Source organism: Microseira wollei NIES-4236 (assembly GCF_020521235.1).
Taxonomy (GTDB): Bacteria; Cyanobacteriota; Cyanobacteriia; order Cyanobacteriales; family Aerosakkonemataceae; genus Microseira; species Microseira wollei.
Map to the genome: position 1 here is coordinate 1 of NZ_BLAY01000071.1, position 47,454 is coordinate 47,454.

At 44.6% G+C, this 47,454-nt stretch carries 43 protein-coding genes, 1 tRNA gene and 5 pseudogenes; 18 read left to right on the plus strand and 31 right to left on the minus strand.

Annotated features, from left to right (window positions below; all coding sequences use genetic code 11):
* Positions 1–29 precede the first annotated feature (29 nt).
* Positions 30–446, plus strand: coding sequence for an RNA-guided endonuclease InsQ/TnpB family protein (locus MiSe_RS22595; RefSeq protein WP_307731507.1), 417 nt, complete (start codon positions 30–32; stop codon positions 444–446).
* A gap of 85 nt (positions 447–531) precedes the next feature.
* Here MiSe_RS22595 and iscB read toward each other — a convergent pair.
* The 3 genes and pseudogenes from iscB to MiSe_RS22610 form a co-directional block, all read right to left on the minus strand.
* Positions 532–985: pseudogene (gene iscB / locus MiSe_RS22600) on the minus strand (RNA-guided endonuclease IscB); the annotation flags it as partial.
* Positions 986–1,067: 82 nt separating this feature from the next.
* Positions 1,068–1,580, minus strand: coding sequence for an LAGLIDADG family homing endonuclease (locus MiSe_RS22605; protein WP_226585130.1), 513 nt, complete (start codon positions 1,578–1,580; stop codon positions 1,068–1,070).
* Complete coding sequence (locus MiSe_RS22610; RefSeq protein ID WP_226585132.1) at positions 1,531–1,815, minus strand: hypothetical protein; 285 nt, start codon at positions 1,813–1,815, stop codon at positions 1,531–1,533. The genes MiSe_RS22605 and MiSe_RS22610 overlap by 50 nt, the downstream gene beginning before the upstream one ends.
* 811 nt (positions 1,816–2,626) lie before the next feature.
* Between MiSe_RS22610 and MiSe_RS22615 the strand changes: the two genes are divergently transcribed.
* The 5 genes from MiSe_RS22615 (at position 2,627) to MiSe_RS22630 (ending at position 6,336) form a co-directional block, all read left to right on the plus strand.
* Entirely contained in the window at positions 2,627–2,884 is a 258-nt protein-coding gene (locus MiSe_RS22615; RefSeq protein WP_226585133.1) for a helix-turn-helix domain-containing protein, read from the plus strand.
* A 48-nt stretch (positions 2,885–2,932) separates the two neighbouring features.
* Positions 2,933–3,253: a hypothetical protein gene (locus tag MiSe_RS22620; RefSeq protein ID WP_226585134.1), complete on the plus strand. Its 321-nt coding sequence runs from the start codon at positions 2,933–2,935 to the stop codon at positions 3,251–3,253.
* Between the two features lie 661 nt (positions 3,254–3,914).
* The gene (locus MiSe_RS52860; RefSeq protein ID WP_373872844.1) at positions 3,915–4,328 is read left to right on the plus strand and encodes a reverse transcriptase N-terminal domain-containing protein; all 414 of its coding nucleotides are present in this window, start codon (positions 3,915–3,917) and stop codon (positions 4,326–4,328) included.
* A 3-nt stretch (positions 4,329–4,331) separates the two neighbouring features.
* Positions 4,332–5,633: a group II intron reverse transcriptase gene (locus MiSe_RS22625; RefSeq protein WP_373872845.1), complete on the plus strand. Its 1,302-nt coding sequence runs from the start codon at positions 4,332–4,334 to the stop codon at positions 5,631–5,633.
* 28 nt (positions 5,634–5,661) lie between these two features.
* Positions 5,662–6,336: an RNA-guided endonuclease InsQ/TnpB family protein gene (locus MiSe_RS22630; RefSeq protein ID WP_226585135.1), complete on the plus strand. Its 675-nt coding sequence runs from the start codon at positions 5,662–5,664 to the stop codon at positions 6,334–6,336.
* A 345-nt stretch (positions 6,337–6,681) separates the two neighbouring features.
* Here the strand turns inward: MiSe_RS22630 and MiSe_RS22635 are convergent, their stop codons facing one another.
* The 3 genes and pseudogenes from MiSe_RS22635 to MiSe_RS22640 form a co-directional block, all read right to left on the minus strand.
* The gene (locus tag MiSe_RS22635) at positions 6,682–7,413 is read right to left on the minus strand and encodes a DUF7694 domain-containing protein (RefSeq protein ID WP_226585136.1); all 732 of its coding nucleotides are present in this window, start codon (positions 7,411–7,413) and stop codon (positions 6,682–6,684) included.
* A gap of 387 nt (positions 7,414–7,800) precedes the next feature.
* A complete protein-coding gene (locus tag MiSe_RS51120; protein WP_264196655.1) occupies positions 7,801–7,926 on the minus strand; it encodes a hypothetical protein in 126 nt (41 codons plus the stop codon).
* A 563-nt stretch (positions 7,927–8,489) separates the two neighbouring features.
* A pseudogene (locus MiSe_RS22640) lies at positions 8,490–9,720 on the minus strand (AAA family ATPase); the annotation flags it as partial.
* Between the two features lie 134 nt (positions 9,721–9,854).
* On the opposite strand from MiSe_RS22640, the pseudogene MiSe_RS22650 reads away from it, so the two are divergent.
* Positions 9,855–11,033, plus strand: a pseudogene (locus tag MiSe_RS22650) (RNA-guided endonuclease InsQ/TnpB family protein).
* Here the strand turns inward: MiSe_RS22650 and MiSe_RS22660 are convergent.
* The 4 genes from MiSe_RS22660 to MiSe_RS22675 all read right to left on the minus strand — a co-directional run bounded on the left by MiSe_RS22660 (position 10,996) and on the right by MiSe_RS22675 (position 13,410).
* On the minus strand, positions 10,996–11,760 hold the full coding sequence (locus MiSe_RS22660; RefSeq protein ID WP_226585144.1) for a Ycf46 family AAA ATPase: 765 nt from the start codon (positions 11,758–11,760) through the stop codon (positions 10,996–10,998). The pseudogene MiSe_RS22650 and the gene MiSe_RS22660 overlap by 38 nt on opposite strands.
* 33 nt (positions 11,761–11,793) lie before the next feature.
* Positions 11,794–12,312, minus strand: a complete 519-nt coding sequence (locus MiSe_RS22665) for a hypothetical protein (protein ID WP_226585146.1) — start codon at positions 12,310–12,312, stop codon at positions 11,794–11,796.
* A 130-nt stretch (positions 12,313–12,442) separates the two neighbouring features.
* Complete coding sequence (locus tag MiSe_RS22670) at positions 12,443–13,066, minus strand: GIY-YIG nuclease family protein (protein WP_226585147.1); 624 nt, start codon at positions 13,064–13,066, stop codon at positions 12,443–12,445.
* A gap of 83 nt (positions 13,067–13,149) precedes the next feature.
* Positions 13,150–13,410 (minus strand): helix-turn-helix transcriptional regulator, encoded by a 261-nt coding sequence (locus MiSe_RS22675; RefSeq protein WP_226585148.1) that lies wholly within the window; start codon positions 13,408–13,410, stop codon positions 13,150–13,152.
* A gap of 551 nt (positions 13,411–13,961) precedes the next feature.
* On the opposite strand from MiSe_RS22675, the gene MiSe_RS22680 reads away from it, so the two are divergent.
* Together MiSe_RS22680 and MiSe_RS54460 are read left to right on the plus strand one after the other, a co-directional pair.
* The gene (locus MiSe_RS22680; RefSeq protein ID WP_226585149.1) at positions 13,962–14,114 is read left to right on the plus strand and encodes a hypothetical protein; all 153 of its coding nucleotides are present in this window, start codon (positions 13,962–13,964) and stop codon (positions 14,112–14,114) included.
* Positions 14,115–14,242: 128 nt separating this feature from the next.
* Positions 14,243–14,350, plus strand: coding sequence for a DUF8626 domain-containing protein (locus MiSe_RS54460; protein ID WP_507770159.1), 108 nt, complete (start codon positions 14,243–14,245; stop codon positions 14,348–14,350).
* Between the two features lie 206 nt (positions 14,351–14,556).
* Here the strand turns inward: MiSe_RS54460 and MiSe_RS22685 are convergent, their stop codons facing one another.
* Positions 14,557–15,783, minus strand: coding sequence for an RNA-guided endonuclease InsQ/TnpB family protein (locus MiSe_RS22685; RefSeq protein ID WP_226585150.1), 1,227 nt, complete (start codon positions 15,781–15,783; stop codon positions 14,557–14,559).
* Between the two features lie 422 nt (positions 15,784–16,205).
* Between MiSe_RS22685 and MiSe_RS22690 the strand changes: the two genes are divergently transcribed.
* Both MiSe_RS22690 and MiSe_RS22695 read left to right on the plus strand, forming a co-directional pair.
* Positions 16,206–16,385: a hypothetical protein gene (locus MiSe_RS22690; RefSeq protein WP_226585151.1), complete on the plus strand. Its 180-nt coding sequence runs from the start codon at positions 16,206–16,208 to the stop codon at positions 16,383–16,385.
* A gap of 782 nt (positions 16,386–17,167) precedes the next feature.
* Positions 17,168–17,485 (plus strand): hypothetical protein, encoded by a 318-nt coding sequence (locus MiSe_RS22695; protein WP_226585152.1) that lies wholly within the window; start codon positions 17,168–17,170, stop codon positions 17,483–17,485.
* A 45-nt stretch (positions 17,486–17,530) separates the two neighbouring features.
* Here the strand turns inward: MiSe_RS22695 and MiSe_RS52865 are convergent, their stop codons facing one another.
* From MiSe_RS52865 to MiSe_RS22725, 6 genes and pseudogenes are all read right to left on the minus strand, one after another.
* Positions 17,531–17,923, minus strand: coding sequence for a tyrosine-type recombinase/integrase (locus MiSe_RS52865; protein ID WP_373872847.1), 393 nt, complete (start codon positions 17,921–17,923; stop codon positions 17,531–17,533).
* Between the two features lie 221 nt (positions 17,924–18,144).
* Positions 18,145–18,399: pseudogene (locus MiSe_RS52870) on the minus strand (hypothetical protein); the annotation flags it as partial.
* 277 nt (positions 18,400–18,676) lie between these two features.
* Positions 18,677–18,750 (minus strand) — tRNA-Pro (locus MiSe_RS22710).
* A gap of 56 nt (positions 18,751–18,806) precedes the next feature.
* Positions 18,807–19,172 (minus strand): DUF1818 family protein, encoded by a 366-nt coding sequence (locus MiSe_RS22715; protein ID WP_226585157.1) that lies wholly within the window; start codon positions 19,170–19,172, stop codon positions 18,807–18,809.
* A gap of 71 nt (positions 19,173–19,243) precedes the next feature.
* A complete protein-coding gene (locus MiSe_RS22720) occupies positions 19,244–19,843 on the minus strand; it encodes a hypothetical protein (protein WP_226585159.1) in 600 nt (199 codons plus the stop codon).
* Between the two features lie 57 nt (positions 19,844–19,900).
* Entirely contained in the window at positions 19,901–20,134 is a 234-nt protein-coding gene (locus tag MiSe_RS22725; protein ID WP_226585161.1) for a DNA-directed RNA polymerase subunit omega, read from the minus strand.
* Between the two features lie 161 nt (positions 20,135–20,295).
* Between MiSe_RS22725 and MiSe_RS22730 the strand changes: the two genes are divergently transcribed.
* A complete protein-coding gene (locus MiSe_RS22730) occupies positions 20,296–21,006 on the plus strand; it encodes a GDSL-type esterase/lipase family protein (RefSeq protein ID WP_226585163.1) in 711 nt (236 codons plus the stop codon).
* On the opposite strand, the gene MiSe_RS22735 is transcribed toward MiSe_RS22730, so the two are convergent.
* The gene (locus MiSe_RS22735; RefSeq protein ID WP_226585165.1) at positions 20,992–21,537 is read right to left on the minus strand and encodes a pentapeptide repeat-containing protein; all 546 of its coding nucleotides are present in this window, start codon (positions 21,535–21,537) and stop codon (positions 20,992–20,994) included. The two genes, MiSe_RS22730 and MiSe_RS22735, sit on opposite strands and share 15 nt — an antisense overlap.
* 78 nt (positions 21,538–21,615) lie before the next feature.
* Between MiSe_RS22735 and MiSe_RS22740 the strand changes: the two genes are divergently transcribed.
* A complete protein-coding gene (locus MiSe_RS22740; RefSeq protein ID WP_226585167.1) occupies positions 21,616–22,353 on the plus strand; it encodes a Uma2 family endonuclease in 738 nt (245 codons plus the stop codon).
* A 40-nt stretch (positions 22,354–22,393) separates the two neighbouring features.
* On the opposite strand, the gene MiSe_RS22745 is transcribed toward MiSe_RS22740, so the two are convergent.
* The 3 genes from MiSe_RS22745 to MiSe_RS22755 form a co-directional block, all read right to left on the minus strand.
* Entirely contained in the window at positions 22,394–24,277 is a 1,884-nt protein-coding gene (locus tag MiSe_RS22745; RefSeq protein ID WP_226585169.1) for a hypothetical protein, read from the minus strand.
* A gap of 155 nt (positions 24,278–24,432) precedes the next feature.
* Complete coding sequence (locus MiSe_RS22750; protein WP_226585170.1) at positions 24,433–25,923, minus strand: LCP family protein; 1,491 nt, start codon at positions 25,921–25,923, stop codon at positions 24,433–24,435.
* A gap of 204 nt (positions 25,924–26,127) precedes the next feature.
* Positions 26,128–26,274, minus strand: a complete 147-nt coding sequence (locus tag MiSe_RS22755) for a hypothetical protein (RefSeq protein WP_226585171.1) — start codon at positions 26,272–26,274, stop codon at positions 26,128–26,130.
* 232 nt (positions 26,275–26,506) lie between these two features.
* Here MiSe_RS22755 and MiSe_RS22760 point away from each other — a divergent pair, with 232 nt between their 5' ends.
* Complete coding sequence (locus MiSe_RS22760; RefSeq protein ID WP_226585172.1) at positions 26,507–27,697, plus strand: anion transporter; 1,191 nt, start codon at positions 26,507–26,509, stop codon at positions 27,695–27,697.
* 92 nt (positions 27,698–27,789) lie between these two features.
* Here the strand turns inward: MiSe_RS22760 and hetL are convergent, their stop codons facing one another.
* The 5 genes from hetL to MiSe_RS22785 form a co-directional block, all read right to left on the minus strand.
* Positions 27,790–28,515: a heterocyst differentiation pentapeptide repeat protein HetL gene (gene hetL, locus MiSe_RS22765; protein WP_226585183.1), complete on the minus strand. Its 726-nt coding sequence runs from the start codon at positions 28,513–28,515 to the stop codon at positions 27,790–27,792.
* A 633-nt stretch (positions 28,516–29,148) separates the two neighbouring features.
* Positions 29,149–30,195 carry an RNA ligase family protein gene (locus MiSe_RS22770; protein ID WP_226585173.1) on the minus strand — a complete coding sequence of 349 codons (1,047 nt, stop codon included), beginning with the start codon at positions 30,193–30,195 and terminating at the stop codon, positions 29,149–29,151.
* On the minus strand, positions 30,149–30,544 hold the full coding sequence (locus tag MiSe_RS22775; protein ID WP_226585174.1) for a hypothetical protein: 396 nt from the start codon (positions 30,542–30,544) through the stop codon (positions 30,149–30,151). Before MiSe_RS22775 ends, MiSe_RS22770 begins: the two co-directional genes overlap by 47 nt.
* Before the next feature lie 54 nt (positions 30,545–30,598).
* Positions 30,599–30,931, minus strand: coding sequence for a hypothetical protein (locus MiSe_RS22780; RefSeq protein ID WP_226585175.1), 333 nt, complete (start codon positions 30,929–30,931; stop codon positions 30,599–30,601).
* A gap of 203 nt (positions 30,932–31,134) precedes the next feature.
* Complete coding sequence (locus tag MiSe_RS22785; protein ID WP_226585184.1) at positions 31,135–32,160, minus strand: ABC transporter permease; 1,026 nt, start codon at positions 32,158–32,160, stop codon at positions 31,135–31,137.
* A 248-nt stretch (positions 32,161–32,408) separates the two neighbouring features.
* On the opposite strand from MiSe_RS22785, the gene MiSe_RS22790 reads away from it, so the two are divergent.
* Positions 32,409–37,880 carry a trifunctional serine/threonine-protein kinase/ATP-binding protein/sensor histidine kinase gene (locus MiSe_RS22790; protein ID WP_226585176.1) on the plus strand — a complete coding sequence of 1,824 codons (5,472 nt, stop codon included), beginning with the start codon at positions 32,409–32,411 and terminating at the stop codon, positions 37,878–37,880.
* A gap of 154 nt (positions 37,881–38,034) precedes the next feature.
* Here MiSe_RS22790 and MiSe_RS22795 read toward each other — a convergent pair whose 3' ends face one another.
* The gene (locus MiSe_RS22795; protein WP_226585177.1) at positions 38,035–39,684 is read right to left on the minus strand and encodes an ABC transporter substrate-binding protein; all 1,650 of its coding nucleotides are present in this window, start codon (positions 39,682–39,684) and stop codon (positions 38,035–38,037) included.
* Positions 39,685–39,780: 96 nt separating this feature from the next.
* Here MiSe_RS22795 and MiSe_RS22800 point away from each other — a divergent pair, with 96 nt between their 5' ends.
* Together MiSe_RS22800 and MiSe_RS22805 are read left to right on the plus strand one after the other, a co-directional pair.
* The gene (locus tag MiSe_RS22800) at positions 39,781–40,569 is read left to right on the plus strand and encodes a DUF4058 family protein (protein WP_226585178.1); all 789 of its coding nucleotides are present in this window, start codon (positions 39,781–39,783) and stop codon (positions 40,567–40,569) included.
* A 24-nt stretch (positions 40,570–40,593) separates the two neighbouring features.
* Positions 40,594–40,782, plus strand: a complete 189-nt coding sequence (locus MiSe_RS22805) for a hypothetical protein (RefSeq protein ID WP_226585179.1) — start codon at positions 40,594–40,596, stop codon at positions 40,780–40,782.
* A gap of 423 nt (positions 40,783–41,205) precedes the next feature.
* On the opposite strand, the gene MiSe_RS22810 is transcribed toward MiSe_RS22805, so the two are convergent.
* On the minus strand, positions 41,206–42,222 hold the full coding sequence (locus MiSe_RS22810; RefSeq protein ID WP_226585180.1) for a sulfate/molybdate ABC transporter ATP-binding protein: 1,017 nt from the start codon (positions 42,220–42,222) through the stop codon (positions 41,206–41,208).
* A gap of 493 nt (positions 42,223–42,715) precedes the next feature.
* Between MiSe_RS22810 and MiSe_RS22815 the strand changes: the two genes are divergently transcribed.
* Positions 42,716–43,162 (plus strand): DUF29 domain-containing protein, encoded by a 447-nt coding sequence (locus MiSe_RS22815; protein ID WP_226585181.1) that lies wholly within the window; start codon positions 42,716–42,718, stop codon positions 43,160–43,162.
* A 744-nt stretch (positions 43,163–43,906) separates the two neighbouring features.
* On the opposite strand, the pseudogene MiSe_RS22820 reads toward MiSe_RS22815, so the two are convergent.
* From MiSe_RS22820 to MiSe_RS22830, 3 genes and pseudogenes are all read right to left on the minus strand, one after another.
* Positions 43,907–45,161: pseudogene (locus MiSe_RS22820) on the minus strand (RNA-guided endonuclease InsQ/TnpB family protein).
* Between the two features lie 379 nt (positions 45,162–45,540).
* The gene (gene yidD / locus MiSe_RS22825; protein ID WP_226585185.1) at positions 45,541–45,780 is read right to left on the minus strand and encodes a membrane protein insertion efficiency factor YidD; all 240 of its coding nucleotides are present in this window, start codon (positions 45,778–45,780) and stop codon (positions 45,541–45,543) included.
* A 411-nt stretch (positions 45,781–46,191) separates the two neighbouring features.
* On the minus strand, positions 46,192–46,905 hold the full coding sequence (locus MiSe_RS22830) for a PEP-CTERM sorting domain-containing protein (protein ID WP_226585182.1): 714 nt from the start codon (positions 46,903–46,905) through the stop codon (positions 46,192–46,194).
* Between the last annotated feature and the right edge of the window lie 549 nt (positions 46,906–47,454).

The following is a 47,454-nucleotide window of genomic DNA, read 5'->3' on the forward strand; positions in this document are numbered from 1 at the left end:
AGTGACAAGGGAAAACACATTGAGTAGCCGTGTGCGGGGAAACTCGCAAGCACGGTTTCGGAGGGGAGGGAGAGGTTAGTAATAACCTCCCTCGACCCTACCCGATGCAAGTGGCGTTTGAGAAACTGCAAGTGAAGAATATGGTGAAGAATCACCATTTAGCTAAGTCTATCAGCGATGCTGCAAGGTCGCAATTTACCGAGTGGTTGGAATATTTGGGCAGGGTTTATGGTCGAGTGGTGGTGGGAGTGCCGCCGCAATATACCAGCCAGAATTGCTCTAGTTGCGGTCAAATGGTGAAGAAGTCGCTGTCTGTTCGTACCCATGTCTGTCAATGTGGCTGCGTACTGGACCGCGACCATAATGCCGCAATCATTATTTTGGATAGGGCGCACCAAACAGACTGGCTATCAATTAACCAGTACCGTGGGACACACGGGAATTAACGCTTCCGGAGAGAAGATCCTCTACCCAAATTTGGCAACAAGTTTGGGCAAGGTCCCTCGGTGAACGAAGAATCCGCCGTCTTTTAAGCGGCGGAGTGTCAAACAAACGATTTACCCATGTCTGAATGTTTAGAACACGAGACATGAGACTAGGTGGCAACCAATCATCCTGACGACGACGATTGAGAAATCTTGGCTTACGGTATCTAGTTTTACGTTGGCGGCGACTTCTGCGTTGTTGTCTTCTGCTGGTCAAGGAATCTCTGATTGCAAAACCACGATGTTCTAGTTCAGCCGCCCAGACAATGTTTTTATCTGATACCAAAGCCAAACCAGTGAACCTCGCACCAGGGTCAATCTTAATCCTTAATGGCTTTGTCCGATCGCATCTAACCTCCTTTAAGTCAGATAACTGTGAATGGGTATTGGCGGAATACTGCTGCGTGTTCAGAAAGTAATTTTCTAGCAACAGCCGGGTGAATTGGATTGCATGGATTGCGAGCGCTATCCAATACAAAAACTGCATTTTTCTTTGACATTCAAAACTCCTATTTCTCGGGTAAATTTCACCGAATAAACCGAAAAATATCTAGCTTTTAAAGAGAATATCTTTACTTGAGGTTATGCTTTTCTACTGTCTAAACTAAAAAGTCCTTCTTTATTTAGACAATCAATGTACCTTTGATATTTTCTGTCCAACCTTAAACCATTTGAGTCTTGGTAAATCCATTCGAGAAAGTTTTTTGCCTTTTGGCTAGATAAAATTAGTCTGTGCGAGCTTTTTTTCCCTTTATCTTTGGGAAGGCTAGGAACTGGTTCTGGTATTCGTTGGTTAACCTCAGTTAATAAAGAATAGGTTCCAGCTATGTAAACGCTAACTACTGGAACGCCATCTTTTTTGCGAAAATACCTGGTTATGCAACCATCGCCATCAAATAAACCTCGAATAAAATGACTATTTAGATGAGATGGAATATTTTGGGGATAAAAGGCTGAATTACTTTTTTCAACGTCAAATCCCTTTTCTGTTAAGCTTTTGTGAAGTCTTTTGCTCGCTGCAATAGTGTACACATCGTTTGGCTTTTTATAAATTTTGTGTTCTGAACCCAATAAATCTCTCCATAGTTCTACCAAGGCTAGTTCTTTGTTGGTAAACCCTACCTGATAATCTCGTGAAGTTAAATGTCCATCTGTTCCCTAAAGCATAAGCTTTTTCCGTGTCAATAACATTGAAAAAATCAAAATTATGCGTTTGGTTGCGACCAATTACTTCCTTTCTTTTTACTTCTCCCTTGCCAAGCTTTTTCTTTGGCAATTTGAGATACTCAATTTGATTTTTAATCGGCTGGCAGGTAAATTTACCTGCCAATAGATCTTCTCATTCATAAATATTTAATGAACTAGAATTTGCTGGGAGCAAAGCAATATCTTTTTCTGACCAAACTTTTGGCATATTCTTAAAATTGAAACGTCATTGTTGTTGTAAGCTATACTAGCTTTCTTCTGCTGATTAGCCGTACTATGAGCCAAAGTTATCTAAGCTTGTTATGTCAGCCACACTGCCTAAACCCAACTCGGACGTTTAATGACTGGCAGCAGAGCAAAGAACTGTTGAAGCATTCTTTGGTGCTATGACCTAGATAACGTAGTCAATTAAGACTTAGACGGGTCAACTATGGACTTGTTTTCAAGCCCCCACTAGAATCTTTGATTTAGTGATGGGTCGTTGACCAGGCTTGTACATTATTCAAAAGTATCCTCAAAACTTTCTTTTTGTGGTCCATCGAGTTTAATTTCAGAAACGTTTTCGCAACGCAGCATTCTCAGTCTTAGGGGGATATTATTGCCTGCCCCTAACTGGTTATTTAACTTTCGAGGGGGTTTGGGGGAGCTATAATTCCCACGTCCTACCCGATAGGGAGGCGTGGGAATTATAGCTCCCCCAAGCTGATTTTATAAAGGTCTTTCCCGGTAAAATCAGCAGCAAATATAGGGTTATAGTCGAGTATTTTTATGTTATAATTAACTCAAGTTGCTAGTTATCTCTCTCACAGCGGCTCATGGCTAATGGCTAATGGCGAGATTGGTAAAAATCCAAGATTAGCAATTAGCAATTAGCACTTAGCAACGCCAAAGTTTATAACTAGCAACTTGCGTTAATTAGTAGTATGACTCTCATCATGAACTACTGCTACCGAATTTATCCCGACGCCATCCAAGAGCAGACAATGCTTCATTGGTTGGAAATATCGCGCAAGGTATATAACTACGCTTGGCGGGAAATCAAGGATTGGGTCAATTCGCGTAAGTGTAGTTTGGACTATTGTTCGCTGGAGCGAGAATATATCGTTCCTGCTGATAAACCGTTCCCCACTTACTACATCCAGCAGAATGCACTTCCCAAAGCGAAGGAAGAAAGAATTCCCCCAATTGGGTGAAGCACCTTCTCAGGTTCTGCAGACCACGATTCGTCGGTTGCATGATGCTTGGAACTACTTCCAAGAGAGAGGATTTGGCTTTCCACGCTTCTTGAAGTTTGGACAAATGAAGTCCATGTTCCTCAATTCAAGACTAATCCGATTACAGGGTGGCAAATTAGTCTGCCCAAAGTCGGGAAAATACCCATCAATTTGCATCGACCTATCCCAGAAGGGTTTGCGATCAAACAGGCACGGGTATTGAGGAAAGCGGATAGATGGGAAGTGGTTATCACCATAGAGTCTGACGTATCGATACCAGATGCCCAACCTCATCGAGATGCACGCTCGTATCGATATGGGATGGGAAAAGTTTTTGACAACCTCTGATAGAGAGTTGATTGCTAGACCTCGATTCCTGACCGAGTTGTACCGCCAGCTGAAATTGCTGGTGTGACTCGTTTCCTCAAAAACGGAGGCAATTGTGCCAACAAAGTGTGGAGGAATCAAGGAACTAGCCTCTCGTATCGGCTAGAACGAACCTGGAAAACTTGATAACCATGAGGGTGTAAATCCCTCCCCATAGGTGCAGTGGTGACAGCATCACCCCCATAAATGAGAGTAGCGACCTCAATTGTGAAACAAAGTGAAAAGGAGGTAACTGGTAGCCTAAACCGGAATCCCTTCTAGCAAAGAGCCTATGAGTAACGAAAGTGAAGATGTGACTGAACTACCGTTATCAGCAACCAGTGTAAAGGCTGACACACTGGAGCCAAAAGGCAAAGGATAGGGAGTTGGCGTTTCAGCAAGCGACTAATAAGCACTTGCCAAAAACCCGGTAGAGAGCATCACTCTAAAGGTTCAAACAATGGTTATCACGAACGAAGTAACCTCTATGTTTCTCTCAGGAAAGGTCGATACCTGAGTAGGTGCTAACCAGATGAAATACAGAGAAAGGATTGAATCAGAAGCCAACGCCCTCTTGTAATGAGGGGGATACGCTAACAGATTCACGCAGATTTGGAAGATATAGGCACAAATAGCAATTGATATGTCTAATACAGAGTCAAATAAGACGACTGTGGAATGGAAAGACATCCCTTGGCGAAAAATTGAAAGGGTGGTCTTCAAGTTGCAAAAGCGCATAGATCAAGCATCTCAACGTGGAGACGTTCGAGCAGTCCGCAGGCTGCAAAAAACCTTGATCAAGTCTTGGTCAGCTAAGGTCTTAGCCGTGGAACGGGTAACTCAGGATAATCAGGGCAAGAAAACTGCCGGAGTTGACGGGATGAAAAGTCTTACCCCAAAACAAAGGATAGAACTTGTAAACCAACTGAGGTTAAACCGAAAGGCTAAACCAACGAGAAGGGTATGGATACCCAAACCTGGAACAGAGGAAAAGCGCCCATTAGGGATACCTACAATGTACGACAGGGCAACCCAAGCCCTGGCAAAAGCTGCCTGAGAGTTGGAATGGGAAGCTAAATTCGAGCCAAATTCCTTCGGATTTCGACCAGGACGCTCATGCCATGACGCGGTTGAGCAGATATTCCAAACAATTAAGCAGAAAGCCAAATATGTGCTGGACGCTGATATTGCCAAATGCTTTGACCAAATTGACCATGAGGCACTACTAAGAAAACTAAATACATTTCCCACCCTACGCCGACAAATCAAGGCATGGTTAAAAGCGGGAGTGATTGACTCGAGCGAATACACCAATCGCCACAAAAGCCGAACAGTTGACCCAACACTTAAAGCGACACCGCAAGGTGGGGTGATTTCCCCCCTTCTTGCTAATATCGCCCTTCACGGTATGGAAACAGCGCTATTAGGAGCATTCCCCAAAAGAAACGCACCTAATATTATCAGATACCCAGAGGATTTCGTTGTCCTGCATGAAAACCTTACCGTCGTTCAAGAATGTCAACAAATAGTAGCCGAATCGTTGAAATGCATGGGTCTGGAATTGCAGCCCAGTCAAACACGAATCTCACATACCAAGTATGAAGGAAACGTGGGTTTTGATTTCCTCGGATTCAATATCCGACAACATCCAGTCGGTAAATATCAGACTGGGAAAGTAACAGGAAAACCACTAGGGTTCAAAACCATCATCACCCCAAGTAAAGAGAAGCTAAAAGCTCACACCGATGACATAGGAACCATCATTAGGCCAAATAAATCAGCCTCACAAGCTGAACTAATTGCAAAAATCAACCCAATAATCAGGGGATGGTCAAATTACTATTCCTCAGTTGTGAGTCAGGCATCCTACTCAAAAGCGGATCCCATAACTTATGATCAACTCAGAACTTGGGCAGACCACCGTCATCCCGATAAATCAAAAACATGGGTATCTAAAAGATACTGGCACAAAATAGGGACGAAAAGTTGGGGATTTGCAACAAGAAATGAAGCAGGGATGCAACTCCTTCGCCATGCAGATCCCCCCATAAAGAGGCAGGTTCAAATACGGGAACGCAGCCCATACGACGGGGACTGGGTTTACTGGAGCAATAGACGAGGAAATTATCCCGGTACTCCAAAAGCAGTAGCCGCCCTGATAAAATCTCAAAATGGCAAATGCTCTCACTGCGGACAGTACTTTGCATCAGATTCTCTCATTGAAGTACATCATAAGGATAAGAATCGAGCTTTCAATAAGAAAGAGAATCTGACATTAGTACATAGACACTGCCACGATATCATCCACGGTGCAGCGAATGAAGTGTTAGAAGAAAGATGGCTTGATGAACACCCTTTCTAACCCCCTGGGCCCAACAAGGGTAAGATGTATGTGTGACAAACACCAAGTCTTTGAGGAGCCGTGTGATTCGAAAGATTCACGCACGGTTTTGAAGACCAGTGCAGATGGTGACACCTGTACTGAGTTCAACCAACGCAACTATGCCAGAACGAAAAGGGGTTCTAAGAATCGCGAGAAGGCTCTCTTCAAGGTTGCCAGATTCCACAATCACATCGCTAGTGTTCGGAAAGATTGGCAGTTCAAACTGGCTAACCATCTGTGTACCAAAGAAGGCATAGGGATGGTTTTTGTTGAGGATTTGAATCTTCAGGCCATGTCTGGAGGAATGTTGAGAAAACATACTCTGGATGCTGCTTTCGGTCAGTTCCTCAACAAGCTTGCATGGGTGGCAAAGAAACATCAATTCTACTTTGCCCGTGTCAACCCGGATGGAACGTCTCAAACCTGCCCTAAATGTGGAACACATACGGGTAAAAAAGACCTTTCTGAACGAATCCATAAGTGCGATGTTTGTGGGTATGAAACAGATAGAGATCGTGCAGCATCAGAAGTAATCAGATTGCGTGGTCTGGATAACTTGAGTACCCAGGGACTCTGCGGAATAGAAAACGCCTATGCAGTCGGTCTGCCGGGGGTGGAGGAAACTCCATCTAGGTCAGAGGCGCCACCTCGTAAGAGAAAAACTAGGAATGCCAAATCGTGAGGTTTGGAAGCCTACACTTACCCGTCAGGGAAGTGTAGGAGGATGTCACCCAACCAATACACTCCCGCTCTGCGCCATCTTTTGAATAATGGCAAGCCATAATTTTGATTGGTTGCCCAATTTTTGATAAATTGCCTTCTGAGTCAGCAATTGTATCAATCAAATTCTCGTGAAATGAGCGATCATAATTTGGAATGTCAGCAACCTTCGATGACTTTTTCCTGCGACAGGTTTTGCACTGTTGTACGTGTATTATTTCCAGATTTTATTGTTCAGGTTAATCAAAATTTCAGTCACATAACATTAATTTTTGCTATGGCGGTAGCGAACCGCCGATTACGCTATTTAGTCCAAGGATTCAATTCCATTTGGCAGTTTAAAACCAGGCGGCATAACCCACAAATGATAAGCATTCATATCATTTACAAGCTCTGACATTGGTGGATAAACTTCAACTGATCCCTCGCTTCCCACTAACTCATTTTTAATCTGCTGCCAAGTTGCCCATTGGTCATTAATTCGCTTCCCATTGTGTTGTGTACCCATTAAATGGTTAACAATTACCCACTCGGTTTGGCGAGCAAAAAACATTACACGAAATTGGTTGTTATAGCAGAAACTCTGGCAATTTGGTACTGTTCCCTGAGCGCTAACCAGTTTCTTTTTAGCTTCGATTTCTGATGGCGGAACCCAAATCCATTCATTGGTTTTGGAAAATCCTTTGTTAAATGCTTTCATTGCTAACCTCAAACAAGCTTGTCCAGCACTCAAACCAGATTCCCAGTCAAGTTCGGATTGAATAATCAGGTTTTTAATGCGATTTATTTCGCTTTCAAATTGTGACTGTTCTTCAAAATGGTCTAGGTCTTTAAAGAAAAGCGCTCCATCGCATATCGCATCTAGACCTAGCTCCTGATACCCAAATCCAAGTAGCCAATCACCCACTTGTTCTGTGAGGTCTTCAATAACGACAAAATTATCGCTATTACCGCAGTACCAGAATCCGTCAGCCAACAATTTTTCAGCAACAAATTTTGCTTTCCCGAAGAGCCAGCACGGAAAGTCAATATTGCCCATAAACCAACCTCATCAGAAATAAATGTTCTTGACTCCCACCAGAAAGTCAAATTCAAAAAGCGTTAGCATTAGTTATTTTTGTGAAATGCCTCATTTAATTTTTGTTCAAGAGCAGTAACAGGTATAGCGATTTGCTGTGAGGGTAACTGAGCTTCACGCGCAGCGGAAGGAAGGCATATCCCTGTAACTCATTGGGATTCATGAATATTTGGTGGGAGCGACCCACCATAGACGCTAGTAACCTTTTGTAATTAACCTTCATCAGCAAATAGTTCTGGACTACGCCTGTAGTCCTCATGGGTATAGTCTTCTAAGCGCCTTAACCCGTTAAAAGAGGAGTAATACCCTTTGTATTGTTGCCTTTCGTTGTATTGATCTTCACGGCATTTAGCTAGCACATAGAAGTTCTTTACTGCCTTCTACCACATACATCCATCGCAATTGGGCTTTCTTGCCAGATGTTTCTTTTCCTTTTTGCCAGCAATGCCAGCAAACATTTCGATCGCTTGGCATAGGATCTCTGTTAAAACTCACTTTGTATCTCCATAGATGAATGTTCTTGACTCCCACGAGGAAGTCAAAGCCAAAAAGCTAAGCCATGTTTTTCAAGAATCGCCTGAAAATGCAGAGTTAATTTTTTCTTCAAGAGCAGTAGCAATTATAGCGTTCGCGCAGCGTCAGGGAGGCGCATCGCCTGTAAAGTTACTGCTTCATCGGTTCTTTCTACCAGTGAACATAACTGATTGTTGTTAGAAACATCAAACAGTTCTTCAGCTATTATTCTAGCTTGAGGATTGTTTTGTTTAACAGCAGACCAAATAATTGACGCGAAGCCCCAACTATTGATGACTGCCCGGTCGTCTGACGAAGTTTTAACGAGAGCAACTTCAGTTAAATGATGAAATTATTCAAAGTTCATCAAGGTAATTTGCCTCGTAGATAATTTAGCTGTTATAAGTTGAGTTTTAGTTGATAGTTTTGGTTAGTATTTTACCTGGGTTACTCCAAGTAAAACCGTGGGCAGGAAAGGTTTTATTTCCGTTGCAATCGCCTGAAATGTTCGTTAAATCAAAGCTTCAATCAACCTCTAAAAACTTAGTCATTGGTTGGGATTTACTGGTTTCAAGATAGCTAGCAGATTTAGCGCCGCTGGTAACTGCCCAGGATTTCAGTTTTTCGATTTGATGAGTAGCCAAACGAGCCAACGGAACACAGTCAGCGATCGCATCCAACAAATCCCCATTTGTAAATTCCTCATTCCGACTAAATGCTTGTTGCATAGCCTCATAAATGACTTGCTCAATCTCAGCACCAGAGAAATCTTTGGAGTGGCTGGCTAATAGTTCAAAATAAAACTCGTTATTTTTGACTCGCTCAGGGCGAAGGCGGCTCTTGTGAACTTGAAAGATTTGCTCGCGCTCTAGCTGGTTGGGCAGGTCGCAGAAAAATAATTCATCCAGTCTGCCTTTCCGAATTAGTTCAGCGGGCAAAATTTCAGTGTTGTTAGCAGTAGCAATAACAAAGACGGGGGCGGTTTTCTCTTGCATCCAAGTTAGCAGCGTACCGAACACGCGCCTGGATGTGCCGGAGTCACCGTCAGCGCCGCTGGTGATATTGCCAAACGCTTTGTCAATTTCATCTAGCATCAAACAGCACGGAGAAACAGCTTCAGCCAACTTAATGACGAGCCTTACTCGACTCTCACTTTCCCCGACAATACCGCCGAACAACCGACCGACATCCAACCACAGTAACGGTAACTTCCTCTCATGCTGCAATAGTACGGGCTGATAGTGATTTACCCGTGCCTTGAATCCCCGCCAGCAGCACGCCTTTGGGTGCTGGTAAGCCATAGGCGCGGGCTGCGTCGGTGAAACTGTGCTGACGAACTCTAACCCATTGCTTGAGATTTTCCAGTCCACCCACAGAATCTCAGCCGGATTGAACTGGGATAAATTCGAGAATGCCAGTTTCGCGGATGGTTTGACGCTTTTCATCGATGAGTTCTGCGATCGCGGTTTCATCCACTTTCCCCGCCTTGGCTAAAGACTTTGCCAGCACCAGGCTAATCCGGCAGCGAGTCAATCCCTGGCAAGCTTTGAGTAGTTGTTCGCGATTTAAGGGCGATACCTTTAATTTTTTGCCAACCAAGCGATCGACCAGTTCTGATATCTCATCGATGGTTGGCAGCGACAAATCTACAACCGTCGTTTCTTCCTTGAGTTCAGTAGGGTTACGCAATTGGTCTGACAGGATGACTAATGTGCGGCGATCGCGTGCCATCTCCCTTGCCACATTCTTAATCTCACCTAAAAAATGTCGCCAGGATGCCCACACCTGACCGAGGTAGGAGTGGGTCCCAATTGCGACTAACTAATAAACTGAGCAATAGGGAATACTTGGTTTTTGATCTATAATCATGATAGGAGTTTTTTGAGGTTATGGAACAAGTATTGACGCTAGTTGTAAGACTTGATGTATCCCAAAAACAGCAAGAGTTGTTGGCGGATACAGCTAAGAATTTTGCGTCAGCTTGTACTTGGAGCAATGAAACAGTTAATCCAAACCTAACTAACAGAAACTCAATTCAGGCGGTTTGTTATCACGAGGTTAAAGAAAAGTTCAGACTGACTGCTAACCACGTTGTCAGAGCTGGCGCTAGGGTAGCTGCCAACAGGCTAACCGCAAAACAGAAGGGTAGTTGCGTTAAAGGTTTTAAGCCAACCAGTTTTGATTGTGACGCTAGAACATTCCGGTTTATTGAAAAGACTTGGAGTGTTAGCGTTAGCACAACAAGTAAACGGGTAACTCTTCCAATAATCGCCAGTAACTATCATCGTGGTAAACTAACCGATCAAAACCCGACTTCCGCTCAAGTCTGTCTACACAAAGACGGTAATTGGTATGTCCACATTCAACTAAAATCAGAACCACCAAAACCAGGAAAATCCGACAATGTAATTGGTGTTGATTTTGGGAGAAGAGATATCGCCGTTACCAGTACAGGTAAGTCATGGTCTGGTAAAAATATTCAGGAGGTAAGAGACAAATACAGCCGTACTAGAACTTCTTTACAGAAAAAAGCTTCCCAAGGCACAAGGACTACACGGCGTAGATGCCGTCAAATCCTGCAACGGCTATCGGGGAGAGAAAGAAGGTATCAAGCGTGGCGCAATCATAACATCAGCTCATCTATCATTTTAGAGGCTAAAGAGTCTCAATTCTTTTTAGCTATTGAAGATTTAACTGGAATTAGAGAAAGAACCAATTCAAAACCCAGAAACAAGACCGAAAGAAGAAGGTCTAACAGTTGGGCTTTCTACCAATTAAGAATGTTTCTTGAGTAGGGCATCAAGGAAGGTGTGAAAGTTGTAACCGTTCCTCCTGCTTATACGAGTCAAACTTGCCATTGTTGTTTGCATATCGGAATCAGAACCCAGAAGCGTTTTAAGTGTGGCAACAAGGCTTGTGGGTGGATTGGGGATGCAGATGAGAATGGCTCTAAAATGATTGCTTTATTGGGGTTGAGTGTAAACCAACCTGGAGGCTCAAAATTACTGTCTTGCAACATTAATTTTAGGGCTACTGAAAGCCTACACTCACCCTCGAGGGGAGTGTAGGTAGTTTACGAACCAACGGCAACTGTCCTGCTCTTATCTGCCCGTTGCTACCGGGGGATATCAGAGTTGCCAAATCTTTCATTACAAAAATTGCCGGTTGGTCTGCGGGTGCTTTAGCAATACGAGCTAAAGCGTTCATTGGATTTCCCTTATCCGTGCCATCCTTGTCCGACCAACCTCTAGAGAAACAAAAAAAGTAAATTTGTATTTTTCGATCTTTAGCAATATCAAGAAGCATTTCTTCGGCTACTTCCTCTTCTGCTGCCACTAAATAAAGCAATGGAAATCTTGCCGATAACATCAATAATAATTCATTCTTTAAAATCCTCATTTTTTCCGGCTTATCCCTATCAACATCAACTTCTAAAGCTGAAGTATATTTTTGTTTTGTTTGGAGGTGACTAATAGTTTCATTGGCTTCTTTGAGTTGACTACGTAATTGCCCCAATTGAGATTCAAGCACTTGTTTTTCCCCAATCTGTGCTGGCAAATATTGAATTTGTTGGTGCCTCGTCTCAATCTCTCTTTCACGAGCTTCAAGTTGTCCTTTGAGTCGGGAAATTTCACCAGTACGTTCACGCTCTCTACTTTCCAAATCGGCAACTTCAGTCAACCGTTTTTGGGCCTCCGATAACTTACCCACCAAATCATTACGTTCTTGATACAAATTATCTAGCTGTTGCCGGAAATTATCTGAATCAGCTAATTGCTGCTTGTTGAGATTCATGTACGCTTCGCGCAGTTCATTGCGCTGGCGTTCCTATTCTGCCTTATAGAAATTTAGCTCAATCAGGAGTTGAGGAAAATCCTTGAGTTGGTTCTGCAATACGTCATTTTCAGAAGCTAATTGCTTCATGCGATCGCCGCTGATACTGGTATCTGCTTTTTGGTAGGCAAGGCGATATGTTGCGATCGCCATTTGTTTTGCTACCGTTAGATATTCTTCTGGAATATCCTGCTCATCAAGCAATCCATCATCTGTTGCTTCCAGAATTGCTGAAACTAAATCCTTGTCATTCTTGCCCTGCTTTAAACTTAACAGGTTTTCCCCTCGCCATTCCTTGAGCAGATTGCACACTGTATCAGCAGACCCGCCGATACCATAAATATGCTTAAGTGCTGCTTGTACTGAGCGCGTAGCGATACCGACTTTATTTTTCTGAAGCACAGCGCAAGCAATATCTACCATTTCCCGGTTAATGCTGCTGTGCTGTTTATTTGGATCTACGTCAAATCCTGTCAAATCAAGCGTTGCGAACGTTGTTGGTAGTTTTGCCATGATTGTCACCTATAAGGTTTCTAAACGATTAGCGATATGCCAATGGCTAGCTACGCGAACGCATCAAGCAATAAAGCTAGTTGACTTGGAACTAAATTTTCCAAAAATTCCTCAAAGTCAACAACTCTCATCAAGATTTTTTTTGTTTAGTAGCTAAAACAAGGTCATATAGATTGCAGTTCAGCAAAATACACATTTCCAGAGTTTCAGCAGGAGTTAAATGAGGCTGAAACTTTCCTGAAATCCATTCGCGTATAGATTTTGTCGTAACCTGGCGGGGACTATTAATTTCCTCAAATCTTCTGTTAAGAGCTTTAGCAAACCCTTTCTGTGTATATCCTGCTTTTTTGTAAAGGGTGATCGGCGTTACAACATTCTCAGCTAAATCTATGAATTGCTCATCAGTCAAATTCTGTTTCTGATGCCTACTCAAAAACTGAACCCTTTTGGGGCGTTCGCGCTTATTTAATGGTGGACAGAACTTGGCAATAAACTCTGATTCTATTGCTTTCAAACAGTTAAGGTCAGATTCAGCAATTGGTAACCAAAATATTCTGACTTCATTTTCCGATTTTATTTCCTCTAGTTTGCGATCGTTCAACCATCGCTCTTTCAAATTTATGGAAGAACCAATGTACTGAATTTTCTTCGCTGAATCAACCACAAAATACACACAAGGTATTTGCGGTAGCTTTTGTCTTTCCTCCAGCGGCACTGAATCTAAGCACATTGGGTTGACTAAATGCTCGATCATTAGATTACTTTTACTAAGTTGTTGTGTAACGCTAACCTTACAAAAATATACCAGGTTAACCTTACACGGTCAAGACTAAATTATCAGTTTTCTGGCAAATCGCTTTCATGTGGGAAAGCGATCGCAAGTTCAGCAAGAGTGCAACCAAGAATTTCAAGTAAAACAAGGGTTTCTGCTGGAGACAACTTAGGAATTGCCCTGCCGTTTATCCAAGCGTTTACCGCCTGACGCGAAAGTTTCCTGCCTGATGTGAGTTTCCAAGCACTCTCAACTAAATCTGCGAATTGCTCCTGAGTTAAACCCCTACGACTTAGTAAAATCATAAATTTTGACTTTTTCTTCATATCCTTACACTTGACAGTGCAAGGTCAACCTGTCACAAATATAATGAAAGGCTGACCTTACAAGCAATTCCTCCTGATGAAAAAAACAAGACAGGCTTGCACTCCGCCTTCACAAAACATAGAAGCACAAAGGATCTCGATCTCATATGTGGCCTAGAGGCTTAGCACAGAAAATGGAAAACCTGCCACTAAAACGCAGAGTTTCAGTAGAGCGCTGCAACCTCAAGTGGGTGCAAGACTTAGTTGCAGAAAAACACTATCTTCATAAACCAGTAGATCGCCGTGCCATACCATACCATTTGCTTACCCGAATTAATTACGGTTAGAGCATTTCACTAGGTGGAAAAGCGATCGGGTGCCGTCAGCGGGGGCTTTTCACCAGAGAAGATGATGAGATAAAAAGCGATCGCTTAGCGTGCGCTTCGCGCTCTCGCTCCCTTTTCACCGGATGGCAAGTTCTTGTCATCTCCCGCCTGTGGATAGACCCAATGCTTGGGCAGCGTCAGAGTAACGGTCGTGCATCAAATATTGACAGCTGTGCGAAGTCTATAATGCTCTGCCCTTGGCAGCAGGATTGGATTGACCATCACCCACCTGTTTTTCCCGAACTTCCCTATCACATCCGCCTCATCCTTGCCCACGCCGATACAGGTGCAGGACATGAAGGAATTGTGTACAGTGCAGCCAATTTCACTCGATATTAATTCGAGAATTAATTGCTGAAAATCCTTGGTGCAGCGTTGACTAACTGGTTGAGCATCTACGAGTCAAAAGGGACCAGACAACCGAAATAATAAGTAAGATCGTCCGCTCCAAATCTCCACAGATTGAACTGCGGGCAATAGTTAGTTACGACAACCGAGAATTAGCCAAACGAGCCGGATTTGGTTGGGACGGCGATATGCCTCCCTTCCGCTGCGCTCGCGCAGAATTTGGGTAAAGAAAATTCGGGAATGCGATACGCCAAAGTTTCTTCAGTCCTTGACCTTTAGCGTTGAAACGATTGCTTAATTTCATCAAACTACCGAAATTAATTCCGGGTATCCTTCCACGCGCGCTTGCGGCAAGGTAGTGTTTCTGTCGGCTGCGGAAAGCGCTTTTCAGATTGTTACTGCATAAGAGGTCAGAATGCTTGGAGTGAACTACCTACACGCTCCCTGACGGTACAGTGTAGGCTTCCTGCCCAACAAAAAACGTAGTAGTGGATTTCTGGCGTCCTCCCTTACTGTGATTTACTTCTGGGCGACAGGCTTTATCCCCCGTTCCAGAGGTCAAAATTCGTAGTCCTTCATCCCGAAGGTTGATAGCTGCGTTGATATCCCTGTCATGTTTTGTATGGCAATGTTCGCAAGTCCAAGTTCTGACATCAAGCGGCAAGCTGCCAACTTGCTTCAAGCAAACATGACAGGTTTTTGAACTGGGAAAAAATCTATCGACTTCTTGATAAATCTTCCCTGACATTTCTGCCTTATATTTCAACATGGTGCAAAACATCCCCCATCCAACTTGTTGAATGGATTTAGCCAAGCAATGGTTTTGCATCATGCCTTTAACCTTGAGATTTTCTACCACAATCACTTGGTTTTCGTTAACTATCCTACGAGATAGCTTGTGCAGAAAATCCTCACGGCAGTTAGTAATTTTTCTCTGAACTATAGCAACTTTTTTCCTAGCCTTAATGCGGTTTTTAGAACCTTTCTGCTTTCTAGATAGTTGCTGTTGTTTGAGTTTTAAATTCTTTTCATGCTTGTTAAGTATTCTGGGGTTGTCAAACTTAGAACCATCGCTAGTAACAGCAAAATGGTTTAAGCCAAGATCAATACCTATTGCTTTACCACCCCTCTCTTTCCCCCCTATTAGGGGGGATGAAAGGAGGGTATCCTTGCCATCGTCAAACAGAATAGCTGCAAAATATTGCTTATAACAGTTTTTTGAGCTGGTTACATTTTTAATTTTACCCTCAATAGGTCTATGAATGATTGCTGTTACATCTCCTATCTTTGGGAGAGTTAAATAATTACCTGTAACCTTGACATTTTGAGGATACTGGAGCGACTGCTTACCATTTTTTGATTTAAATCTAGGATAGTTAGCCCTTTTTTCAAAGAAGTTATTGAAAGCTACCCCAAGATTCAGACAGACTTGCTGCAAACATTGTGAATAAGTTAGTGACAACCAGTCATGCTCTTTCTTTAACTGTGGAATTAACTTTTTGACTTCGTACCCAGACAATCCTTTGCCTGTTTCCTTGTATGTTTGGTTCATCAAGTTCAAACAATAATTCCATAGCCAGCGACAACTACCAAAAGCTTGCGCTAGCGACTGCCGTTGCTGGGCATCTGGATACAATCTGACTTTGACGACTTTTAACATTTAGATTAAACAGACGTTTGCTATAAATTAGCATAGCATAGAATTTGTTCGTTTCCTCCATGCCCTCTTCTCTCGTGCTGCCGCACATTGGTCAGAGGACTGTCGTCAACTCACCCGCAATTCATCTCACGCTCCCTGAAGCGCCAGACGTGAGGCTTCTTGCGGAATTAGCTAAATTTTGATCTGTCACCTCTCCAAATTCTTCTCAATCTTCTTATCAAATATTTATCAACTCTCTCACCCAACGAGAGAGAGTGTTTTGAAGATTTTTGCCGGAGAGAGGTAGCCCGCCTCCCGCGACCGATCGTAAGCCTTGGGGATTATCTGGCAGCCTCTGACGCCAGCGGACAGCCAAGGTACGAAGATTTCTATCGAAGATTCCAAAACACCTCCACGGGGCGGGAAATGCGATTGGGAGCGATATGCCTCCCTTCCGCGAAGCTCTCGCAAACCAATTAACGGAGGAGGTATACGCCCAGATGGAGGAAGAATTTTTTGAGATGGGCGGGGACTTCCTTGCTTTTGTAGCCAATTTCTCGGGAGAAGAACGCGAATTTAGGGTGAAGTTTTTAGAGGAGTGGGACAGGAGGAATAAACATTGATTTGCCCGCATTCTAAAAGACAAATGGAGCCTATGCAGCTCACCGAAGTCTCGCGTTTAAACAGCATTCTTGTTAAATCCGGATATTGGGAATGTTCCTGTGGCTATGTGAAACCCATTTACCAAAAACAACCGGAATCACAAATACATGGTCTGAGCAAAACCATTAGTTGTTTTTGTTGTCAAGATACAGGTTATCTAAGTCATCAGTTGGTTCAGGAACATTTGCTAGAAGACTACAGCCCTAGCGATCCCCCTGTTCCCTGCGCCCGATGCTCCGCAGGTTTACTTATTAAGCATGGGTGGGATATCGCTACAAAAATTGATTGCGAGAGCTTCGCGGAAGGGAGGCATATCGCATCCATGCCATAGAAATCAAAAAAGTTCAATTCTCTGAACCCGATGAATTAGCATAAAAAGTTAATTCAGCAATTGCCAACCTTGCTTATTCCCAGAAACTATGACCCCCTCTAAATATGGCATTTGCTATCAATGCCATTCTCCCATAAATATTCCTGGACTGGCAGCCTTTAAGTGTTCCCAATCTGGATGGAAAAAAACTAATGACCTTAAAAGTGAATCTCAAAAAATCAAAGTTAACCGCCAAAGAAAAACTCTTAATAGAGTGCCAGTATCTTCTCAGGAAAATAGCCAAACATCCTGATTAAATTAAGTTGTTAATTAATGCTAAGGCAGGCTGGGAAATAATCGCTAACTCTAAGGCCAAAAAGCGTCGTTATATTTTCAAATTGCTATTCAAAGAATAGCATATCAAACCTTGTTATGGTATTTAAGATGGAAGAAATGGTAATTTTTTGTGACTCGAATACAGCAGCGAAGATTTTAGGATGCAGCGATCGCACTCTATTTAGGTACAGGCAGGAAGGAAAACTAATAGAGGGAATTCACTGGGGACGCAATCCCAGCGGCAAGGTACTTTACAATTCGGTTTTACTGAATCAATTAATAAGATGTGGCGGTAAAGTCAATCATCCAGATCATCAAAAGTTCATTCAGAGATATCTGGAATCTCTACCTGAGAATCAACCGATGAAGCGGGGGAAAAAGGCGGCAACAAATCGGGCAATTGTGGTTGGTTAACTAAGCCAGCGTAACTCTCATAAAGAGTTCTTACATCCTGTCCGGTTAGGGATGCGTTCGCGCCAGCGTTGGCAGGCGTATCGCAACAGGATTCATTCCCGCTTCCCAGCCATGCGAAATTAAAGTGTGCCTGGTGGTGTAGGGGCGACGATAATCAATTTCAAGTTCTTCCAGAGCCGGTTTCCAGTATCGACGACAGAAGTTTTTTGAGTCAATTAAATTTCCTTCCATGCTAGTAAATATTAGATCGTCGGGATCGGCATTACTAGCACTTTTTCGGTTCTGAAGCAATTGCTGAAGTCTGGGAGTAAGAAAAACAGTACGGGCTTTATTGTTTTTGGTTGCTTTGCGATTTCCTCTACTAATGCTTTCTCCAATCCAGACGCGATATGCCTCCCTTCCGCGAAGCTCTCGCAATTTAAAGAGCAATGTTTCCACTGCAAAGCTGCGGCTTCGCCTGTTCTTAGGCCAACACCAAACTTAAACTCAACGTAATCAGCGTAATGACTGAGGCGTGGATCTGTACGAAATTTGTTAATAATTTTATTGATTTCTTCTAACGTAAAGGGATCTGGCTTTTGCTGCGGAGGAACTGATACCTTGATTTCTGCCCAGGGGTTTTCCTGTACTAATTTTTTTTTGATACCCCACTGCCAGCAAGCGTTAAGCATTACGATTCGCTCGCCCACGGTAATCGGCTCCAATTTTTCAAGCAACCAATCCCGAAAATTTAGTCCAACAGTTTCGGTAACAGCGATCGCAGACTTGCTTTTAAAGTAAGACTCAAGATGTCCCCGCAGTCCCCGGTACTTTTCCCAAGTCGCTTTTGTGACTTGCCGCTGCTTATAATCAACGAACTTGTCCCATAGGGATAATAGAGCGATCGCCTGTTGCCGTTCCGGTTTGTACTTCATCAAAGTTGGCTCAAAGTTCCCGGAGGCAATATCTAGCTCGATCTTGTCAGGGTTAATCGCTTGCCCTCCCACGACCAATAGAGTCTAAGCCGACCTTTGAATTCTTCGACGGTGACGCCGCCTTTCGGAGTTCTTGCCATGCCTGTATTTTTATCACAGTTTTATCACAGATTTTGTCTGGGATTGTCACTTTCTGTCAGCCCTGATTGAGAATGGGGGGTATGGCAAAAAGACTGTAAAAATGGCGAAACCCCCTATTTCTAGGAGGTTTCGGTAATCGGAGCGACACGATTTGAACGTGCGACCCCCACTACCCCAAAGTGGTGCGCTACCAAGCTGCGCTACGCCCCGATGTTTTTCAATGCGCTTTCCTAGTATAACATGGTTTTTTGCCAAATAACAAGCCTTCAAAAAACTTTGAGCATTTGGGTTGCTTGCAGCAAACCTGGAACTGCTGCTGGCTCCCAACTGCCCTCGCCGCGCCTTCCTGCGTTTAAAATAAAGCGCAAGCTGTAAGCGGTGGGATAGCCTTCTGCTTGCATCCAGAGTAAGTCGCTTTCGGCTTCGCAGGCGATTTTTTCCTCATCCATTAACTCGCTTGCCATATTGCTCATCGTTGTTGCTAACTGTGCCAGTAAGCGGCAAAAGTCGTTTAATTCGGCTTCTGTAAGCTCAATTGCCCAATTATCCCCACCGACTAAACCTTTATATTCTAAGGCGTTGGGGTTCCAACCGATGCGCCAACCGGGGCCTGTTTTAATTAAACGATCCATTGGTGGAATTGGGTAATGGGTAATTGGTAATTGGTAATGGGAAGAAACCGATTACCGATTAGCCATAATCGTTAAAGTCTAAGTCGCTGGGCGTCTCCGGGTTGTGGTAGGGTGGGAATTGATCTGGGATTGGGTGTGGGCGTAAGCTCTTGCGTCTCCCGCCTTAAGGGTGCTTCTGTTTGCTGTGCGGCGTTGGGGTTAAAAATATTGACGAGGGTTTGAATTAAGCCATTACGTTGAGGGCGAGTTAGGCGTTGGATGGCGGCGCGATCTCGTTCTATTGGATTTTCTCGCAAGGTGTCACCTCCCGGATAAACCCCCTCTTCCATCAGTTCGTTTGCGCCCAGATAATCTGCGATCGTCAGTTTCCAATCCAAGCGAAAATTAGGCGGACGCCCTTTGACGAACATGTGATACCGAATCAACCGACTCGCCAGGGTATTATCTGGATCGACTTTCCCGCTTTGTTGGTTGACGTATTGATTTTCTAGCGGCAAGTCGGGCATCTGTTGGTATACTTGCCGCCAGAGATCTTGGGTTCTTAAAGCTTGAGCCATTACCGGATTTTGACTCAATATCCCCACTGGCGTTGATTGCCCCATCCCCGCTGCCAAAACCACAAGACCTGTTACGATAACTGGGAGCGCTGCCAAACTCAGTTTTTTGGTCATAGGTCATAGGTCATGGATGATCGACTGCAATTAGCCATTAGCAATTAGCTAATCACTCTATTCGCCGATAATTTCCGGTTGCGTTAACTCATCGGACATTTCGTAAATCGCTCGCAGTACAGGCTTCATCATCGGATCGTCCCCATTGTCAAAGTCTTCGTACCGGCGGCGTTTGGCACGATTGGCAACTTGCACCGTAATTCGGTAGCGATTGGAAGCTGCTTTAATTAAATCTTCGGCTCTATACATGATTTGAGCCTGGGTTGTCTCGAACTTAGAACGCTTTGGCATAGAACCAGATCTAGATCCTGATGGAATATCCCCATCCCTAGTTTACCAGCAGCTTTTCCCTTGGCGGTTATTCCGGAGCGGCTACACTTAAAATGGCATATTGTATAGGTTCTGCACAGTGTGCCAATATTTAATCTATCTTTACATAAGTGTTATTGCTCATGCGATCGCTGTTTGCACCTACTTTGACACCGTTACGCGGGGCGAATCCCCATCCTCTGAAGATAGTCGTGTTGGGAGATAGTTTAGTTTATGGATTTGGCGACCCTGAAGGTGGCGGATGGGTAGAACGACTGCGGCGCAAGTGGATGTCGCCCTCTAGTCCGGGTCACGTGCTGTACAATCTCGGGGTGCGGGGCGATCGCACCAGTTCTGTATCCCAGCGATTGGAACACGAGTTCCGCCATCGCGGAGAACTGCGAAATCGCGTCCCGGATGCGATTATTCTATCGGTGGGCGTGAATGATTCGCCACGCATGGGACGATGGGATGGACGCAATTGCACGAGCTTTGATGATTTTCAACGGGAAATCGAGGCGTTGCTGTTGCGATCGCGCCTGTTATGTCCGGTTTTATTTGTCGGAATGGTGCCGGTAGATGAAACCAAGATGCCGTTTTTAGATTGTTTCTACTTTAACCGCGCCGACCAATATCGTTACAAGGAAGCGACGCGACAAGCTTGTTTGTCGCTGGGTATTCCTTATTTGGATATTTTCGATTTATGGATGGCGCGGGGTGAAGACTGGGTAACTTCCCGCCTCACCGAAGACGGACTCCACCCGAATACTTTAGGCTATCAGGCATTGTTACACGATGTTCTCTCCTGGGAAGATATGCATCAATTGATCGCCAACAAATCAGCGACAACCTAAACTTTCCCGCGTCGAGACGCCGGTAACCGGATTCACCCCCGTTGCCCGAGCGCACAAAAGTTTTACTTGATAACGATCTACCAGCGCATCGGTAAAATCTGCGCCAGTAATATCCGCATTAAAAAAACTGGTGCGAGTCAACATTGCTTCAGTAAAAATCGCATTCTTCAAATTAGCCTTGTCAAATGTCACTTGATCTGCTAAAGCACCCGTCAAGTTAGCGGCTTCAAGATTTGCTTCGAGTAAAATTCCTTGGGTCAAAATCGCATTGGTTAAATCCGCACCCTGGAAATTTGCCCGTTTCATTTCAGCAGCGGCGAAAACAGCACCTTTCAAGTCGGTATGGGAAAAGTCGCGGTTTTGCAGGTTCGTTTTGGTGTAATTAATTGTATTTGCCTGTGCATAAGCGGGAGTTGCACTCAGCATCACCCAAAAGCAGGCAAGTGCGAGGATTAAAATTAAACTAAACAAGCGCAACCATATTGTTTTGACGGTGGCGCTACTGCGGTTATATTGGGCAATTTGCGGCATTGTTTTCATGTTGATCGATCTATGGATGTGCATAATAGACATCAAGAGGTTAAGACGAAGCGACTGCGAGGTGAAACTATGCTCGCACAACCACCAGTTCCCAAATTATCAATTTCCTGGCCTGTATTGCCAGAAGATTTTATCTTACCGGACGAGCCTGTGGAAAATACCGACCAACCTCCACTTGCTGCGGCGCTGAAACAGCCTTTAACCCGATTTCCCGATTTAATCCAAGATGCACTAATTGTGTCTAATTTTGCTTTGTGTGCCGAGATTGATGGGCGAATTATCTGCAAAGCACCCGACTGGATGTATGTAAAACCTGTCCATCCTTGGCAGTCAAGACAACCGCGTCGCAGTTATACGCCTAACACAGAAGGTGCAATTCCTCAAGTGGTAATGGAATTTCTTTCGGCTACCTATGGGGATGAATACTCGGTGGAGTCGGAAGAAAATGTTGGCAAGTGGTTTTTTTATGAACAGGTAATCAAAGTTCCCCGTTATGTTATTTTCCGACCCACGACGGGGCGGGTTGAGGTTTATGGTCTGGAGTCGGGGCGTTATAGTCGCCAAGTGCCGGATGAACAAGGGCGTTATTGGATTCCCGGATTAGACTTATTTTTGGGAGTATGGGAGGGAACCCACGAAGGTAGAACTGGCTTTTGGTTGCGCTGGTGGGATGCCCAAGGTAATATTTTATTGTTCTCTGAAGAACGAGCCCAACAGGCAGAAGCAATGCTTGAACAGGAAAGACAGCGATCCCAAGCCTTATTAGCTCAACTTTGCGAAATGGGCATCGATCCAAACCAATTATAGAGCAGTCTGGGAAAACCCCGCGTCAAGAGACCGGGGAGTGTCAATTTGATATCTTTTTGCCTGAACGCAATTTATTGGCGATCGCTTCGATTATTTGAGCTTCTTCAGATGTAATTATTCCATCTAATTGGGCAATTTTTTCGCATTGAGCCAAAAGTGGAATTGCAAAATCACCGTCGATTTGAGCGAGCAATGTTTCTAATGGGGGTGGGGAGTTAATATTGGCAGCGATCGCATCTAAAGATGCTGGACTAAGATTCGCTGCTTGTAATTCTGGCAAAATCATATCCCAAGTTTTCCCTGCATTACCCGCCAAGACGACATGAACCAAAATTTGATCCATAATCGTTTCTTGGGTAATAGCTGCTGCTAAATACTTCTGACTTTCTGCTTGAGAAGTTTCCAGGGTAGCTTCCATTATTAAAGGATTGAGCTTCGCTTCATAAAAGCGACAAGCTCCATATCCCAGTGCATAAATCATAGCAGCATTAGAACTTGCACCGATCGCTGCGCCAGCTACCGGAATATTGCCTAAAAAACTCACACCTGCCTCAATGGCTAAACTCCCACTCAGCGATAAACCAAAAATTGTTAATATTTCGTGTTTTCTTTCTGATGATTGCAAATCCTGTGCGTAAGCAGCGGCAATCTGATAAACTAATTCTGCCGATAATGCAGTTGTAGCTGCTAAATCTAGTCCGGCTAGTGCAATAGCTGTTCCAGGTATCAGATTGCTAAATAATCCACTTCCCGCCGCCAGCAAGGCTTTATCTAACATGAGGCGATGAGCAATTTGACGCGGTTGTTCGTCAGGATACTGATGCTGTAATTTTGTGACTTCGGTTTCAGCTTTAACTATATCTACTTTGTCTATGATGCGGATGAGCCAATCTGTGCTTGCATTTGTAGCCGTTTGAATTGTTTTCCCAGTAGCATCAACAATCGGAGTGACTAAATCTGTAGTTGTTTTCACAATTGCCTGACTGGCAACTGAGGCAGTATTAGCGATCGCTCCACCAATTTCTGTAGCCTTTCCCACAACATTTTTACCGGCAACTGAGGTATTGTTTGCGATCGCTCCACCAATTTCTGCCGCTTTTCCCACCACATTTTTACCCGTTTGAAAAGCAGTATCAGCAATCGTTCCACTTACTCCCGTCGCTGTCTGCGCGATCGCGTTACTTGCTTGGGAGGTAGTACTAGCGATCGCTCCTCCTGCACGTTCGACTATCTTGGTAATTGACCCCCACAAAGATGATTGACTATTTGATTGTGCTTTGACAATTGAGTTGGAAGATTCAACCTCTACTGATATTTCACTTACTGGATCCACCTGTGCTTCTAAATCAAATTCTTGTTGCCAATCTGGAAAATCCTCACCTATTTCTCGCCCATATATTTTGACTTTCTTAAAAGATTCAATCCCTAAATTGCTTAATTTATCGCCAATTAGCGGAACGATTATCTGTTGACTGGGAACTGGGGTTGATTCTAGCATCACCTGTAAGCAACCCTGTTTCAAACTCGCTTTGGTTGTAATACTAGGAGAGTTTAACCACTGATTTATTAGGGTAGCGATCGCATTCGCATCGCCTTGCTTTGCCAATTCTTCCAACTCAGGCAGATGCTGCGTTACTACCTCAAATTCCTCATTCCATGCTGGAAAATTTTCCCCGATTTTACGTCCATAAACATTTACCTTCTTAATTGATGCTGGTCCCAAACTGGTTATCCCTTTCCGCATAATTGCGACTAGGGTTTGTTGATTTGGCACTTGCACTGCTTCTAGCATAACGTTCAAACAATCGTTTTTAATAGATGTTTTTACAGTGATGCCTTTGGGTTGCAACTGGCGGTTAATTAGGGAAGCGATCGCTTGTGGATCTCCCTGTTTTGCAAGTTCCAGAATATTCGGCTGTGTCATAACTGGTGGCGCCCAGAAGCTTTCTTCCAAGATACTATGCTGCCAGGAAGGAATCGATCGGTGTTTTTACTGATATTTACGCTCGGATCGCGACACCAAAAAAACCAGTAAGTAAAAGCCCCCCTCTCCTCGCAGGAGAGGGGATGGGGGAGGGGTCAAAACCCTGCTAAATAAGAAGACCAATCTTCTCCAATCCGCAGCGTTATATCAGACTCGATATCGCCTGTAGATGCAGACTCAATATTTCCCAAACCCAACTTATCTTTAAGTCTTTGTGCCGCTGCTATATCACCCTGTTGTACAATTATTTGAGTTTGACGTTCTCGATCGGGCCAATCTTTGACTAAATAAATATTGTTGAATCCCAAAGTTTTTAAGTACTGGGCAACTCGACGACTCATGTGGGCTTCACCAGAGGCGTTTTGAACTGCAATGCGAATATTATCTTCGGAACGCTTGGTTTCGCGGGCAATATCGTTGCCATCGACGGCGAAGAAGTCGCGCATGACACGATCGCGCCCCCGGCGATCGATGATCCAGTGACTGGCATACTGTCTCGAATCGCTGAAATGACCGGGCAACATTACCATTTGGATATCCGCCCGATCGAGTTTCAGCCCGAAATTCGCCAGCGCCAGCATTTCTTCTAAACTAACGTTTGTGTCTACGTATTTTTGCATCACCCGCAGCAACTGAGGCAAGCGGGGTAAAATCGCCGGACTGACCAAACGCTGTCGCAATGCTTTTAGCAGCACTTGCTGTCGTTGCACTCTACCGATATCGCCGTATTTATCGTGGCGATACCGGGCAAATTTTTCTGCTTGTTCGCCGTCGAGTAACTGCCACCCCGGATCTAAACTAATATTTAACTGCTGAGTTTTATCTACATAACGCATCGGGTAGGGGACGAATACTTCCACGCCGCCTACTAAATCTACGAGTTCGCGGAAGGCATCCGTCGTGACGCGGACGTAACGGTCTATGGGTACGTCGTTGAGGGTGCTGCTGACGATTCTAGCGGCTAATGCGGGTCCCCCATCCGCGTTGGCTTGGTTAATTTTTTGGATGGTTAATTCCGGACTATCGACTTGGGTGTCCCTGGGAATCGAAAGCACTTTGACCGAGTTGTCACTGGGGTCTACCCGCAGCAGCAGCATCGTATCGCTGCGACCGTTGAAGCTGGCGCTTGAGTGGGGTGGACTATTGGGAACGCGGTCTATCCCCATGACTAATATATTAACCGGGCGGGTGAGGCGATATAAGAAGGCATCGCGCCACAAGTCTACAAGCGATTGCGCCTGCTTCTCTGGCACTACGCAGCGGGGTGGCGGACATATCGCCGTAGATAATGGCGTGATCAGCGCCAGCGTTGCTCCCAACGTTGCAGAAATGGTCGTTGTCAGGAATAATACCAGACTCCAGAACAACCATCTAGCTACCGACGACCTTCTTCCCGTGCTTGACTTGGTCGTTTCTGTATATTTAGAAACAAATAATGCTCGCCACAACCACCACTTCGTTATGGGATGCGGATCGTGGGTAGATTGGTTACTGTCTACCCTTGCTGTTATGGGAACAATTGCTCCAGCGGGTTCCTCAGATTCTCGCGCCAAGTTTGGAGTTGACTCATTGTTAGGGATTTTCACTCCATCCACCACAGATATCTCCTACCACACCTGAATTACCACAACCTGCATGTATCTTTCTCTACACTTAGGTCAAGGCAGATTATAACCCGAAGCCAGGAGAAACTCGATCGGAGCGGATGATGATACAAAATCAAGTGCTTTCGCAACAGACGAGATCGCTTGGGGGATGGTTCCAGCTATCTATCCGATTATGGAGAAATCCTAGGGATTTAACCGTATTTTTTTAGCCAGTTCTAAAATCGAACCGATCAGATGTTGGACTCCCCAAGAAGGTTGGTTTTTTTGCGGTATCTGACCGCACACTTCCTGGGGCGACCAAAAATGGTCATCAAAATCGTAGTATGCCATATTTTTGGTTTTAATATTAATGTTTTGGCAATTCTACCGCTTTTCCTTACACTTGCAAAGTTTCTGGTCGGCATCTCCCACCCAGCTTTGTCAAAGTCTCAAGAGTAAGACGAAGATTTTCTTCGCGTCCTTCGCGTCTTCGCGGTTTAAAAATTATTTTTAACCACGAAGACGCGAAGAGCGCGAAGGTAAAGAGTAGAGTTAGATTTGTCTGTTTTTCCAGTTTATTGAAATGCTGCTGCAATATACGAGGTATTTGGTTTTAGGGGTGGCTTACCTGGGTCTGGTATGGGGAAATTTCCCTGGTTTAAGGATGAATCGACCTACGATTGCTTTGGTAGGTTCGGCTTTTTTAATTGCGTTGGGTGTATTAGATTTGCCAGAGGGTTGGCAGGCAATTGACCCTGGTACGATAATTTTCCTACTAAGCTTGATGATTGTCAATGCGAATCTATCTTATGCGGGTTTTTTTCAATTGGCGCTGGCATCGCTGTTGCGGTTGACGCGCAGTCCGTTTGGGTTGTTGGTGATTTTAACGTTTGGCGGGGGTATTTTATCAGCTTTTTTCTTGAACGATACGCTGGCGTTGGTGTTTACGCCGCTAACGTTAGGTTTGACGCAAGCTTTGGGGTTAAATCCGATTCCTTATTTATTAGCAATAGCAGGTGCTACCAATTTGGGTTCGGTGGCGACTCTGAGCGGTAATCCCCAGAATATCTTAGTTGGGACTTTTTCTGGGATCGGTTATCTAAAATTTGCCCAAGTGCTGACGCCGGTAGCGCTGGCGGGTTTAATCGTACAAGTTGGACTGTTGTGGTGGCTTTATCCGGAGGTGCGTTCCGGCGCAGCTGGCGATAATTTTACTCTACCGCGCTACCGCATCCACAAGCCTTTATTAACTAAAACTTTGGTCATAACAACAGGATTGTTAATTGCGTTTGTTGTTGGGGTTTCTTTGGGAAAAGCTGCGTTAGTCGCGGCGGCGTTGTTGTTAATTACCCGGCGGGTCAAACCAGAACGAGTTTTAAAGCAAGTAGATTGGAATCTTTTGGTATTGTTTTCGGGGTTGTTTATTCTCACCGAGGCTACGCAAAAATTAAACATTTTACAGGCATTTACGGGTTGGGTGGGAACGCCTGCGGGGTTGTTGGGAACGATTGCAATTTTATCGAACATAATTTCTAACGTGCCTGCGGTGTTGCTGTTGGAACCGTTGATTGGGCGTGAAGATACTCGCGCGTGGTTGCTGTTAGCTGCAGGTTCTACTTTAGCGGGAAATTTGACCTTGTTTGGTGCTGTGGCTAATTTAATTGTTGTGGAAGCTGCGGCTAAGTTGGGTTACAAGTTGAGTTTTTGGGAGCATTTACGTTTTGGTTTGCCTCTGACAGCGATTACTCTGTTGATGGCTTATTTTTGGATTTAGGAATCTGATGAATAGACCCCAGAGGAAAGAGCGTCCTCTGCGCTGAGTTTAAAAAAGTCTTTACCCGCAACTCGAATCGGATTGCTACACCTTCAATCGTGAATCTTGCCATCGGGCATAATAGCGCCTTGCAAGTTAGCATCGGTGAGGATAGTGCGGGTAAGGTCGGCTCCTCGTAAATCTGCTTTTTGTAAGTTGGCTCCGGTTAAGTCGGCATAGCTGAGGTCTGCTTCTTGTAAGTTGGCTTCCCTTAGATCTGTCGCCAGGGATTTGTCGTTTCCCCTGGCTAAAACGGCGCGGCAAAGTTTGGCGCGCTTTAAGTTCGCCCGTTGCAGTAATGCTCCGCTTAAGTTGGCATAACTCAGATCGGCTTCTTTTAAGTTGGCGTCGCTCAAGTCGGTTTGTCGTTCGGAATTGCAGCGCAAGTTGGCTGCAAATAAAATTGCCTTTTCTAAATTCGCCCCGCTTAAGTTGGCGTCGGACAAGCAAGCTTTGGCGAGTTTGGTTTTTTCCAGGCAAGCTTTCACTAACTTGGCTCCGCTTAAATCTGCTTCCCGCAATTCGGCTTTGCTCAAGTCGGCTTCGCTCAGGTCGCATCCCCAGAGTATGCTTTCGCTCAAGTTCGCTTTCGACAGATCCGCTTTCGCTAGATTCGTTTGTCCTAGCCTTGCTTCCCGCAAGTCGCTGCGACTTAAATTTGCGCCAGCAAGATTCGCATTCACTAAGTTGGCTTCCCGCAGGTCTACCCTCGGTAGGTCTATTCCAGCAAAATCACGCTCTTGGGCTGCGTATCGTCTCAAAAGTTCATCCGCATCCATGTCTTTCTCAAATTGTTGATTAAAAACCTTTCCCACCTAGTTGCTCCGCTATAACCCGGACTTACTCTGGCGTAATCAAAACAGGATTACGGAGATGCCAACGGGATAAACCCGTTTTAGCGATTACTCCGATGGGTTTGACCTTCGCTAACCTCCTGGCGAATTTTATCATAAATGGTCAATTTTCAAATGGTTTTTCCCCGCTATATAGCTTTATTTAATCAAATCACCCTATTCAGTTTTAAATTTTAAAATTTATTTCGTGTAACGGAACGTAAAGGCTCAATTTTTATTGACACCATTCTCAATTATTCCACGAATTTACTTGATTTGAGGCCAAAAATTCAATTATCATAATCAAGGCGTCGTATGACTAAAAATGCCATTTTGGTGATAAATAAGCCTTAAACCCTATTAATTTCGTCAGTGGGACGCCAAAATTGTCAGGGAACATTGATAAATACTTAGGCAAAATTTGTATAAAAAAGCCGATGCCGTACTGGATTTTTGTCAAATTTCCATGATATGTCAAGGTAATCTTGTCATAATTAGTAGTAAATGATATAATTTCAAGCCCTAGTGGTGAAGATAGCAGGAGCGCTCGCGAATGGGATGTGGAAAAAATGGCAGCATTTAAAGACATTTTCCAATCAATTGTTCGGCCTCGTTTTCTAATTTATGGATTAAACTTTGCTGACTTGGCTGGGGTAGACTTTGAAAGAATTTTCCATACTGGTCTTGAAAGGTTTCGAGGGCATCGGCTACGAATAATTGAACTAATTGGGATTTGAGTTTGACATCGATTGGGGAGATTCTGCCAATTTTAGAGATAGCATTATGCAAGCGATTTTCGGTCACCATTGCTAGTAGTGCTTGAGATAACCATTCTGCGGTACTGGCAGCGTAAGAGGAATGCTGATTCCATTTCTGCGCCTGATGAAAGCGGGTTTCGGAGAAGTCGGGGATTTTGATTTTCAGAATGGGTCTAATTTTGCCTTTGGGAGTTGGGACGCAGATAGATTTGACAGGTTTGATGACAATGCCTTCGGCGGGATTGCTAAAGGGTAATTTTGGCAATGATAGTAAAGCTGGGATAGTAGACTCAAACTCTGGATTATAGGTAATGGCTCTGTCGTATTTGCCGATGAAAAGGGGGGAAGCGCAGAACATGCCGACTTGCTGACAGAGGTGGAGGGTTTGGTTGTAATCGAGGTAAGTTCTGTTGGCGGGATTGTTGTTGGCGATCGCAGCAATATCGAAAGCACAGAATTGGATATTGGGGGAATAGTAGACGCCGGTTTGTACTGGTTGGATATGGGGAGTTAGAGGAACATCTGGGTGGGGATACTCGCCGCCAAACAATTCGCCGTAAATTGAAACGCAAAGGGGATGGTTAGATGCAGCTTGGAGCATCTGGAAAATTTCCCTAACCTGGGGGACCAACTGACTCTCAAAAGATTTAAACCCAAAGAAATCTTCTCCGGATTCCAGAAACTCTTTGCGTTTGGCGAAGCGGACAATGTCGCCATCGGTGACGATGCAGAAATTAGCGCCGTGAATCTTTTCGGTGACGACCCAGTGGGTTTTGTTGAAAGCGCGATAGTCGGAGGGGGAGAGATTCCATTGATTCGGACTATCGGCAATTTTCTCGTAACTGATGAAGTGGGGAGGCGGGTTCATATTTAATAGTCGATAACGATCCGAGTTTTGGCACCGGGAGAGAGTTTAGCACCCCACTCACCCTTGTGGCGATAGATTCATCGATGGCGCAGCAAGCAGCTAAAGGGTCGTGGAACAGTTTCCCGTGGGGGCGAACGCGCAGGTAGATATCGATTCCTTGCCAGATTAAGGATAGAGATAAACTTTTATCTTTAACTGCTGCGAGTTGCCCGTGCATTTCCCAGTCATAGCAAATGCCGTGACAGACATTTTTAGAGACAAATCGTTTGACGGCAATACCCAGATAGGCGAGTGCAGCTAAAGCGGATTTCGGGTCGCGGTTGAGGTTGTAGCTGGGAAAAGTTACCAATCCTTTGAATTTATCTAACTGTTTATCTGGGGGGACGACACCAACGTCAGCAAATCACGGGGCGACCCCAGGACAGACTGGGAAATTTAATCGGATTGCGCTGCCCAAATTTTTCAGCGGCGTCCCTGGGATTAGCGTTGTATTCGAGTCGCAATAGCGCCGCAAAACTTCGCCGCCATCTTCAGCATTGTCGGATGTGGGAATATCGCCTGCACGGATATCGAGGTTAAAAAAAGAAAGCGCTTTCCTCACCAATCCAATCTGCTGCGGCGAACCTGGAGTAATGGTAACGGCTTTCAGATTAACCGCCTGGTGTCCAAGCAAAAGCAACAGGGTGAGGAAGTCATCGGGGCCGCCAGTTTCCATTTCCCAAACTACATGGATCATTAGTCTTTTTCCTGTGGAAGGAGGGAAGAATTATTTAACCGCGAAGGCGCGAAGGACACGAAGGAAGAGAAGAAGAAGGGAAGAATTATTGAACCGCCAAGACGCCAAGAACGCCAAGGAAGAAGAAGGGAAGAAGAAGGGAAGATGATAGGTAATCTGGTGAGGTACTGGGAGTAAGTGTATCTGCGATCGCAGTCTCATTATTAATACCGAATGCGCGGGTCGATATAAGCGTTAACGATATCGATCAATATGCTGGCGAAGACGACAATCGCGCCGAAAAAGACCATGATTCCCTGTACTGTGGTGTAGTCCCGTTCCGAAATGGCTTGATAAAGTTGATTTCCCAATCCAGGCCAAGAAAAGGTAACTTCGGTTAGTACTGCACCGCCTAGTAATGAGGCGAAGGTCAAACCCAAAATTGTAATCACGGGAATCAGAGCATTTTTTAGGGCATGGGCGAACAGAATTCGTCGTTCGGGAATGCCTCTGGCTCGCGCGGCTTCTACGTAATCGGCTTTGAGGGTTTCTTTTAGGTTCACTCGCACTATTCGCTCGAATATACCGCTGATTAGAATGCCTAAAGTTAGACTGGGGAGGGCGAGATAGTAAAGCGATGTCAGCAATTGGTTGATGTTGCCGTTGAGCAGGCTATCGATGGCGTAAAGTCCGGTAATTGTGGGCGGTGCTTCTAAGGCGAGGGGGAAGCGAGTACCCAAGGGAAACCAACCTAGTTGGACGGAAAAAATTAACTGCAAAATCATTCCGAACCAATACATAGGTATGGCGTAGGTGATGATGCCAAATAAGCGTCCGCCTGCGTCGAAAGCAGAATTGGGTTTTGAGGCGGAAAGTGCGCCGACGCCGACGCCGACAAGGAAAGCGATCGCCATGCCAAATAAGGATAATTCCAAAGTCGCGGGGAAATGCTGCCAAATAATCTCCCAAACGTTTTGACCCTGACTGGTAATCGATGTCCCTAAATCGAATTGCAATATCTTGCCCAAATAGCGGAGGTATTGCACTAACAATGGATCTGCCAATCCTAAGCGCTGGCGCAATTCTTCCTTGGCTTCATCGGAAGCGCGACCGCTGAGTAATGCATCGACTGGATCTCCTGGTGTGGCGCGTAATAAGAGGAATACCAAGGTCACGATGGTCAAAATCATCAGCGGCGCTAGGAGCAAACGCGCCAAAATGTAATACTGTAAAGCTTTGGAACGGGACATAGGGTTGAGGACGTGAGAGATTGGCTGTCCAAACAATATGGTAAGGTTTGACTGCACTTTTGGCGCTCGCATCTGGTTTGAGCAGCTTCCCATCGGAAGAATACTCGGTTATTGAACCGCTCCAGGCGCGACATTCCGCAGAGGGAAGAGAAAAGAAGACGTAGGCGATCTTGGATGTGGATTTTCGATCATCTGTCCCCTGGTTGGGAATACTAACTGGGAGTTAAAATCACAACAGGAGTTCCCAGATGCTAAATTTACCGGGCTATCAAATTACTGAGCAAGTCTACGACGATAACAGGACTCAAGTTTATCGAGGCATTCGCCTATCCGATAACCAACCCGTCGCGGTCAAACTGCTCAAAAGCGATTATCCCAGCTTTAGAGAGTTGGTGCAGTTCCGCCATCAGTACGCGATTGCCAAAAATCTCGACTTGCCTGGAATCGTCAAACCCTACAGTCTGGAAAACTACGGCAACGGTTTTGTCCTGGTAATGGAAGATTTTGGCGGCATTCCCCTGTCAGAATATACCGCCCGCCAACCTTTACCTGTGGGAGAGTTTCTCCCCATGGCGCGACAAATTGTCCAAATCTTGGCAGGACTCCACCACAAGTGCATTATTCACAAAGATATCAAACCCCAAAATTTATTAATTAACCCCCAAACTAAAGAGGTTAAGTTAATCGACTTCAGCATCGCCACGCTTTTACCCAGAGAAACTCAAGAAGTTCAAACCCCCAATGTTCTCCAAGGCACCCTCGCCTACATCGCCCCGGAACAAACCGGACGCATGAACCGAGGTATAGACTACCGCAGCGACTTCTACTCCCTCGGCATTACTTTCTACGAACTTTTGACTGGACAGCTGCCTTTTCCAACAACTGACTTGATGGAGTTGGTTCACTGTCATATTGCCAAAGCACCCATTCCCCCGATTGAAATTAATCCAGCTATCCCCCAACCCATCAACGATATTATCTGCAAACTAATCGCCAAAACCGCCGAAGATCGCTATCAAAGTGCCTACGGAGTCGAATGGGATTTAGAAATCTGTTGGCAACAATGGCAAAAAAGTCAAGCGATTCTCCCGTTTGAGTTGGGTCGACGGGATATTTCCCATCGCTTTATTATCCCGGAAAAGCTCTACGGCAGAAACGCGGAAGTGGAAACCTTACTAGCGGCATTTGAACGAGTAGCAGGAGAAAGAGACGCTCTGACGCGGGGATGCTCTGACGCGGGGATGGAGGAGGACTATCAATCCAAAATCGAATTAATGTTGGTTGCTGGTTTTTCTGGGATTGGTAAAACCGCTGTCGTGAATGAAGTTCACAAACCCATCCTTCGCCAGCGCGGTTATTTCATCAAAGGCAAATTCGACCAATTCAACCGCAACGTTCCTTTTTCTGCCTTCGTGCAATCCTTCCGAGATTTGATGGGGCAATTGCTCGCCGAAAGTAGCGAACAGATGGCAAGGTGGAAAGCGGAAATTTTAGCCGCGTTGGGAGAAAATGCTCAAGTAATTATTGAAGTTATCCCCGAACTGGAACCAATCGTTGGCAAGCAACCTCCTGTGGTGGAACTGTCGGGAAGTGCGGCGCAAAATCGGTTTAATTTGTTGTTTGGTAAATTTATCCGCGTCTTCGCTACCGCAGAACATCCCCTGGTTATTTTCCTCGATGACTTGCAATGGGCAGATTCCGCTTCATTAAAGTTAATGCAAGTGCTCTTAAGCGAAAGCGACATGGGGTATTTGCTGTTAATTGGAGCTTATCGAGATAATGAAGTTTATCTTGCGCATCCGCTGCGATTGACTTTAGAAGAAATCCAGAAAACTGGGACAAAGGTAGAAACTATCACCCTCGCGCCTCTATCCCAGTCAGACCTCAACAATTTAATTGCCGATACGCTGAATTGTCCGACAGAAAGGGCAATGCCTTTAACCGAGTTGGTGTATGGGAAAACTCAAGGCAATCCCTTCTTTAGCAATCAATTTCTCAAAGCGTTGCATCAAGATGGGTTGATTGCTTTTGATGGGGAAAATAATTGCTGGGAGTGCGACTTGGGACGAGTGCGATTGCTCGCCCTCACCGATGACGTAGTAGAATTTATGGCAAGTCAATTGCAGAAGCTGCCACCAGCTACTCAAACCGTCCTCAAACTCGCTGCCTGCATCGGCAATCAATTTGATTTGCACACCCTGGCAATTGTTACAGAACAATCCCAAACAGAAACCGCCGCAGACTTGTGGCAAGCTTTACAAGAAGGGCTAATTTTACCTATCAGCGATCTTTACAAGTTTTTTATCAACGATGGGATAAATACCCAATTACCAATTTCCAATTCCCAATTACCGGGTTACAAATTTCTCCACGACCGAGTGCAGCAAGCAGCTTATACTCTGATTCCCCCATCTCAACAAAAGGCTATCCATTTAAAAATTGGTCGATTGCTCCTGCAAAATACAAAACCCGCTCAATTAGAGTCAAATATTTTCGAGATTGTCAATCATTTGAATCGGGGAAGTGACTTGATTGGCGAACAGTCAGAAAAAGATGAATTGGCAAGATTAAATTTAATAGCTGCACGTAAAGCAAAAGCAGCTACTGCTTATGAACCCGCGCTCAAGTATTTGGGTGTAGGTTTGTCACTTTTAGCATCTGATAGCTGGAAGAGTAATTATAGTCTAACGCTGCCGCTGTATGTAGAAGCAGTGGAAGCAGAATATTTGAATACCAACTATGAGCGATCGCATCAACTCGCTGATGTGGCTTTGCAACAAGCCGAAACTTTACTAGATAGGGTAAAAGTGTATGAGATAATCATTCAGTCTTATGTGGCGCAAAATCAGATGGAATCAGCGTTAGATACGGCGCTGGAAGTATTAAACAAGCTGGGAGTTTCCCTGCCTAAAAATCCCAGCCAACAGTATATTAACGATATGCTGCCAAAATTACACGGTCAACAAATTGAGGATTTAGCAAATCTTCCTGAAATGACCGATGCTAATCAACTGGCGGCAATGCGGATTTTAATGAATGTTACCTCTACTGCTGTAATTGCCTATCCCTCATTGTTGCCTCTGGTAGTCTTTACAATGGTGAATCTATCTATTCAGCACGGTAACTCTGCGATCGCTGCCCACGCTTATACTTTTTATGGCATCCTCTTGTGTGCAATGCTGCAAGATATAGACTCTGGGTATCGCTTTGGTCAACTGGCTTTACAGATGTTGGATAAATTCGATGCCAAACAATTAGAATGCAAAGTCAAACAGTCTTTAAATGTTTGTGTATTCCATTGGAAAATCCCTGCCAGGGAAACAGTAAAAATTTATATAGATTCTATTCAAGCAGGATTAGAGACAGGTGATATAGAATATGCTTGTTATGCAGCTATACATTATTCCAGTACCATACTATTTATTGGAGAATATCTGTCGCTTGTTAAAGAAGAACATCAAAAATATGTTAATTTTACTCAAGCTGCCAAACAAAGCTTTCACGTTAATTACATCAACATCTGGAGGCAACTTGCAATAATTTTAAGCGGGGAAAGCTCCAACTCAGACTCTTTAAGCGGTGAGATATTTAATGAAGCAGAAATGCTGCCGTTTTTAAAAGAAACCAATAATGGTTCTTCCCTTTTCTGTGCCTATTTAGCCAAAGCAATTCTCTGTTATTATTTTGGTCGTTACGAACAAGCTGTTGAAAACACCCGGTTAGCCGAACAATATACCAGCGCTGTTCCTGCATTTATGGTTTGGGTAGAAAACAATTTATATTATTCTCTTTCTCTTTTAGCAGCGTATGGAAATACAGATGAAATTCAGCAAGTAGAAGCGAATCAAAAACAATTGCAAAAATGGGCATCTCATGCTCCAAAAAATTATCAGCATAAGTACGATCTAGTCGAAGCAGAACGACATCGAGTTTTCGGTAAATGTGTGGAAGCGATGGACTTATACGATCGCGCAATCAAAGGAGCAAAAGAAAACGAATACGTCAACGAAGAAGCTTTAGCTAACGAATTGGCTGCCAAATTCTACTTAAAATGGGGCAAAGAGAAAATTGCCCAAACTTATTTAACCGATGCCTACTATTGTTATTGCCGCTGGGGATCGAAAGCTAAAATTGAGGAATTAGAACGTCGGTATCCCCAACTTCTCGCCCCAATTCTTAACCGGCAAAACAATACCATAACCACAGGCACAACGATGGGATTAACGAATACCGGAACGGTCACTTCAACCAGTTTGGAAACTTCAGCGATTCTAGACTTAGTAACAGTAATGAAAGCCTCGCAAGCGATTTCTAGTGAAATTGAACTGGAAAAATTAATGACTGCTTTGATGCAGGCAATGATGGAAAATGCTGGGGCGGAAAAAGGCTTTCTCATCTTATCCAGAGATGGAAAACTGCTCGTCGCTGCTGGTGCATCAGCGGCAGGAAAAGACATAGCTTTGCATCAATCTATTCCCGTTGACGAGTTTGATGAATTGCCAGTAACCGCAATCAATTATGTCGCTCGCTTGCGCCAAGATTTAGTTTTAAGTCATGCAGCTAAGTCAGAAGAATTTATTCGCGATCGCTACATCGCTGCTAATAACTTAAAATCGCTTTTGTGTACTCCCATAATCAATCGAGGTCAACTCATAGGTATTTTATACTTGGAAAATAATTTAATTGTTGGTGCCTTTACTCCCGAAAGAATGCAAGTTGTAAAGCTCCTGTCTTCCCAAGCAGCAATTTCGTTAGAAAATGCTTTCCTCTATGCCAATTTAGAAACGCAAGTGTCACAGCGGACTCAAGAATTAAAAGAAAAAAATGCGCGTTTATATAAAACTTTAGACCAACTTAAGCGGACTCAAGCTCAAATGATTCAGAGCGAAAAAATGTCCAGTTTAGGACAAATTGTCGGGGGAGTTGCCCACGAAATTAACAACCCGATCAATTTTATATACGGCAATCTCGAACACGCCAATCAATCGGTTCAACAATTGTTAGAACTGATTGGTTTATACCAGCAGCAATATCCCGAAACAGTGGCGGAAATTCAAGCAAAAATAGAAGAAACAGAGCTAGATTTCCTCGCCGAAGACTTGCCAAAAATGCTGACATCGATGAAAGTTGGAGCAAACCGCATCCGCGATATTATCCTCAGCTTGCGGAACTTCTCCCGACTCGATGAAGCGTCGCTGAAACCAGTGGATATCCATGAAGGAATTGAGTCTACATTACTGATTTTGCAGCATCGACTCAAGTCAGGGGGTATTGAAATAATCAAAGAATATAGTCAGCTTCCTAAAGTTACCTGTTACGCTGGCGAAGTCAATCAGGTTTTCTTGAATATTTTGAATAATGGGATTGATGCTTTGGAAAATGGTAATGGGTCATCGGTAATGTGTCATAGAGAAAAAAGTTACAATCCCCTATTACCTACAATTCGCATCCGTACTGAAGCGATTGACTCAAACTTTGTCAGAATTCGCATTGCAGATAATGGTTGTGGGATAGCGGAGGATGTGCGTTCAAAAGTTTTTGAACCGTTTTTCACGACAAAACCCGTGGGTTATGGCACGGGTTTGGGTTTGTTCGTCAGCTATCAAATTATGGTAGAAAAACACGGGGGAAATTTAACGTGTTTTTCTACCCCAGGAGAGAGTACGGAATTTATCATCGATATTCCTGTACGCGCGCGCGTTGCATCGGCGCGAGTTTAGTTGAATTGAAAGAAATTGCCAAAGGTTATACCTAATCCGCTTCCATTACCCCCCTTATTTAACCGCGAAGACACGAAGGACACAAAGAAAGAAGAAGAAGAAGAAGAAGAAGATTATAGGGGTTGTCGATCCGGATTTGGTATTATTGGTAAAATTATGCTCCTTTTTGAATTTTCCAGAGGGGAAGTTGCACAATTGGATCTAATTGTGCATTCTGCAATCCTTTCCTAGCGAAAGCATAATCTTTAGTCTGCCACAAAGGAATGATGGGAACATCTTTCGCCATGATGTCTTGAATTTCGGCAAAGATTTGCTGTCGTTGCTGGGGGTTTTGTTCGCCGAGTTGCTGTTGGATGAGTTGGTTCATGCGATCGCTATAATAAAACGACCCCTGATTTTGACTCCCGCCTTTCTCGCACCCGGTCTTCGCCGTACCTTTTTCGCAATTCAAAAACGGTCGAATAAAGTTATCGGCGTCGGAGAAGTCGGGATACCAGTTCACCAATGCTGCTTGATAAACCCCTTTGCGAATATTGGCAAAGAAACTAGCAGATTCTTCCGAACGAGGTTCGATCTCAACAACGCCTGCTAATTGCGACTTGACGTATTCTTTCAGGGTACTGGAAACTTGCTGGCGAATTGTCGATGCGGAAGGATACCAAACTTCTATCTTTAAAGGTTTCGCTTGAGAAAATCCTGCCTTGGTTAGCAGTTCTTTTGCTTTGGCAATATTACTTCCATCCCCGTAAGCGTCTTTATAAGTTGGTTTGGAAACGTCGAAGGTGTTGGGAATCATGCTGTAGGCGGGTTCCCCTTGGTTTCGCAATACGCGCTCTACAATTAAAGGACGGTTGAGTAGGGATGCGATCGCTTGTCTCACCTCGACTTTATTCAAAGGTTCCGACTTGGTATTCAATACCATGTAATTAACCACGTTCCCCTTTGTCTCCAATACCTGCCAACCTCCCGATGCGGCATCTTTTTGCAGCTTGGCAATCTGATCCGGATCTAAACTTTGATAGGCAATATCGATCGCACCCGTGCGAAACGCATTAAATAAGTTCGCCGAACTCGTTAAAAATTGAAAGTCTATCCCTTTGTTCGGCGGTTTTTCGCCCCAATACTGGTCAAAAACATCCAACCGAATCAAACTGGGACTAAATTCTACCAATTTATAAGGCCCCGTGCCGACAAATTTCGTTGGATTAAACTTCCCGCCACCAATCTCGTAAGCTTTGGGCGAAATCGCGCACAAACCCGAATAAGATAACACCGCCGCAAACGGCGCAAACGCATTTTTCAGTTTAATTGTTAGTTCGTATTCTCCCGAAGCCTTGACAGATTCAACTAAATCTGCTATTAGCGAACTGGGTTTACCGCCATTTTTAATAAATCTATCGAGGGAAAACGCCATTGCTTGGGCGTTAAAAGGCGTCCCGTCGTGGAAAACAACGCCCTGACGCAGGGGGATAGTGTAAGTTTTGCCATCGGGACTGACTTTGGGGAGGGCGGTGGCGAGTTGGGGTTCGAGTTGAGTAGTTCCGAGCTTGTAAGAGTAGAGGCGATCGCCCAAACTATAAAGTACGCTGCTCGATGCCAATTCGTAAGCATCCGCCGGATCGAGAGTGCGCGGTTTAATCGTCATCCCGACTGTAACGCGCCCCGAATTGCTTCCCGTCGCGGGAGTGGGTGCATTAGCGGTGGGGCGCCTACCGCAACTCGTGACCAGCAATAAGCAGAGACAAAACAAACCGAGAAATTGAACTAGGGAACGAAATGGTTTAGATCCGGGTAACCAAAGCATGAGTACTATTTTGAGCCAAAGTCAGTGCTGAGTATAGCAGGAGAGCGCGGTGCCAGCAGAATAAAATAATTTTAGTATCGCCACGAGCAATTTCTCATGCCATCTCCATTTCCGGGTATGAACCCCTACCTCGAAGGTTATCTGTGGTCTGACGTGCATAATGCCTTGGCGAATAAAATTCGGCAGATGTTAGTCCCCAAACTCCGTCCCCGATATACGGCAAGATTAGAAATTTATTTGGTGGAAGATACCGCACCGGAAACAGAAATTGGGATTCTATACCCGGATGTGGAAATTATTCAGACAAAGCAGACTCAATCTATTAATTTACCCTTTGGTAGCTCTGCTGCAACTGCAACGACTCCTGCTGCTTTAAAGTTACCATTTTTGCAGCCAGTTGAAGTAAGAATTCCCAGTATTGAAATCCGAGATCCTGCTAAAAATGTCCTCGTCACCTGTATTGAAATTCTCTCGCCTGTCAATAAACGAGAACCAGGATTAACTGCTTACCGCCAAAAACGTCAGCGTCTTTATCAAGCAAACGTACATCTGATTGAAATAGACTTATTACGGCGGGGAACTCGTCCTTTTAACCATCCGCGTCTGCCAAATGTGAGCTATCTAATTACCTTGACTCGCGCTCAATCTGGTCTTGTAGAAATTTGGCCTATTTTGTTACAAGAATCCTTACCGATTGTACCAGTTCCGTTACGGGAACCTGACGCCGATATTCCCCTCGATCTTCCCACCGCTGTGAATGCAATTTATGATGAGGCAGCTTACGATCTTTCGATTGATTACAGTCAGATGCCGCCGCCTCCGGCATTTTCTGAAGCGGAGATGGATTGGATGCGAGAGCTTCTCGCCCTGGAAAATTTACGTTAAATTGGGAGCGATCGCTTAGACTAAGTGAAATCTCTGATTGCCAATGCCTTCGCTTCGATTAAACTTATACTACTAACTCAATTTGCTAGCTACATCCAAGGACCAAGAAACCAGGTTTCTCTGAAAAATCGTGGGTTTGACGCTAAAGAAACAAAGGGCGATCTGAAAAATCGTGCGTTTGACAGCGAGAAATCGACGCAGAAACCGGGTTGATGACTGGGGTAATCGGTAATTCTCAATAGTGCATCGCATTTTAATCCAATTATCAATTAGCTATTAGCCATTAGCCAGCTTAACGCCGCTCAAAGTTACATAACTCAATACAATGTTTCAGCGAGGAAAGTGTTAGTCCCTGCTCAGCTGACTATCACTTTAAATGGGAAGTGGACAGCAGATATTCCATTTGGTCCTAAAGATAATATGTCAGACATCGAAGTGGCAAATATCATTAAAGGTCGTTTATACGAAAGCGGAATACCTCAGTTAAAGTTTTCATTTAAATCTGAGTCCACACGCTAGCATCTTACTCTGCAAAACTGAAGCTTGGAGCATCAGCGCAGGCAAGAAGCCCACCCCACAATAATATTATTTTCTTGTGGGGTGGGCAGGAAAGCCCGCCCAATTATATCCACCCAACTAAATCGAATAATACAAAGGAAATGCCTTCGCATCCTTGGGTTTTACATACACGCGTTCTTGCGGTTCCAACTTTAACTGATCAAACCTTTCTCTGGTCAAATTCGCCGTCAAAACTTGACCATCATCTAAAGTTAATTCCGCCTGAATTTCCCATCCCAAATGAATCAAACGACTCACTCTCGCCGCTACCGTCGTGCCGTTTGGTTCTCTTTGCACCAAAATATCGTGAGGTCGTAAAAAGATTTCTGGTTGCGCCGACTCAAACCCATTCCCTGCAAACATGCGCGATGTACTTGGCAATACGTTCACCGGACCGATAAAACTCATGACAAACGCCGAAGCGGGATGGTCGTAAATTTCTGCTGGCGTCCCCACCTGTTCGACGCGCGCTTTATTCATAACCACAATCTCATCGGCAACTTCCATTGCTTCTTCTTGGTCGTGGGTGACGAATACTGTAGTCACGTGGACTTCATCGTGCAGGCGACGCAACCAAGCTCGCAAGTCTTTGCGGACTTTAGCATCTAATGCGCCAAATGGTTCATCTAGCAACAAAACTTTAGGTTCAACCGCCAATGCCCGCGCTAAAGCCACCCGCTGACGCTGACCTCCAGATAGTTGGGATGGATAGCGATCGCCCAATCCCGACAACTGCACGAGTTCGAGTAATTCCTCTACCCGCGCCTTGCTCTTGGCTTTGGCTGCTTTGCGAATTTCCAACCCAAAGGCGATATTCTGACGCACGGTCATGTGCTTGAATAAAGCGTAATGCTGGAACACAAACCCGATGTTGCGCTCCTGTACGCTTTGATTGGTAGCATCTTTGCCAGTAAGCAATATTCTGCCAGTATCCGGCATTTCCAAACCGGCAATTAACCGCAACAGGGTGGACTTTCCCGACCCCGATGGCCCTAACAATGCTACCAGGGAACCGGATTTGATTTTTAAGCTTACATCGTCAACGGCTTGGAAACTACCGAACTGTTTTGATACATTCTCTACAACTATACCCACAGGCGAAACCTCTAATAACCCGTTCTGTAATCGCAGTAAGTCCAAGTCACCGGGTATTAAAGGACACCAAACTTCGGCTCAGCTTACGATGAAGCGCTCGCAGTTCTGCCAAATCCCCAGTTAATTGCTGGACTTACTGTAGTTTATACCATATTAGGAGAAATTTTTAACTGGGTGCAAAGCCGGGAACAATGTAAATCAGCTATTGGCGATCGAGTGATATCATGTCCGGTTGTATCGGTTGATAATAGTCGATTGTGGGAAAAGCTGTTTTTTTCCCTCCCACCTGCCCACCTGCCGACCTGCTCACCCTAAGCCTAACGCTACCGATGCCTAAGGACATGATATGAGGGACTTGTGGCTAGCAAAAGCTGGCAGAAAGTAGAATTGAGTCAGTTTGGCATGAAGACCCCAGCCAAATCGTCTGTAGAGAACGATCGTCGCACAATCTCCTGGGCGAAATTGTTGATTAAAGTTTGAGCGCAGAAACAAGATGACACAGATTGTTACGCAATCTCTGTTATACGATCGCGACTTTGTGGCATGGTGTGAAGATACCGTCGCCAAATTAAAAACAGGTCGCTTCGCTGAGATTGATATTAACAGTTTGAGCGAGGAAATAGAAGGCTTGGCGGGACGGGACAAACGGGAATTGAAAAACCGCTTAAGACTACTTATCAACCACTTGCTCAAGGGAATTTATGTCGAATCTCCTGATGAATATTGGGGTTGGGAACTTACAATTCGAGAGCAACGCAGACAGATTTTAGACTTATTAGAACAATCTCCCAGCTTGGGAAATTACTTGGTCGAGGTATTTGCCAAATGCTGGGAAGATGCACTTACAGATGCACGGGAAGATTATCCAAAGGTACAGTTTCCTGATGAATGGATGTTTAGCCGGGATATTGATGCCTTACTGCGCGATCAGTTATGGTAAAGCGCCAGAAAAGCCCTTATGTGGCAGAGGCAGAGCCTTTTTGCTCTAGTTCTCAGGTTCAACCTGGGAACTAGCATTTGGAACTACGAGCCAACAGCATTACTGCTAAAGAAGCTCACATTCCGCACCCTTAACGGTCAAAATCTGTTTTGCGATCGCATTAATTGGGATCAACAAAAATATCCAATTGCGTAGGGACACGGCATAAGTAGGCTTTGCTGCTAACGAAAAGAAGATCTTACGCCGTGTCCCGACAACCAAATCAGACTTTACCCACGATGAACCTAGAAAATAAGCTCACCTGCTAGCCTAACCCAACCGATACTACCGGACACGATATCACAGTTGAGCGCCTTTGTTGTATAGTTTGTAGCCGAAAAAGCGAGGGGAAAGAATTGCCAAACCTGCGGCAGCGCAATCGCAGCTAGCGCAATTCAACGATCCGCAATCGGCAAGCGAGCAATCTGCAGCGCTGGCAGCCTCGCAGCCAAACAGGGTGCAATCGCACAGATGCAAAGGATTCTGGCAATTATTTTCCCATCTTTGTCAATTCTTTTGATTTTCTGTGCTATACAAAACTTGGCTAAACCTATTCAAGCTTCACCATTCAACTAGAGGTGGTTTCTCTTGGGTCTGCTTCCTGCTTCGACCAAGGGAGTCGGCTCCTTCTTGTCCACTAGGAAATTCGGGTTTTGCCCACCCTATGTGACTGGAGAGTATAACTGTTGGATGAACTACCCACACCTACTGACGTTGAGGTGTGGGTTTCTGTCGCTTCGTCTCCCACACTTGCCGCCATCCTCCAGTCGCCTGGGGAATAGAAGTAGAGGTGCAAGATCCACGATTGAGGGCGTTCGTTCCAAGCGCCCATGACAGCATTACTTTAGCTGCGGCTACGTCCCTGTCATCGGTGTAGCTGCATTCCGAGCAATGATGCTCGCGGAGGGACAAATCTTTTTTCCTTTGGTGACCGCAATTAGGACAAGTTTGAGAAGGCTTGACTTTTTTGGTTGGAACCTTAATTAAAAACCCACCAGCTTCCTGTAACTTGTACTCAATAGTTTTGGTAAGTTCCCCAATTCCAACATCAAGCATTGAACGGTTAAGTCCCGTTTTTTGAGTCTTCCTTTTACTGCCCTTTTTCGCCTTCGCGGTCATCCCCTTGAGATTGAGTTCCTCCGTCACGACCAGGCTATTACTGCTAACTATCTGTGCCGCCACTTTGTGAGTCCAATCTTGCCTAGAGCAAGCCACCTTGCGTTGTAACTTAGACACCCGCTCGGTTGCCTTTTTCCATCGCTTCGACGCCTTGACTTTCTTTTTGAAATTAGGCGCTCTCTTGCGCCGTTTCTGTTTAGATGCTCGTTTGATTTTGCCCTGAGCTTTTCCTAAAAACCTGGGATTTTCTATCAACGTTCCATCGCTCATGGCAACGGCATGATAAGTACCAAAATCCACCCCCACCGCACCGGAATCTGTTTCTCTAACTGGGTTGCACTCAACCGTAATTGATGCGTACCAGAGTCCATTTCGATAGACAATCGTGCAGGTAGGAGTTCCCCAGGTTCTAGCTTTCCCTCGCATTTGAATCGACAATTTAAGGTCTGTCAATTCCAGGTAACCATTGTCGCCAGTTGTATGAACCTTCCAGGACTGAGTGTCTGGGTAGCTCCATCCACTGTAATGCCGAATTGACTTGAATTTAGGCTTTCCTCTCAGTCCTTTAAAAAAGCTTTGGTAAGCTAAATCAACCCGTTTTAATGTTGCTTGCAAACTGTGCTTGCCCGAGTTCTTTATACTCAGGCCAAACTTGCTTAAAAGCAGGAAGTGAATTTTGTTGCTCTAGGTACGAAACTGAGCAACCAAACTTTTCGTATTGCAGGCGGTTGCCAATAGCCGCATTGAAGTAGAGCAGTTGATGCATTTTCCTTGCCCACAGCAGTTTTTTAGCCGCTGTTGGCTTGGGATACAACCGAAAAGTCACTCGTCTTACTGCCACAAAACCTACCTCTTTTTACACACTCATCCTAACATCAAACCTCAGACTTCCCCGCAAGGGTGATTGAATTTTAGAGGGGCATTTAACCCCTCTAAAATTCCGCTATCCTTCCCCACCTTGTAAGAAGGTGGGGACAGCCGCGATTAGTTCTGAAGCTAAGAGCCATTGTTCAACCATTATTTTCAACCTATTTAACGAATCGTGGTATCCCGTTCGACCTTTTGACAGGCTGGTCAGTTTTGAATCGACTGTGGTTTACAAACCAGATAATTTTTGGCCTTGGTTTTCGGCAAAATATAGGGAAAAATTAGCAGAAAATGACAACGCTGTCAACATCATCACCGTGAAGAACTATGAGTAACTTTAGACAAGTATTTGGCTATTTAGTAAAGCTCTCGGATTCGGAGTCTTCTGACTGCTGAGATCGGAGAATGAGACTTGCTGCCCTACAAGCTTGAAAGCGTTCCCGTGCGCTGCTGAGAGCTTCTAGCAAGCCTTTTTGAGCGATCGCGCCTTTAATATACCCAGAACAAGACTCGCCACCATACAGCACCCTATGGGCGCAGGAAAAGCCCTTATGTGGCGAAATATACCGCTGATCGGCTTTGATAGAAGCGATATGCCGACCGCACGCTTCGCGAACGCAACTTGTCGAACAAGCAAATCAAGGGGATTAATTCTGGGAATTCTCAGCATGAATTTGTAGTAACGCAAGTTGCTAGTTATCTTTTTAGGGCTGAAGACAGGTTAATGGCTAATAGCTAATGGCTAATGGTAGACCAGAAAAATATTCCCATCAGCAATTAGCAATTAGCGATTAGCTTCTGCTGTGCAACCCACGATAGTGATAACTAGCAACTTAGGTTAGTAGCATTTGAACGCCAAAAATGTAGAGACGTTATATGTAACGTCTCTACATCAGAACTACAAACTTTCAATCCTCAATTTCTGAACTTGGTTTTTAGTTTGTTTCAACTGACTTTAGCTAAAAGCCATTGGATTCTAATTCCTGGAGCGGCGAGAGAATCTATTAACCTTCCTGTTGCTGTTTCCGCTGCAATTTTGCAGCTGCACCTATTGCACCAACGGCTAATAAACCCAGCACCGAAGCTGGTTCGGGAACGGCTTGGATTTGTTGGGCTAGATACATCTGACCGAAGGCAAAACCACCAGCACTACCAGATTTATCAGTGATTGTGATGCTGGAAATTTGCTCTCCGTCAGTAGCGTAGAACCCGAAATATTTTGCACCTGCGAAACCGTTAACAAACTGCGACAGAGTTGTCGTCGTTCCACCAATCGCCGTTATTTTAATCTCAAATAAACTAAACAGGTTTGGTTCCACGTAAAGATCGAATGCACCAATCAACGAGGGCAGTGTAATCGTTGTGGTCGTACTACCGTTGTTAAAGTATACCTCGCCTGTATAGCCATTGCTCCAAGTTGCCCAGCCGTTACCAATCCCTCTTTTATTAACAGGAGAGCTGAAGCTTAGGGTGCCCAATGGTGACGAAAGACTAGATAGGTTGGAAAACAATGGTTCGTCACCATTGGGAACCGCAACCATGTTGAAACCGAGATTAGAAATCGTGTTCGACCCACTTATCCGGGAACCCGAATCATCCACTGAGAAAATTGCCGCCTCGGCTGGGGGAGCCTTAGCTAAAGAAGCTCCCAGGGATAGAAATGTTGCTCCAGCAGCAGCCATCAATAATTTTTTCACAAAAGTAGTTGTAATAGACATAATTACTGGTTTTACCCCAGATGTAAAGTTTGACATTCGGAATCATTTGGACATGGTATCTCTCCCGCCACGTTCAAATAAATCCTGGTGAAATTGCCACAGCAATTCACCGAATTAGAACCGAGTAACTATCGCGTATTTTGTAGATGCCAAAAACCCGTACTTTCAGAGCGGACTGAGAGCAAATCCGTCATCATTAGTTATTGCTCTGATAGTTGACCGCTTAACAAGATGCACGCACTTTTTACAGCTCTTGTTAATCTCTCGTTCACTTGCGATTTATCGCTTAAATCTAATTTGGCATACCCTGATGATTTTTTTTACGTATATTCCTTAGATTTACCCAATCTTTAAGTAAGTAGACCGGGAAAATCCCAGGGCGCTCTCAGTGAAAGTGCTGATGAATACTAGCTTTCTTCAATTTTACCTTCAACCGCAAGAAGGCTCCCGCCATAACGGTACGACCTTTGGCGGTGAGATGAATTGCGGACAGGATCTATGGTAGAATGTTTTACGTCAGATATAGCGACGTAGCGATGTTGGTATTCG

Bases quoted from the DNA above. Each gene is read 5' to 3' on its own strand.
- MiSe_RS22615 (WP_226585133.1), top strand. From the start codon at position 2,627: ATGAACTACTGCTACCGAATTTATCCCGACGCCATCCAAGAGCAGACA.
- MiSe_RS52860 (WP_373872844.1), top strand. From the start codon at position 3,915: ATGTCTAATACAGAGTCAAATAAGACGACTGTGGAATGGAAAGACATC.
- MiSe_RS22630 (WP_226585135.1), top strand. From the start codon at position 5,662: ATGTGTGACAAACACCAAGTCTTTGAGGAGCCGTGTGATTCGAAAGAT.
- MiSe_RS22635 (WP_226585136.1), bottom strand. From the start codon at position 7,413: ATGGGCAATATTGACTTTCCGTGCTGGCTCTTCGGGAAAGCAAAATTT.
- MiSe_RS51120 (WP_264196655.1), bottom strand. From the start codon at position 7,926: ATGCCAAGCGATCGAAATGTTTGCTGGCATTGCTGGCAAAAAGGAAAA.
- MiSe_RS22660 (WP_226585144.1), bottom strand. From the start codon at position 11,760: ATGAATCTCAACAAGCAGCAATTAGCTGATTCAGATAATTTCCGGCAA.
- MiSe_RS22665 (WP_226585146.1), bottom strand. From the start codon at position 12,312: ATGGCAAAACTACCAACAACGTTCGCAACGCTTGATTTGACAGGATTT.
- MiSe_RS22670 (WP_226585147.1), bottom strand. From the start codon at position 13,066: ATGATCGAGCATTTAGTCAACCCAATGTGCTTAGATTCAGTGCCGCTG.
- MiSe_RS22675 (WP_226585148.1), bottom strand. From the start codon at position 13,410: ATGAAGAAAAAGTCAAAATTTATGATTTTACTAAGTCGTAGGGGTTTA.
- MiSe_RS22680 (WP_226585149.1), top strand. From the start codon at position 13,962: ATGCTCTGCCCTTGGCAGCAGGATTGGATTGACCATCACCCACCTGTT.
- MiSe_RS22685 (WP_226585150.1), bottom strand. From the start codon at position 15,783: ATGTTAAAAGTCGTCAAAGTCAGATTGTATCCAGATGCCCAGCAACGG.
- MiSe_RS22690 (WP_226585151.1), top strand. From the start codon at position 16,206: ATGCCTCCCTTCCGCGAAGCTCTCGCAAACCAATTAACGGAGGAGGTA.
- MiSe_RS22695 (WP_226585152.1), top strand. From the start codon at position 17,168: ATGGTATTTAAGATGGAAGAAATGGTAATTTTTTGTGACTCGAATACA.
- MiSe_RS22715 (WP_226585157.1), bottom strand. From the start codon at position 19,172: ATGGATCGTTTAATTAAAACAGGCCCCGGTTGGCGCATCGGTTGGAAC.
- MiSe_RS22720 (WP_226585159.1), bottom strand. From the start codon at position 19,843: ATGACCAAAAAACTGAGTTTGGCAGCGCTCCCAGTTATCGTAACAGGT.
- MiSe_RS22725 (WP_226585161.1), bottom strand. From the start codon at position 20,134: ATGCCAAAGCGTTCTAAGTTCGAGACAACCCAGGCTCAAATCATGTAT.
- MiSe_RS22730 (WP_226585163.1), top strand. From the start codon at position 20,296: ATGCGATCGCTGTTTGCACCTACTTTGACACCGTTACGCGGGGCGAAT.
- MiSe_RS22735 (WP_226585165.1), bottom strand. From the start codon at position 21,537: ATGCCGCAAATTGCCCAATATAACCGCAGTAGCGCCACCGTCAAAACA.
- MiSe_RS22740 (WP_226585167.1), top strand. From the start codon at position 21,616: ATGCTCGCACAACCACCAGTTCCCAAATTATCAATTTCCTGGCCTGTA.
- MiSe_RS22745 (WP_226585169.1), bottom strand. From the start codon at position 24,277: ATGACACAGCCGAATATTCTGGAACTTGCAAAACAGGGAGATCCACAA.
- MiSe_RS22755 (WP_226585171.1), bottom strand. From the start codon at position 26,274: ATGGCATACTACGATTTTGATGACCATTTTTGGTCGCCCCAGGAAGTG.
- MiSe_RS22760 (WP_226585172.1), top strand. From the start codon at position 26,507: ATGCTGCTGCAATATACGAGGTATTTGGTTTTAGGGGTGGCTTACCTG.
- hetL (WP_226585183.1), bottom strand. From the start codon at position 28,515: ATGGATGCGGATGAACTTTTGAGACGATACGCAGCCCAAGAGCGTGAT.
- MiSe_RS22770 (WP_226585173.1), bottom strand. From the start codon at position 30,195: ATGAACCCGCCTCCCCACTTCATCAGTTACGAGAAAATTGCCGATAGT.
- MiSe_RS22780 (WP_226585175.1), bottom strand. From the start codon at position 30,931: ATGATCCATGTAGTTTGGGAAATGGAAACTGGCGGCCCCGATGACTTC.
- MiSe_RS22785 (WP_226585184.1), bottom strand. From the start codon at position 32,160: ATGTCCCGTTCCAAAGCTTTACAGTATTACATTTTGGCGCGTTTGCTC.
- MiSe_RS22790 (WP_226585176.1), top strand. From the start codon at position 32,409: ATGCTAAATTTACCGGGCTATCAAATTACTGAGCAAGTCTACGACGAT.
- MiSe_RS22795 (WP_226585177.1), bottom strand. From the start codon at position 39,684: ATGCTTTGGTTACCCGGATCTAAACCATTTCGTTCCCTAGTTCAATTT.
- MiSe_RS22800 (WP_226585178.1), top strand. From the start codon at position 39,781: ATGCCATCTCCATTTCCGGGTATGAACCCCTACCTCGAAGGTTATCTG.
- MiSe_RS22815 (WP_226585181.1), top strand. From the start codon at position 42,716: ATGACACAGATTGTTACGCAATCTCTGTTATACGATCGCGACTTTGTG.
- MiSe_RS22830 (WP_226585182.1), bottom strand. From the start codon at position 46,905: ATGTCTATTACAACTACTTTTGTGAAAAAATTATTGATGGCTGCTGCT.